The 42,117-nt window shown below is 52.0% G+C and carries 43 protein-coding genes and 2 tRNA genes; 25 read left to right on the top strand and 20 right to left on the bottom strand.

Annotated elements, in window-relative coordinates; translation table 11 throughout:
* The 3 genes from NTH01S_RS03180 to NTH01S_RS03170 form a co-directional block, all read right to left on the bottom strand.
* On the bottom strand, positions 1–803 hold an 803-nt coding region (locus NTH01S_RS03180; protein ID WP_174523598.1), incomplete at its 3' end, for an Hpt domain-containing protein.
* On the bottom strand, positions 800–1,159 hold the full coding sequence (locus NTH01S_RS03175; protein WP_068169341.1) for a response regulator: 360 nt from the start codon (positions 1,157–1,159) through the stop codon (positions 800–802). The genes NTH01S_RS03175 and NTH01S_RS03180, both read right to left, overlap by 4 nt.
* Positions 1,156–1,416: an STAS domain-containing protein gene (locus NTH01S_RS03170; RefSeq protein ID WP_169802037.1), complete on the bottom strand. Its 261-nt coding sequence runs from the start codon at positions 1,414–1,416 to the stop codon at positions 1,156–1,158. Before NTH01S_RS03170 ends, NTH01S_RS03175 begins: the two co-directional genes overlap by 4 nt.
* Positions 1,417–1,767: 351 nt before the next feature.
* Between NTH01S_RS03170 and NTH01S_RS03165 the strand changes: the two genes are divergently transcribed.
* The 5 genes from NTH01S_RS03165 (at position 1,768) to NTH01S_RS03145 (ending at position 4,120) form a co-directional block, all read left to right on the top strand.
* A tRNA-Asp gene (locus tag NTH01S_RS03165) sits at positions 1,768–1,844 on the top strand.
* Between the two features lie 70 nt (positions 1,845–1,914).
* Positions 1,915–1,991 (top strand) — tRNA-Asp (locus tag NTH01S_RS03160).
* 226 nt (positions 1,992–2,217) lie between these two features.
* Entirely contained in the window at positions 2,218–2,859 is a 642-nt protein-coding gene (gene queE / locus NTH01S_RS03155; RefSeq protein WP_068169335.1) for a 7-carboxy-7-deazaguanine synthase, read from the top strand.
* Positions 2,856–3,569, top strand: a complete 714-nt coding sequence (gene queC / locus NTH01S_RS03150) for a 7-cyano-7-deazaguanine synthase QueC (RefSeq protein ID WP_068169332.1) — start codon at positions 2,856–2,858, stop codon at positions 3,567–3,569. The genes queE and queC overlap by 4 nt, the downstream gene beginning before the upstream one ends.
* Complete coding sequence (locus NTH01S_RS03145) at positions 3,566–4,120, top strand: 6-carboxytetrahydropterin synthase (protein WP_068169327.1); 555 nt, start codon at positions 3,566–3,568, stop codon at positions 4,118–4,120. Before queC ends, NTH01S_RS03145 begins: the two co-directional genes overlap by 4 nt.
* A gap of 293 nt (positions 4,121–4,413) precedes the next feature.
* Here the strand turns inward: NTH01S_RS03145 and NTH01S_RS03140 are convergent, their stop codons facing one another.
* Entirely contained in the window at positions 4,414–5,526 is a 1,113-nt protein-coding gene (locus tag NTH01S_RS03140; protein ID WP_084366914.1) for a pyridoxal phosphate-dependent aminotransferase, read from the bottom strand.
* A 169-nt stretch (positions 5,527–5,695) separates the two neighbouring features.
* Between NTH01S_RS03140 and NTH01S_RS03135 the strand changes: the two genes are divergently transcribed.
* On the top strand, positions 5,696–8,290 hold the full coding sequence (locus NTH01S_RS03135) for a TonB-dependent receptor plug domain-containing protein (protein ID WP_068169322.1): 2,595 nt from the start codon (positions 5,696–5,698) through the stop codon (positions 8,288–8,290).
* Between the two features lie 184 nt (positions 8,291–8,474).
* Here NTH01S_RS03135 and folE read toward each other — a convergent pair whose 3' ends face one another.
* The 5 genes from folE to NTH01S_RS03110 all read right to left on the bottom strand — a co-directional run bounded on the left by folE (position 8,475) and on the right by NTH01S_RS03110 (position 14,213).
* A complete protein-coding gene (gene folE / locus NTH01S_RS03130; protein ID WP_068169321.1) occupies positions 8,475–9,113 on the bottom strand; it encodes a GTP cyclohydrolase I FolE in 639 nt (212 codons plus the stop codon).
* A gap of 89 nt (positions 9,114–9,202) precedes the next feature.
* Positions 9,203–10,060 (bottom strand): 2-amino-4-hydroxy-6-hydroxymethyldihydropteridine diphosphokinase, encoded by an 858-nt coding sequence (folK, locus tag NTH01S_RS03125; RefSeq protein WP_068169316.1) that lies wholly within the window; start codon positions 10,058–10,060, stop codon positions 9,203–9,205.
* The gene (folP, locus tag NTH01S_RS03120; protein ID WP_245642089.1) at positions 10,057–10,887 is read right to left on the bottom strand and encodes a dihydropteroate synthase; all 831 of its coding nucleotides are present in this window, start codon (positions 10,885–10,887) and stop codon (positions 10,057–10,059) included. The genes folK and folP overlap by 4 nt, the downstream gene beginning before the upstream one ends.
* A complete protein-coding gene (locus NTH01S_RS11855; RefSeq protein ID WP_169802036.1) occupies positions 10,880–12,391 on the bottom strand; it encodes a bifunctional diguanylate cyclase/phosphodiesterase in 1,512 nt (503 codons plus the stop codon). Before NTH01S_RS11855 ends, folP begins: the two co-directional genes overlap by 8 nt.
* Before the next feature lie 1,060 nt (positions 12,392–13,451).
* Positions 13,452–14,213 (bottom strand): DsbA family protein, encoded by a 762-nt coding sequence (locus NTH01S_RS03110; RefSeq protein WP_245642088.1) that lies wholly within the window; start codon positions 14,211–14,213, stop codon positions 13,452–13,454.
* 251 nt (positions 14,214–14,464) lie between these two features.
* Here NTH01S_RS03110 and NTH01S_RS03105 point away from each other — a divergent pair, with 251 nt between their 5' ends.
* Complete coding sequence (locus NTH01S_RS03105; protein WP_068169307.1) at positions 14,465–15,874, top strand: gamma-glutamyltransferase; 1,410 nt, start codon at positions 14,465–14,467, stop codon at positions 15,872–15,874.
* A 48-nt stretch (positions 15,875–15,922) separates the two neighbouring features.
* On the opposite strand, the gene fliP is transcribed toward NTH01S_RS03105, so the two are convergent.
* Positions 15,923–16,660 carry a flagellar type III secretion system pore protein FliP gene (gene fliP, locus NTH01S_RS03100; RefSeq protein WP_068169305.1) on the bottom strand — a complete coding sequence of 246 codons (738 nt, stop codon included), beginning with the start codon at positions 16,658–16,660 and terminating at the stop codon, positions 15,923–15,925.
* The gene (locus NTH01S_RS03095) at positions 16,657–16,947 is read right to left on the bottom strand and encodes a hypothetical protein (protein ID WP_157070844.1); all 291 of its coding nucleotides are present in this window, start codon (positions 16,945–16,947) and stop codon (positions 16,657–16,659) included. The genes fliP and NTH01S_RS03095 overlap by 4 nt, the downstream gene beginning before the upstream one ends.
* 178 nt (positions 16,948–17,125) lie before the next feature.
* Between NTH01S_RS03095 and NTH01S_RS03090 the strand changes: the two genes are divergently transcribed.
* The 7 genes from NTH01S_RS03090 to recA all read left to right on the top strand — a co-directional run bounded on the left by NTH01S_RS03090 (position 17,126) and on the right by recA (position 21,627).
* Positions 17,126–17,518 (top strand): flagellar basal body rod protein FlgB, encoded by a 393-nt coding sequence (locus NTH01S_RS03090; protein WP_068169300.1) that lies wholly within the window; start codon positions 17,126–17,128, stop codon positions 17,516–17,518.
* Between the two features lie 16 nt (positions 17,519–17,534).
* Positions 17,535–17,942 (top strand): flagellar basal body rod protein FlgC, encoded by a 408-nt coding sequence (flgC, locus tag NTH01S_RS03085; RefSeq protein WP_068169297.1) that lies wholly within the window; start codon positions 17,535–17,537, stop codon positions 17,940–17,942.
* Complete coding sequence (locus tag NTH01S_RS03080; protein WP_068169293.1) at positions 17,939–18,262, top strand: flagellar hook-basal body complex protein FliE; 324 nt, start codon at positions 17,939–17,941, stop codon at positions 18,260–18,262. The genes flgC and NTH01S_RS03080 overlap by 4 nt, the downstream gene beginning before the upstream one ends.
* A gap of 3 nt (positions 18,263–18,265) precedes the next feature.
* Positions 18,266–18,538, top strand: a complete 273-nt coding sequence (fliQ, locus tag NTH01S_RS03075; RefSeq protein ID WP_068169291.1) for a flagellar biosynthesis protein FliQ — start codon at positions 18,266–18,268, stop codon at positions 18,536–18,538.
* A complete protein-coding gene (locus NTH01S_RS03070) occupies positions 18,538–19,344 on the top strand; it encodes a flagellar biosynthetic protein FliR (RefSeq protein ID WP_068169289.1) in 807 nt (268 codons plus the stop codon). The genes fliQ and NTH01S_RS03070 overlap by 1 nt, the downstream gene beginning before the upstream one ends.
* 3 nt (positions 19,345–19,347) lie before the next feature.
* Positions 19,348–20,424, top strand: a complete 1,077-nt coding sequence (locus tag NTH01S_RS03065) for an EscU/YscU/HrcU family type III secretion system export apparatus switch protein (RefSeq protein WP_068169286.1) — start codon at positions 19,348–19,350, stop codon at positions 20,422–20,424.
* 180 nt (positions 20,425–20,604) lie between these two features.
* A complete protein-coding gene (gene recA, locus NTH01S_RS03060) occupies positions 20,605–21,627 on the top strand; it encodes a recombinase RecA (protein WP_068169284.1) in 1,023 nt (340 codons plus the stop codon).
* 20 nt (positions 21,628–21,647) lie between these two features.
* Here the strand turns inward: recA and hrcA are convergent, their stop codons facing one another.
* Complete coding sequence (gene hrcA / locus NTH01S_RS03055) at positions 21,648–22,718, bottom strand: heat-inducible transcriptional repressor HrcA (protein ID WP_068169279.1); 1,071 nt, start codon at positions 22,716–22,718, stop codon at positions 21,648–21,650.
* Positions 22,719–22,806: 88 nt separating this feature from the next.
* Here hrcA and NTH01S_RS03050 point away from each other — a divergent pair, with 88 nt between their 5' ends.
* The 3 genes from NTH01S_RS03050 (at position 22,807) to rdgB (ending at position 24,957) form a co-directional block, all read left to right on the top strand.
* Positions 22,807–23,499 carry an aspartate/glutamate racemase family protein gene (locus tag NTH01S_RS03050; RefSeq protein WP_068169277.1) on the top strand — a complete coding sequence of 231 codons (693 nt, stop codon included), beginning with the start codon at positions 22,807–22,809 and terminating at the stop codon, positions 23,497–23,499.
* A gap of 83 nt (positions 23,500–23,582) precedes the next feature.
* Entirely contained in the window at positions 23,583–24,356 is a 774-nt protein-coding gene (rph, locus tag NTH01S_RS03045; RefSeq protein ID WP_084366908.1) for a ribonuclease PH, read from the top strand.
* Entirely contained in the window at positions 24,349–24,957 is a 609-nt protein-coding gene (rdgB, locus tag NTH01S_RS03040) for an RdgB/HAM1 family non-canonical purine NTP pyrophosphatase (RefSeq protein WP_068169274.1), read from the top strand. The genes rph and rdgB overlap by 8 nt, the downstream gene beginning before the upstream one ends.
* A 255-nt stretch (positions 24,958–25,212) precedes the next feature.
* Here the strand turns inward: rdgB and NTH01S_RS03035 are convergent, their stop codons facing one another.
* Positions 25,213–26,835, bottom strand: coding sequence for an ABC-F family ATP-binding cassette domain-containing protein (locus NTH01S_RS03035; RefSeq protein WP_068169270.1), 1,623 nt, complete (start codon positions 26,833–26,835; stop codon positions 25,213–25,215).
* Positions 26,836–27,008: 173 nt separating this feature from the next.
* Entirely contained in the window at positions 27,009–28,847 is a 1,839-nt protein-coding gene (locus tag NTH01S_RS03030) for an ABC transporter ATP-binding protein (protein ID WP_068169350.1), read from the bottom strand.
* A gap of 438 nt (positions 28,848–29,285) precedes the next feature.
* Between NTH01S_RS03030 and NTH01S_RS03025 the strand changes: the two genes are divergently transcribed.
* Both NTH01S_RS03025 and nth read left to right on the top strand, forming a co-directional pair.
* On the top strand, positions 29,286–29,660 hold the full coding sequence (locus NTH01S_RS03025; protein ID WP_068169267.1) for a VOC family protein: 375 nt from the start codon (positions 29,286–29,288) through the stop codon (positions 29,658–29,660).
* A 180-nt stretch (positions 29,661–29,840) separates the two neighbouring features.
* Complete coding sequence (gene nth, locus NTH01S_RS03020) at positions 29,841–30,491, top strand: endonuclease III (RefSeq protein ID WP_068169347.1); 651 nt, start codon at positions 29,841–29,843, stop codon at positions 30,489–30,491.
* A gap of 173 nt (positions 30,492–30,664) precedes the next feature.
* Here the strand turns inward: nth and NTH01S_RS03015 are convergent, their stop codons facing one another.
* On the bottom strand, positions 30,665–31,723 hold the full coding sequence (locus NTH01S_RS03015) for an SDR family oxidoreductase (protein ID WP_068169266.1): 1,059 nt from the start codon (positions 31,721–31,723) through the stop codon (positions 30,665–30,667).
* A 73-nt stretch (positions 31,724–31,796) separates the two neighbouring features.
* Between NTH01S_RS03015 and NTH01S_RS03010 the strand changes: the two genes are divergently transcribed.
* Positions 31,797–32,198 (top strand): helix-turn-helix domain-containing protein, encoded by a 402-nt coding sequence (locus NTH01S_RS03010; protein WP_068169262.1) that lies wholly within the window; start codon positions 31,797–31,799, stop codon positions 32,196–32,198.
* Positions 32,199–32,393: 195 nt separating this feature from the next.
* Here NTH01S_RS03010 and NTH01S_RS03005 read toward each other — a convergent pair whose 3' ends face one another.
* On the bottom strand, positions 32,394–32,828 hold the full coding sequence (locus tag NTH01S_RS03005; RefSeq protein ID WP_169802034.1) for an SRPBCC domain-containing protein: 435 nt from the start codon (positions 32,826–32,828) through the stop codon (positions 32,394–32,396).
* A gap of 129 nt (positions 32,829–32,957) precedes the next feature.
* Between NTH01S_RS03005 and NTH01S_RS03000 the strand changes: the two genes are divergently transcribed.
* The gene (locus NTH01S_RS03000; protein ID WP_068169256.1) at positions 32,958–33,827 is read left to right on the top strand and encodes a LysR family transcriptional regulator; all 870 of its coding nucleotides are present in this window, start codon (positions 32,958–32,960) and stop codon (positions 33,825–33,827) included.
* A gap of 231 nt (positions 33,828–34,058) precedes the next feature.
* Here NTH01S_RS03000 and NTH01S_RS12040 read toward each other — a convergent pair whose 3' ends face one another.
* Positions 34,059–34,199, bottom strand: coding sequence for a hypothetical protein (locus NTH01S_RS12040; RefSeq protein ID WP_245642092.1), 141 nt, complete (start codon positions 34,197–34,199; stop codon positions 34,059–34,061).
* A gap of 117 nt (positions 34,200–34,316) precedes the next feature.
* On the opposite strand from NTH01S_RS12040, the gene NTH01S_RS02995 reads away from it, so the two are divergent.
* Both NTH01S_RS02995 and NTH01S_RS11535 read left to right on the top strand, forming a co-directional pair.
* The gene (locus NTH01S_RS02995; protein ID WP_306307468.1) at positions 34,317–35,723 is read left to right on the top strand and encodes a M20/M25/M40 family metallo-hydrolase; all 1,407 of its coding nucleotides are present in this window, start codon (positions 34,317–34,319) and stop codon (positions 35,721–35,723) included.
* Positions 35,724–36,115: 392 nt separating this feature from the next.
* A complete protein-coding gene (locus tag NTH01S_RS11535; protein ID WP_084366906.1) occupies positions 36,116–36,337 on the top strand; it encodes a helix-turn-helix domain-containing protein in 222 nt (73 codons plus the stop codon).
* 78 nt (positions 36,338–36,415) lie between these two features.
* On the opposite strand, the gene NTH01S_RS02990 is transcribed toward NTH01S_RS11535, so the two are convergent.
* The 3 genes from NTH01S_RS02990 to cysG form a co-directional block, all read right to left on the bottom strand.
* A complete protein-coding gene (locus NTH01S_RS02990) occupies positions 36,416–37,348 on the bottom strand; it encodes a hypothetical protein (RefSeq protein ID WP_157070843.1) in 933 nt (310 codons plus the stop codon).
* A gap of 114 nt (positions 37,349–37,462) precedes the next feature.
* A complete protein-coding gene (locus NTH01S_RS02985) occupies positions 37,463–38,410 on the bottom strand; it encodes a glutaminase (protein ID WP_068169249.1) in 948 nt (315 codons plus the stop codon).
* Complete coding sequence (gene cysG, locus NTH01S_RS02980; RefSeq protein WP_068169246.1) at positions 38,407–39,831, bottom strand: siroheme synthase CysG; 1,425 nt, start codon at positions 39,829–39,831, stop codon at positions 38,407–38,409. The genes NTH01S_RS02985 and cysG overlap by 4 nt, the downstream gene beginning before the upstream one ends.
* A 198-nt stretch (positions 39,832–40,029) precedes the next feature.
* Between cysG and NTH01S_RS02975 the strand changes: the two genes are divergently transcribed.
* Entirely contained in the window at positions 40,030–40,632 is a 603-nt protein-coding gene (locus NTH01S_RS02975; RefSeq protein WP_245642087.1) for an HD domain-containing protein, read from the top strand.
* 12 nt (positions 40,633–40,644) lie between these two features.
* Positions 40,645–41,580, top strand: coding sequence for a glycosyltransferase family 2 protein (locus NTH01S_RS02970; protein WP_068169243.1), 936 nt, complete (start codon positions 40,645–40,647; stop codon positions 41,578–41,580).
* Positions 41,581–42,117: the final 537 nt, after the last annotated feature.

Here is a 42,117-nt window from a genome sequence, read left to right as displayed (position 1 = left end):
GGCGTAGGCGTAGGCGTAGGCGTAGGCGTAGGCGTAGGCGTAGGCGTAGGCGTAGGCGTAGGCGTAGGCGTAGGCGTAGGCGTAGGCGTAGGCGTAGGCGTAGGCGTAGGCGTAGATTTTATGTTAATACCATACCAATCCAGTAATTCCTTAAAAGATTCGATCGTATTTTTATTTATATTTAACTCAAAAATAAGAGTGAACTTGTCTTCTTTCGAAGAGTATACATTTATCACAGAAAATGTTTTGGGAATTTTTTTTGCAATATATTTCAAAAAAACAACTGGATCATGACCTGATTTATAAAAATTATCGTCAAATTCCAATTTTATATTCTCAAATATATCCACATCAATAGCAATAGGCTGAAAATTTTCTAATATATCACCTTCTACCTCAGATGTATTAACCAGAATACTCCCCAATGCGCTCTGGTATTTTTTTAAATTTTCTTCAAAAAATGAACACTCTTTTCCGTGAATGGCTGCGTCGACAAGGTCATCGAGAAAATCAGTACATTGCAAGAAAATATTAATTTTTTCATCATCAAGAACTATGATACCGCTTCTAATATCATCTAAAGCAGTCTCAAACGAATGTGAGAAATCAACAATTTTATCAAATGAAAAAGCAGATGCCCCACCCTTTATTGAATGAACCGCACGAAAAACATTATCCACTTCTTCACGGCTATATCCATTTTTCTTAAGAAAAATTAATCCTTGTTCTAGAACAATAATTTGTTCACGGCATTCTTCAAAAAAGATATTTTTTATTTCTTCCATATCGTCAAAGTTATTCATAATATGATACGATCAATCATATCTAATAAAATGTCTTTATCAAAAGGCTTTGGAAGCCAAGCCGTAACCCCAGCTTCTTTTCCCATATTTCGTTTTTCAGAACTCGTTTCTGTAGTTAACATAATTATAGGGATGTACTTAATTTTTGGCGTAGACCTTACTGATTTTACCAAATCAATACCATTCATATTTGGCATATTAAAATCTGTTATTATGAGCCTAGGCGTACTTTTTGCTAAAACAGACAAAGCTTCATGGCCATCACCGGCCTGCTCCACCTCATACCCCGCCCTGAGAAGCTCCATCCGCAATAAATCTCGAAGAGTTCTTGTATCGTCTACAATTAAAATTTTCATGACTGCCCCAACAAACGGCTCGATAGCCCCAATAACTTCAAATCAGCCCGCAAGGCTTCAGACGGATGAAGGATACAAAACTCTCGCCCCTGCTCTTGCGCGCGTTCCTGCATACGCAACAAAACAGCCAAACACTTCCCGCCAATGCACTGGACCTGATGACCATCTAGAATGAAATCTCCCTCATGGCCTTGTAAGAGACTCAAAAACTCATCTGCCACGGCTGTATCCAGCCGCTCAAACAATACGATAGGCACCACATCCCCCCTCAGTCTCTTCGCACACACTCGAAATGTTTTAGCTGACTAGCGGGGTAACTCGCTTTGTCTTGCACACAGTACGAATAGAGTTCATCTCCTTCATAATGGGGAATTCATTGACATGAAGTTAATGAGGCAATCTCCCCACACATCCTTGGATCAATTAAATTTTCTCTTTTAAATCAAAGACGTTTCCGTCAACGCCCAGCCAAAACTCCCTCTTTCATAAAAATGATTTTTTTGAAACTTTCCTATTGCCATACTCAGAACAGACCGATATAAGACCGCTCAACGACAACGAGCCGCCCTTCAGGGTACTCGGGATGTTCAGGAAACTGGACAGATGTTGCGGGTGTAGCTCAGTTGGTTAGAGCGCCGGCCTGTCACGCCGGAGGTCGCGGGTTCGAGCCCCGTCACTCGCGCCACTTTATCCCTGTCGTTTTTATAAAGCGCCTTAATGCGTTTTAGTAAACTACTCATTATCGAGTAGACATTGCGGGTGTAGCTCAGTTGGTTAGAGCGCCGGCCTGTCACGCCGGAGGTCGCGGGTTCGAGCCCCGTCACTCGCGCCACTTTATCCCTATATATTGCGGAATATGTGACGCAAAGTATCAGCTTGGACGCTCTCCCCTCCCGGGGATACCCAATGCATCGGCTCAACCTTTTTAGAAAAAACCTTCGCATCACGACGGTGCCGCTTAATATACATACTCCCACAAGACGTCATTTCAGCCGTGAACTATCGCTTCGTGATCTTTTTTCTTGCATCCTACGCCCACCTCGTCGACACCCACTCTTATGGCTTACACCGTAAAAGAAATTTTTCTCACCCTTCAGGGGGAAGGCGCCCAAACCGGGCGCACAGCAGTCTTTTGCCGCTTCACCGGATGCAATCTCTGGTCCGGCAGAGAAATCGACCGAAACACAGCAACCTGCCGCTTTTGTGACACGGATTTTATCGGCACAAACGGAGAAGGTGGCGGAAAATTCGCTGATGCTGCGGCATTAACACATGCCATCACACAATGCTGGACCTCTGAAGCAGACCAAGGCGGCCGCCGCTACGTCGTCTTTACAGGCGGAGAGCCACTCCTCCAGCTAGACCCTGCCTTGATTCATGCCATGCACGAAGCAGACTTCGAAATTGCCGTTGAAACCAATGGTACTCTTTCAGCTCCTGAAGGAATCGATTGGATTTGCGTCAGCCCGAAAGCTGATGCCCCCCTAGCGCAAACATCCGGTGCAGAATTAAAACTCGTCTTCCCACAAGATGAATTAACACCAGACATGTTTAAAACGCTCAACTTTAAACATTTCTGGTTGCAGCCTATGGACGGTCCCAACCGCACCGCCAACACACAAGCGGCTGTCGCCTATTGCCGCGCACACCCTCAATGGCGCTTATCCCTCCAAACCCATAAAATGATCGACATCCCATGACACAAAACGCTCATGACAGTGCACTGGTCCTTTTCTCTGGCGGACAAGATTCAGCAACCTGCCTTGCTTGGGCGCTCACACACTATCAACGTGTGGAAACCATGGGGTTCGATTACGGGCAACGTCATGCGGTCGAGTTAGAATGCCGCGACACCTTGCGCACACGCATGACCACTCTCAAGCCAGAATGGAAAGACCGCCTTGGCCCGGACCACACGCTTGATCTCCATTCCCTAGGCGCATTATCGGACACAGCCCTCACCCGTGAAGCCGAAATTTCCATGACTGAAAGCGGCCTGCCCAACACCTTTGTTCCAGGCCGTAATCTCCTTTTCCTTACTTATGCCGCAGCTTTAGCCTACCGCCGCACCATCAAACATATTGTTACCGGCGTCTGTGAAACAGACTATTCTGGCTACCCAGACTGCCGAGACGACACGATTAAAGCACTACAGGTAGCCCTAAATCTGGGTATGGAAAAACGGTTTGTCCTCCACACACCACTAATGTGGATTGATAAAGCCCAAACATGGCACCTCACAGAAACACTCGGCGGCCCCGCACTGGTGCAACTGATCAATACGGAAAGCCATTCATGCTATAAGGGTGACCGTCAGCACCAACACGCATGGGGTTATGGCTGCGGCGAATGCCCCGCTTGCGACCTCCGCGCCGAAGGCTGGCGCCAATACCAAGAGAGCCCCGCATGACCGCAGCCTTATATCTCCCCGAAACGGAACTCGTTTTCACCCGGCGCTTCAGCATGGGACATCGCCTCATTGCGGGCAGCAGCGAACGCTGCGCTATGGTGCATGGCCATAACGAATATGTCACCATACGCCTCACCGCATCGCATCCACAGCGCCTGGATGGTCAACACAACATGATCACGCCATTCGCCAACGCGAAAACCCGGTGGCATGGTTTTATCGATCATGTTGTAGACCACGCTTTGCAGCTTTCAGATCAAGACCCCTTGCTCACATGGTTCCGCACCCATGAGCCCGTGCGCGCCAAACGCATTATTGTGACGCCCGGTGACCCAACAACCGAACTTATGGCCGCATTGCTCCTCGCGAAACTCAATGCTTTCTTGCAAGATGACGGTGGCCTCCTCCAAGCCCAAGGTATTGAACTCAAAGAGACACCTACCAATACCGTACGCCTGAATGGGCGCCCAGATCTCTTTATTCCCCCCGTCAATCGTCCCCCAGAAGAATGTTGGTGGAACCGTGCAGACCACAGCATCGCAGACTCTTAATCTTCCCCTATTGGCACGCCGGACATATACAATGGGGCCAACCTTCCTATTAGAAGGCTAGCCCCATCACCACAAAATCCCGACCTCTTTTAAATCATAAAGAGGTCTACAGTGACAGATATACAGAACACGGCATGAAAATATTATTACATGAACAATAATCTATTTTCGATAATAATCAATTATACCAAATAATGCTCGAAATAAATAACTTCAATAATCGGCACGTGCTCATACGCACCACAACACTCTACCCGACAACACTACATGGCTCATCTAAAGTTTATCTGTAGTCAGAGCAGAGCCACTTCTCCGAGCGCAGCAGGCAGGGCTTGCGCCAACATATCGAGTTCACCCGGCGTCGCCGTACCAATACGGATCCAGCTTAGATACTGAGCATCATCGAAAATACGTACATCGACATTATGACGGGCAAGAGCGTCACGCATCGCCTTGGCAGGACGTCGCGTGTCAACATAAACAAAAGTACCGACGCTTGGAAGGTAGGTTAACCCATGAGCACGACATAGACTATAAATCCTCTCACGGCACTGCGTAAGATAATTGACCGCGCCTTTCAAATAAGCGTGGTCACCGAGCGACGCAAGCGCAGCCCGGTAACCGGGTTGGTTGCGTGACGTGGTCGTGAGACTATAGAGTTGCTTCACCCGCTCTGGCCGCGCCAGAACATAGCCAATACGTAGTCCCGCCATGCCATAAACTTTGGAGAAGGTGCGGGTCACGATGACGTCCAGCCCTTCACGCACCAGAGAAGCCATGGTCATATGCTGGTAATCAGGCAAAAGTTCATAATAGGCTTCATCGATCACGACTGGAAAACGCGATGCCATATCGCGACAAAAGGCAATCAGGGCATCATGATCAATCATTTGCCCCGTCGGATTATTCGGGTTGCAGAAATAAGCCAGTCGCGTTTCGGACGTAACAGCCTTGCGCATGGCTTCAAAATCGATCTGGTGATCACTCAATGGCACATAGCATGTACTAATACCACGTCTGTTCGCATAATTAAGGTGGGTGACATACGTCGGATGGGGGGCCAGAACATGGCCACCACGAGCAATATCAGAGGTTAAAAGAGACAGTGCATCGAGAGAACCGTTCGAAAGCGCAACCTGTTCATGCACCAAACCTTCCTGAGCCGCAATACGCTGGCGTAACTCGGTTTCATCTTCAACATAATAAGGTGCGTAAGGTACAGATTCCGCTATGACACGGCGTGCTGCGGGAGATGGGCCGTAAGGATTTTCCGTCACTTCTAGACGTGCCCTTTTAGGCCTATCGACTACCGGTGCCGCGTGCGAGAGTGCACCTAAGCTAGAGTTTTGTGCTGTTAGTGAGGTAAGAGCGAGAGCGCTACCACCCAGTAGTGTGCGGCGTTTCATATACCCTACCCATCTTTGAAAAGATCAGGAATTTCTAAAGAAAATAAATATGATCGCAAGCATCATTACTCTTATTCATAAATATAACACATAACCTTCATTACCATTTAACCCCGCACCCCACCTTGATGAAGGATATATCATCCACTTTATCAAGGAACGAGATTTCATGATCAGAAAAACGATTTTTCTAACGGCAACAACAATTTTTCTTACCGGAACCTCCGGATATAGTGTGGCTGCCGAAACCAAACTGTCCAACGCGCCCTACAGCGGCGGTACCTCAACAAAATCATCGAGCCAAAACCCGCATAGTGCTCGTAGTACCGACACTCGTTCTGATACAGAGACGGTTATCGTCACGGGCACGCATACTTCAAACCGAAAGGCGCGTCAGAGCACCTCGCCCATCACCGTCATCACCGCCGCAGAACTGCGTCGTTCAGGGCAACTTAATCTCGCTGATGCGCTAACGCGTACCTATGCCTCAATCAATATGCCTGCCATGGGAAATGACGCTGGTGCGCTGACTGCCGCCATTCGCATGCGCGGCCTCAACCCAAATCAGGTCCTTGTGCTCGTTGATGGCAAAAGACGCCATACGACAGCGAATATCTACGCGGATGCAGGCCCTGCGTTCGGCGCTACGCCAGTCGATGTAAACATGCTACCCGCCGCCTCGATCGACCATATCGAGGTACTGGAAGATGGTGCAGCGGCGCTCTACGGGTCAGATGCGCTAGCAGGGGTGGTCAATATCATCACCAAAAAAACCAATCACGGGCTTAATGTCAGAGGGCAGACCGGCGCTAATGCTTATAACGGCGACGGCTGGCAATATCAGACCAGCTTTGATGGCGGTATAAAGCTTCTTCGTGATGGCTATCTCCATATGAGTGGACAAGTCTACCATACCGATCACATGGTGCCTTATACTGAAGATCACCGACTACTCGGTTATGCCCCGCCGGGAGCAGGAACTGCTCTTTACAATGGCTCAGTCAAAGTACCCAAAAATTCAAACAAGGTAATGAGCACACCTGAAGAAACCAGAGAAAACTTCAGCATTGCACTTGGTAAACCCATCACGCCCGATATCGATGTCTATTCCCTGATCACGTATGCGCATCGTCACGCAGAATCTTACCAAAATTACCGCCCACCCAATACAATCCCTACCTATTACCCTTCAGGATTTTCGCCTCTCGAAACGATCGAAGAAAATGATTACGCGGCAACCCTTGGAATCAAGGGCAAGGCACTCTTTGGCTTCACCTGGGATCTGAGCACAACCTATGGTGCCGATGAAGACAAAATCAGCAATAAGAACAGTGTCAATCTCGGGATGCTCAGCAAGAATTGCCTTCCTAGAAGCCAGTCCCCCAATAGCACCAGCCCCTATCTCTCGACTGAAGGTTGCGGCTGGTCTCCCACCACCACACGCGCCGAAAGCTACCGCATGGCGCAATGGACCAATGCACTCGACCTCAAACGTACACTCCATACCGGATTTGCGACCCCGACCACGATTGCTTTCGGTGCAGAGCATCGTCTCGACACTTATGAAATCGTGGCAGGCACACCTCCCTCCTACGAGGCTGGCGGCATGTCAGGTTATGTCGGGCTAAGCCCACAGAATGCGGGACACTGGAACCGTGATATCTGGGCGGGTTATATGGATAATGATTTCCATCCACTACCACACTGGGATGTCGATCTAGCAGGGCGCTTTGAGCATTACACCGATGTTGGCAATACCGAAAATGGCAAGATCTCGACGCGTTACGACATCACCCCTCGTCTGGCAGTACGCGGGACGATCAGCAATGGATTTCGCGCTCCCACTCTCGCCGAACAGCATTTCAGTGCCATTAACGTCGGCGCAACCACAGTATCAGGCTTACTCCCCGTCGGCTCACAAGCGGCACGAACCCTAGGTGCAGCTCCTCTCAAGCCAGAGCGCTCAACCAATGCGAGTGCTGGCGTCGTAATCGAACCCCTCACAGGACTACATGTCGAGGCCGATGTCTATCAGATAAACATTCGCGATCGCATCATCGCCGGCGGCTCCAATAACGGCCCGGCCGCCATTACAGCGCTGCAACAACTCGGCTTTGTCCTTCCCACCGGGCTAGATCCAAATGCGGTCAGTACCTACTTCTTCGCCAACGGCGCAAGTACGCGCACTCAAGGCGCTGACCTCAAAGCAAGTTATCTGTTGCATCTCCCCCGCTACGGCACGGTCAACCTCTCGGCAGCGCTTGACCTGAATAGGACGAGGCTCAGCCACGTCTCAACAACCATGGCCAATGGCCGCTCCGTTCCGCTCCTCAATGCTGCAACGGCAAGCTATATAACCACTGCCTACCCCCGCTCGAAACTCATCCTCAATGCCTATTGGACACTCGGCCAATGGGATGTGAATCTACGCCAAACACGCTATGGCGAAACCACAACCATGCTTGGTTATCAAGATTGGACACCGTCGAACGCGCGATGTGGAGCTGGTGGTGCTCTACGCTATTCGAGCACTTGTTTCGCGCAGTTCAAGAACACACCACGTTGGCTAACCGATCTTGAAGTTGGCTACGCATTCATGCCGCACTGGCACTTGGCAGTTGGAGCCAATAATATCTTCAACATCCGTCCGAGGCGCGTTAATCCGCTCAATAATAATTATGGCGCACGCATCTATGATGCGAACTCTGCCCAAGTACCAATCGCAGGAGGCTATTATTATGGCCGCATTGACGCCAGCTTCTAAAAGATTTGGACAGAGATAATCTTAAAGACTGTTGGGCCTAAAAAGGCCCAACAGTGATGCGTTTAGTCCCAAAGGTGGTGACACAAAAAAGCCGCACCCCAACCAGACGCTGAAAAATACAGGCTGCGCCATACTTGCCAATACAAAGCTATGCGGCCTCAATAACCAACATGGCCTCTAAGATTTAACTACGCAGGAGAGACAAAATCTCTTGGCGAGCGGCATGATCTTCCGCCCACACACCACGTGCAATGCTCGTCACCGTAGATGAACCCGGCGCACGTACACCGCGCATACTCATGCACATATGCTCAGCCTCCAGCACAACCAGCACCGCCGCAGGCTGCAAGATCTCTTCCAAACTTCGAGCTATTTGGTCCGTCAAACGCTCCTGCAATTGCGGGCGGCGAGCAAACCCTTCGACAACACGCGCCAGCTTGCTCAGCCCCGTCAAACGCCCACCGGCAGGCAAATACGCCACATGCGCCCGACCAACGACCGGTAACAAATGATGCTCACACATGGAATGAAAGCGAATATCCTTAACAATCACCGCGCCTTGGTGACGGTCCGCCGAGAACTGCGTCTTTAGATGCTCACGCGGGTCCTCATACAAGCCGCCAAACACTTCCAAATACATCTCCGCAACACGGCGCGGCGTATCGTTCAAACCTTCCCGCGCCGGATCTTCCCCCAGTGCCTCCAAAATCGTGCGAACAGCACCAGCAATGCGCGCCTTCGCATCATCCGGACAACACAACGCATCCAATGGGCGCAATTCTTCCTGACCAGCAAGAGAGTCGACGGGCTTCGGATCGGTCATGTCGTGTTACAGGCTCCCTCTCCGTACCATCATTGTTTCAAACAATACGGACAGCAAAAACAAAAAGACGAAAAACCCCGACAACACCATCACGCCTGACGGCGCACAACATCTCCCGGGGTGCGAGACAGGACTGCTAGCGCGTCCTTCACGCTACGTCCACTCATCTGACGCTCAGGAACAATTTCTGCCAGTGGTTCTAGAACAAAAGCACGCTCAAACATATGGCGGTGCGGCACAGTCAACACACGATCAGAGAACGAGCGCTCACCATAATACAGAACGTCAATATCAACCGCGCGCTCACCCCAACGGCGGCCCACTTGCCGGCCTAATGCCCGCTCCGTCTCTTTACACAGCCGCAGAACAGCATGAGGCCGCAGCGTTGTCTGCCCAACCACACACATATTTACAAATCCCGGCTGATCCGTTTCCCCCCAAGGTGCACTGTCATACAAAGACGACACAGCACCAACATCCACTCCCTCCGCAACAGATAAGCAATCCACGGCCGCATATAACGTCGCCTCTCGCTCCCCAAGATTCGCGCCCAATGAAAACGCAACATCATACCGGCGCAGCTTCTCCACCAGAGCCGACGTCTCGGTCAGGACATAAGGCACCGGCACAGCCGGTTTACGGACCCGCACCTGCACCCACTCTACCGCCGCGAACTGCTCCAAAACCGTCTGCGCTATGCGGTCCCCCACCGTCTCAATCAGCGCCAATGGCGGCCCCGTTACGATTTTGGACGCAATGTCACATAACCCACCATAACACACCGCATGCTCATAAGCGTCATCACGCTGCGCCAACGTCAGATCGGCTTTAATAGCGATATCAATGATGAAGCGCTGCCCCAGTCGGTTTTCCTCCGGTAAAACGCCATGATGCCCAAAGAGACAAAGATCTTTCACCTCAACACATGTCAAAATCGGTTCAATCATTCTGCCTCTCCATAACGCTCTTTCATGATATGCCATGTCATAAAGGCATCGGCATGCTCTCTCACATCATGCACCCGCACAATGTCAGCCCCCTGACCCACACCATATAAATGTGCCGAAAGCGTCGCGGCCAAACGTGCATCGGCAGGCTGACCAGTAATCCACCCCAAAACAGATTTGCGTGATGCCCCCAACAAAACAGGCAAACCATATTCAGCCTTTAAATACGGAATATCACGGATCGCCTGAACATTTTGCTGTTGCGTTTTGCCAAAACCAACCCCCGGATCTAACGCTATGCGGGATGAGGACATACCCGCTTTTTGCGCAACTTCGAGCGTTAGATCAAAAAAACGCCTCCACTCCGCGCGTATATCCAAATCCGCCTCAACACGATCACGGTTATGCATCGCCACCACCAAAGCATCATGCTCAGCCGCAACACGGGCCATATCGGGGTCTGCCTGTAATCCCCAGACATCATTGATAATATGCGCCCCTGCCCTCAACGCTTTCTGCGCAACCTCCGCCTTCATCGTATCCACAGATAACCGTACGTCATACGCACTAAGGCCATGGATCACAGCCTCCAAACGCTGCCATTCTTCCTCCGCAGAGACAGGCTTATATCCCGGGCGTGTCGATTCCGCGCCAATATCCAAAATATCGGCCCCAGCTGTTAACAACGCCGCGCCATGCGCAATGGCCCGTTCTGGCGCGACAAAACGCCCACCATCAGAGAATGAATCGGGCGTAACATTCACAATCCCCATCAATGCGGGATAAGAACGCCCCTTTAAAAACGCCGTCCAACTGACTTCAGCCAAAATGCTCTTGTCCCATCACATGCCCCCATACCAACTGCTCAGCCGCAACAGGGCGCCCTAAATAAAAGCCTTGGAGATCCGTACAGCCTGCGTCCCGCAGGAAGCGATAATGCTCCGGCGATGAAACTCCCTCTGCCGTCAACGACAACCCCAAATCCATCGACAATTCAACCGCAGCGCGCAAGATGCCTTTACTCTTAGGATTGTACAAAACATCCTGCACCAGACTCGCATCCAGCTTAATTTTTGAAAACGGGTAAAGCCGCAAGTAATTCATGAACGAATATCCGGCACCAAAATCATCCATTGCCAGCTTCACGCCTGCCTTATCAAGCGCAGTTAGCACATGCGCGACTTGCGGCCCGACATCCAGTGCATAAGTCTCCGTTACCTCAATCTGCAACCGAGACGCCTCAAGACCCGCACTCTTCACAATCCCCAATATACGCTCAGCCACCCCCGGCACCGAAAAATGCATTGCTGCCATATTAACAGCCACCCACACTTCCGCAGGCCAACTTGCCGCCGCCCGACACGCCGTCTCCAAAACCCAATAATCAAAGACCTCGCTCTGACCATTCTCCTCAATCAGTGCAATCACCTTCTGGATCGGCACGGGACTATGCACCGGGCCGTGCACAGCCCCCCTCCAGCGCGACAAAGCCTCACACCCGACCACAACCCCAGTCTGCGCATGAATAATAGGCTGATATACGAGCTGAAATTCATGCTGCTCCACCGCCCGACGCACATCATCCATCAAGCGTGTCTGCCGCTCCCCACTATACACCACCACCTGATCCACGACAGAGCATCTCCCCCCCTTACCAGATGAGGCATCACGCAAAGCCATTTCTGCCGCTTCTAAAAAAAGATCCGCTCGCTGATTTTCAACTGCCGACAAAACAGCACCAATACGCGGCTGCCACATCACCTGACGTCCACCTTCCAACATCATACGCTCACCCAAAGCCGTATGCAGACGCTGTATAAAAGCTTCAACCGAAACCCGGTCAAAGCACCCCGATAATGGCCGCCGCGTTGTGACAACCGCCAAACATAGTTCTGTATAGCGTCCAACGTATAGGGCACCAGACTCGCGCATGAGACGAATAGCGCCCTCTCTTAAAACGCCCCCCACTTCAATATCTGCCAGTACTTCTCCCGCTAACGCCCCCTCAAGTGAAACAATACAAACAACCAATTCCCCCGCAGTCGCCGCGCGCTCCTGTAATAAATGCTGTAAATGTTCAACAATGGCCAAACGATTAGGCAAACCCGTTTCCCGGTCATAGCGTGCTCGCTGTCCTTGGGCCAACCGTGCTGCACGCTCCTGCGTGATATCAACACCAACCCCTCGATACCCTTGGAAAACACCATTTTCATAAACGGGACGTCCCGTTAGCTGGCACCATACTTTACGACCCGGCACAGCCAGCGCGATATCAAGCTCTCTAAACGCAAGTTGTCGCTCTAAACAATGCAACAAATGCCGTGCAGGCATCTGCATTTTTTCCTGCCAAACAAAACAACCTTTACCAGTCGCTCCCTCCGAAAGAGACAAAATATCCTGTAATTTTATTTCAGAACATCGTCTCACAGGCACCCCGATGTCCAACGACAAACCTTGAGTAACGTTTACAAAAGTGCCATTCTCATTCGTCTCCCATACCCAATAATTATCTTCTTCAATGGATTTATTTGAAATAATAGACAGTATTTTATTTTGATTTTTTTTGTATTTGAAAAATAAAAATAAAAGAAATTTAAAAAATTTCCATATATTATAAAATATAATAACCAATACTGTTATTAAAAATACATATTGATCCATATAGTTATCTTTTATGTTATAAATTCTATGTATTATCAAAAACGAACACATAAAAGAAACGAGAAACAACTCAGAAAAAGAGACAAAAAAGGACAATGCAATCAGCGAAATAAATATAATAAAAACATTAAATATAAGTATGTTTTTTAATAAAAAAGAAGAAAAACACATTGATCGCAGTATAATTGGGGACCAAAAAAATCCCAAAACAACGTTTAAGAAGACAATAGACCGCTTTTTTATAATAGATAAATCTTCTTCGTGATGATTAATTTTCAAAAAAGAAACAAAACCGTACCATATAAAAATAGAACCCCAAACCAAACTACCAAACCATAATGCGGCACAAGCATCATGCCCCCACAACCCAACCGTCAGAACCAAAACAGCATAGAGCTGACACAAGATATAAACGCGCGTAGCTAACCGCTCTGTGTCACGCAGCGCTGCATCCATGACACACTTAGCCTTATGGCAGCCTACAATCAGCAGATCTTTCATCACAGATCGTAATGCCCCCACAGCACGTCGGCCCCCATCTCATGAGCACCCCCCCACAATGACAGCAGTCTTTCACAGGGCTGCCTCTCAACGCCCCGATCGTGCTACAGCACTCTCTCAGGAAGGACGCTGCTCACCACTGAGCAAGCGCCCGTTTAAGTAATTGAATTTAATATATAAACTCAATAGGGAAAGGGCTATTTTCTCCCTTCATCTACACTATGAAATATCACCCCCGACGGGCCTGCTCCAAATCCGTATCCATTTGCATATCATTCAAAGCTCCCGGCGCTATAACGGCCGTTCCAAATACGAAGGTCGGCGTTCCGTCCAACCCAATCGCCTGCGCCAGATCAAGATTAGACCGAATAGTCGTAATAACCGCAGGAGAATTCATATCTTTCACTAGGCGGTCTGCATCAATACCATTCGCCTGCGCAATTTGCCGCACCCGCTCAACACTCGGCGCGGCCGTATCGTTCATAAGAGCCTGACGTAAAACAGCATATTTTCCTTGAAGACTAGCCGCCTGAATCGCCTGTGTATCTAAAACACTCCCCTTCCCCAAAACAGGCACCAAACGCTCAACCAAGCGTACGTCTTTATGGCGCGCTAAAAACCGCTCCACGCCCGGAATCATGGCGCGGCAATAGGAGCAACGCGGGTCCAAGAACTCCACAACCGTGACGCTCCCTTGAGAATTGCCGCGCACCGTATAATCCGGTGCATCCTTCAACGATGCCCAATGCTGACGCACAGCATCACGGACCGTATTTTGTTGCTGCTGCGCCATTTGCTCACGTAACGAACGCAGAGCCTCCGTTAAAATCGTTGGGTCATCTTTCAAAGCTTGACGAAGAATGCTCACAATTTCTGCACGCTGCTCAGTCGTGAAATGCGCACTCCCTCCATCTTCCGCGCACACACTCGCCCCCACACTCAATGCCGAAAAGACAGCCAAACCGCACAAAAATTTAGAAAAACGTTTCACAAAAACACTCCAAAACCAAGCAAGACTGCCATGGTACGCCATCCCCCAAAACACACAAGAAGAAGCTCAGGCACAAAGCCGTCATGCATTAAAGAACGTACAGACATAAGAAGAAGCACGACGCCCCCTCCCATAATGCTGCAATTCTCGGTATGACTAGATCAAACCCCGAGGTGGCGGCGTCCGGTTTACCGTCAAACGCCCGCCCGTTTTGCCTGACCCGAGGCCCAGACAGTACGGAGTAACGCCAGGTGGCGCATCGTCGAAACCAGATTTCTGCCCATACCCGCACCAAGGGTCGCCTCATCCGCATGATTGCCGGCACGACCAGCCTTATGTCGTTGGTGGCCTGTTCAAGCCTCCCTTCCGCCCCTCCTGCTTTAACATCCATCGGCCATAGCCTGTTTGGCAAAACCAGCCCCCCTGTTTTAACAGGTCCGATCGGAACCGTCGTAACCGATGAGCCGCAAGCAAGCCTAACAGGCCATGATGTCCTCGCACGCGGCGGCAATGCGGTAGATGCTGCGGTGTCAACGGCCACAGCCCTCAGCGTCACTCTCCCCTCCCGTGCCTCACTGGGCGGAGGCGGTGCCTGTCTCGTCTGGCGCCCCGGCAGTGAAGCGCACAGCTTTGCCTTCCTACCCCGCGCAGCGAGCACCTCTCCTAACCAAGACCGCCCTGCTGGCACACCAGCCACATTGCGCGGCCTGTACCTCATGCATCACAGCTACGGCAGCGTGGACTTCAATGACCTGCTGACGCCTGCCATAGCACTGGCCAATAACGGCGTCACAGTCAGCCATACACTCGCTAGCGACATTGCCGCCGTACACAGCGCCCTCTTCGCAGATGATGCCGCCCGCGCACTCTTGAGCCATGACGGCACCCCACTCAGCACCGGGGATACACTCACACAGCCCCGCCTTGCAGGGTTCCTCTCACGCCTGCGTGACGCAGGCATCGGTGATCTCTACACTGGTGCTTTAGCCACGGTATTCGCCAACGCTGCTCAGTCTGCTGGCGGGGCCCTCACCACGGATGATCTACGAAATACCCTCCCGGTAGAGAGCGCGGCACTCACTACCTCCAGTAACGACCTCACCGCAGACTTCACCGCACCACCAGCAGATGGCGGCTTAGGTGCTGCCCTCCATTACACCACCGGCGCTCCAGCTCAAGGCGCTGTTGCCGCATGGCGCGCTTCAGGCAGCAATGACCTCAATACTGCCCAAGCCCTGCTCAATGACAAACGTACTGGCGGCGACACACTCCCGGCCCTACCTGCGTCAACATCCTTTACCATCACAGACCGCAACGGCTTAGCCGTCGCCTGTATCCTGTCTGATGGTAACCTCTTCGGCACAGGACGCATTGCCGGTAATACGGGCGTCGTCCTCGGAGCTTCTCCTGCCCAATCCCCACGCCCGCTTTTACCCGCAGCCATCCTGCACTCTGGCAAAACATTGCATGCCGTCATCGCAGCATCCGGCCAAAACGGCGCTGCTGATGCCGTAGGTGATGCTGCACGCGCCGTAGCCAACGGGCAAACAACCCTCCCCGAAGGGCCGGGCCGCACGAATGCCATCATGTGCAATGGTGATACATGCCATGGACTAACAGATAGCCGAGGAACCGGCCTAGCCACTGGCATAACGCACTAAACACACAAAACCCGCTTGAGTAAAAAAGATTCAAGCGGGCCAACTCCCCTAGCCGGTAAAGCTTCGCACCAAACTTCCGGCAACCATAGACCAACCATCCACCACAACAAAAAATATCAACTTAAAAGGCAATGATACGGTGTTGGGCGGCAGCATCATCATTCCCAAGCTCATCAAAACGCTCGAGACCACCAAATCAATAATCAAAAACGGCAAATACAATAAAAACCCCATTTCAAAACCGCGCCGTAACTCTCCCACCATAAACGCTGGCACCAAAACACGCCACGGCGTCTGACCAATACTGGCTGGCGGCTTCTCATGTGCAATACTCAAAAATGTCGCCACATCATCAGGTCGTACCGTCACCGCCATAAAGTCATGGAAAGGCTGGGCTGTACGACTTAACCCTTCCATCTCATCAACTTGCCCAGTCATCATCGGCTGGACACCCATATCCCACGATTTCTGCAATGTCGGTTGCATCACAAACAATGTGAGAAATAAGGCTAAACCAATCAAAACTGGGTTCGGCGGCGTTCCCTGCGCACCCAACGCACTGCGCAATAACGACAACACCACAACAATACGCGTAAACGCCGTAACCATCACTAAAAGGCTCGGCGCGAGGGAAAGAACCGTAATCAGTGCACTCAGTTGCACCAAACGGCTCGTCGTTCCAGCCCCTCCGCCCTGCCCGAGGTCAATATTCACCGCCTGAGCCAACGCCATATGCGGAACCATCACGCAGGCAAACGCAACACCCACCACCAGAAACCACCTCATGGCGCATCCTCCAGCAATGCGGCAAACGCCCGAGCGGACGACCACTCAAGCAGCACATCCGTCGCGCCACCACTCAAGACGAGAACCTCTTTTTGCCCACACCGCACCAAAGACAGCCTACGTGTACGGTCCAACGATAAATGCGCCTCTAAAACTAAAGATTTATCGGGGGATACAGACCTCCCTTTATGCGGCGTTAACCGTGCCAAAAGTGGTTTCAGACTAATAATAGCCCCCACAATCATACAAAGGGCAAAACACGCCAAAATCACTTCATGCAGGCTCATTTTCAGGCTCTCCATCATCCATGGACGCCATGCTGCCGCACAAAAATTAAGAAACACCTAATCCAGAGCCGATGAATACCTGCGCCACACTCCCCCGCACCTCGTCCATATACGGATTATTAACCAACTCCTGTCACCATATCCTCAACTCAGACACAGCCCACCCGGCGGAAAACGCATGAAAAATATCGACACCACCGCCCAAAGTGGCACCGATCTTTTTGCCCTAGGCCAGCAACGCCTCGAATGGTTGCAAACCCGCCAGCAAGTGCTGGCAGGCAATATCGCCAATGCCAATACCCCCGGTTACGCCGCACAGGACGTTACCCCCTTTTCCGCCACACTCTCACAGTTCGATATAGCACCAACCACAACACAAAGCGGGCATATCGGCAGCACAACCTCACACCCAGCAGTGCAGCGCATCGACACCGAAGAATCCCTTGATCACAACGGCATCGCTCTTGATCAACAGATGGAAAAAGTAGCTGAGGTCAACGATCAGCAACATTTCACGGTCAATCTCTACGGCAAATATATGGCCATGTTTCAAACCGTTCTTGGTAAATAATTAAGAGAGAACAATCATGGACTTCTCCAATACCCTGAACATTTCAGCCCATGGCATGGACGCACAAGCCCAGCGTTTGCGCATCGTGGCTGAAAATCTTGCCAATCAAAACACCACCGGTTCAACACCCGGCGCAGACCCATACCGACGCAAAACCATTACTTTTGCTGAACATATTGACCCCGAAACCGGCGCTTCCTCCGTCGAAGTCCAAAAAATTGACCGTGATATGAGCGCATTTGAAACCCGCTATGACCCCTCCCACCCCGCCGCAGACGCTAAGGGTTATGTCAAAATCGCTAATGTCGATTCCATGACAGAAATGATGGATATGCGTGAGGCTGAGCAGTCCTACGAGGCCAACCTCAACACCATGCAAAGCACCCGCACCATGCTCTCACGCACGCTGGATCTGCTCAAATGATCACATCTCTGTCTCAAGCGCACTCGGCCTACACCCAAAGCCTCCAAAATAGCCAAAGCCCTTCGCCCCTTGACGATGGCGTCTCCGATGGAGCCACACCTTCCGCAAATTTTGGCGATGTCTTCTCACAGACATTAGACCACGCCCTTACCACCGCTCACACAGCAGAAACCCAGTCTGCCCAAGGCTTACAAGGTCAAGGTGACATGGCCCATATCGTCACGGCTGTCTCGAACGCACAGCTGACATTACAAACCACCACCGTACTGAGGGACCGAATGGTGCAAGCGTATCAAGACATTATGAAAATGGCGATTTAACAGATGAAAAGCCTCGATATCGGAGCCATTCTTGAGCAAACATTTCTTGTAATCCTCAAGCTCAGCGCTCCCGCTCTGCTCACCGCATTGCTGGTTGGCCTCATCATCTCACTGTTTCAAGCCGTCACCCAAATCAATGAGACCACCCTATCCTTCGTCCCTAAAGTCCTCGCCATCGGGGCCGTCATGATTTTAGCTGGCTCCTTCATGAGCAATACGCTCATTACGTTCACTCATCACCTTTTTGACCAACTGATTATCATTGGCGGCACCTAATGCAACCCATGGCCTTCAGCCTCGCCACACTCCCCATGTGGACCAGCGCTTTCCTACTCATCTTATGCCGTACCAGCGCCGCTTTTCTAGTCTTGCCCGGACTGGGTGAACAAAGCTTTCCCATGATGCTCCGTGCAGGAATAGCCCTCACCATCACGACGCTCGTTGTGCCTCTCATTACTCCGCATTTCCACGGAATATCCTTCGAAACACTCCCGCCACTCGCACTCTGCGCCATGATCGCCACCGAGGTCTTCTCCGGCCTCGTCATCGGCTGGATGGCCCGCTTAATCGCCCTTGCTCTTCCCATCGCAGGTCAAATGATCGCGCTTTTTATCGGCCTCTCCAGCGTCCTTCAGCCTGACCCAGACCTTGGGGCGGGCAGTTCCGCCCCAGCACGCTTCTTCAACTTACTCGCACCTTTACTCCTCCTCATCAGCGGCGCCTATATCCTCCCCATACGCGCCCTCATTGGGAGCTATGACCTCATCCCCCCCGGCAGCTTTTTACTCAGCACCCAGCATATACCGCTCATTATAGATGCCACCCACAGCATCATCCTCCTCACGGAACGTAGCTTTACTCTTGCCCTCGAACTCAGCGCGCCTTTCCTTATTCTTTCATTACTCTGGCAAGCCCTTACCGGCATTATGACGCGCTTGCTGCCCACACTTCAGGTTTCAACCTTGGTCAGCCCACTACAAATGCTCGGCGGCCTCGCCCTATTAGGCATCACACTCGAAGCCATACTGACCTTCTGGCAAAATCAGGCTTTTGACATCTTGCACGGCCTACCGGGTTTATAAAACATGGCAGACGCCGAAGACCGGACAGAAGCCCCCTCAGAACAAAGGCTCCGCAAAGCCCGAGAGGACGGGCAAGTCGCCTTCTCGCGGGAAGCTATGAGCACCGCTTCTCTCTTCGGCGGCACCATGGGCATCTTCCTCGCGCTACCTTTCCTACTCCCCGGTTTCGTGCACATTATGCGTACACTTATGCAGCAAGCTGGCACCCTACCCGCCGGCGCCATCACACAATCCCCATTGCTCAAAGACGCACTCACAGAAGGGCTAAAACTCGCCCTTATTCCGGCAGCCATTGCCCTCGCCGCCACCCTCAGCACCGGCTTTTTACAGACAGGGTTTTTACTTTCTCCTGCTGGAGCTATGCCGAAGCTCTCTCGCATTTCGCCTCTCAGCGGGGTCAAACGCCTCCTCGGCACACATTCCCTCACGGAAGCCCTCAAAGCCGTCCTTAAACTCAGCCTCTTTGGGTTCATCCTGTATCAGGAGCTCCATCAAAGCCTGCCCGCTCTAAGAGATATGGTCGGCCTGCCTTTACCCAGTATCCTACGCACGCTCAGCACATTCATTTTCCACGCTTGCCTTCTTATGGTCGGCGCACAATTGCTCTTTGCAGGAGCTGATGTCTTCTGGAACCGTTACCGCCATACGTCAAAGCTCAAGATGAGCCGTGAAGAACTCAAACAAGAACATCGCAATACTGAAGGCGACCCACACGTCAAAGGCCGCCTAAAAGCCCTCCGTGCCAAAGCCGCCAAAGAGCGCATGAAAGAGGCCGTGGAAAACGCCACGGTTATCATCACCAACCCCACACATTACGCCGTCGCCCTACATTATGAACAAGGAGCATCTGGTGCCCCCAAGATCGTGGCCAAAGGTATGGATGAGGTCGCTGCCCGCATACGTGCAATAGCCCAAGATAACCGTATCCCAATTGTCCCAAACCCACCCTTGGCTCGGGCACTCCACACCCTTCCTCTTGAAAGTGAAGTGCCGGAAGAACACTTCCGTGCCGTGGCCGCCGTCATCAGCTATGTCTGGCGCTTGAAACAACCCGCACATGCAGGCGCTGCTGTGCGATAATCTTATGAAAAGACCATCTCCCCCTCTTGGCGTCGGGCATGAGAGGGCCTAATGTGGCAAGAACATTTTGTGAACATAGAGCCAAAGACCATAACACGGCCCGCCACCACCTAGGCGGCACACCACAAAGCAGTCTATCGTTCACGCAGTACTGACATGATCGACCATAACGAGGATCGAATGGACAAGACCAAAGCACTTGAAGGCGCACTCAGCCAGATCGAACGCGCATTCGGTAAAGGCTCGATCATGCGCATGGGCCAGCGCCCTAAAGAACAAGCGGACGTTATTTCAACAGGCTCTCTTGGCCTCGATATTGGCCTCGGCATTGGTGGCCTACCACGTGGCCGTATCGTCGAAATTTATGGCCCCGAAAGCTCAGGCAAAACCACTTTGGCTCTGCATGCTCTGGCCGAGGCGCAGAAAAAAGGCGGTACGGTTGCGTTCATTGATGCTGAACACGCATTAGACCCCGGATACGCCCAAAAACTCGGGGTCAACATTGATGACCTGCTCCTTAGCCAACCGGATGCCGGTGAGCAAGCGCTCGAAATTGCGGATACACTTGTGCGTTCTGGCGCTGTAGACGTGCTCGTGGTGGACTCCGTGGCGGCCCTCGTGCCACGTGCCGAACTTGAAGGTGATATGGGTGACAGCCATGTCGGCCTACATGCTCGCCTCATGAGCCAAGCTCTCCGTAAGCTGACCGGCACCGTTTCCCGCTCGAACACACTCGTCATCTTCCTGAACCAGATCCGCATGAAAATTGGTGTCATGTTCGGTAATCCAGAGACGACGACGGGCGGCAACGCACTGAAGTTCTACTCATCCATCCGTATGGATATCCGCCGCATTGGCTCCATTAAAGACAAAGACGAAGTCGTCGGGAATCAAACCCGCGTCAAAGTTGTCAAAAACAAAATGGCACCTCCGTTCCGTCAGGTCGAGTTCGACATTATGTACGGCGAAGGTATCAGCAAAATGGGCGAACTGCTCGATCTCGGCGTAAAAGCCAACATTGTCGAAAAATCTGGCGCATGGTTCTCTTTTGATAGCCAACGCATCGGACAAGGCCGTGAGAACGCGAAACAATTCCTGCGCAACAACTCCGAAATGGCCGATGAGATTGAGCGCCGCATCCGCGCCCAATCCGGCATTGTCGCTGAGGCAATGTTGACCTCACCTGAGCCGGACGCCGAATAAAACCCTAAGATAAAGGGCGCTTACCCAAGTAAGCGCCCCACCAAACGGGCCGTATAATCCACAACAGGCACAATCCGCCCATAGTTCAAACGGGTCGGCCCGATCACCCCAATAGCGCCCACAATACGCTGAGCATCATTACGAGCGGGCGCCACAATCATCGACATGCCCGACATGCCAAACATCCCGCTTTCACTACCAATAAAAATGCGTACCCCATCAGAATCCGCCGCTATATTAAGCAATTCCAACATCGTATCTTGCGTTTCCAACTGCTCAAATAACAGCCGAATTGTGGTTAAACGCTCTAACTCCGTAACATCCGCCAGAAGCTTACTCTGACCGCGAACAAACAGCGTACCCGCATCGGCGTCCCACGTGCCTAATCCGCTTTCAATCATAGCAGCGGTCAGTGCATCTAACTCATGCTGATTAGCCGCCATTTCAGCCCGAATACGCGCCTGCAACGTCCCTAGCGTTACCCCGCCCAAATGTGCGTTGAGATAATTCCCCGCCTCCACCAGCGCAGACGGCGGCAAACCTGCGGGCGTCTCAATAATACGATTTTCAACCTGACCATCAGCCCCAACAAGAATAACCAAAGCACGGCCATTCCCAAGCGGCACAAACTCAATATGCTTCAACGCAGCATCTGCCTTAGGCGCCAAAACCAAGCCTGCCCCTGAGGACAAGCCCGACAGCATCGTGGAAGCATCTGCCAGAATATCTTGGTACGACCGCCCATGCACATCTAACCTCTGGTCAATGCTCGCCTGGTCTTCTGCCGTCAAAGAGCCAAATTGCACCAGCCCCTCAACCCAAAGGCGCACCCCTTTTTCTGTGGGCAAACGCCCCGCAGACACATGAGGGCTAAACAACAAACCCGCCCGTGCCAAATCTGCCATGACATTGCGGATCGTCGCCGGAGACAGTGCAGGCTGCAAACGCTGAGAGAGCGTCCGACTGCCAATAGGCTCCCCCGTCTCCACATATTCCGCAACAATTTCACGCAGAATAGCGGCCTCACGCTCCCCCAACCCAGACGGAAAAGCCGTAGACGTACGCAGGAATGGGGGGTTACGCCCGACCATGACATGCCCTTAAATAGCAAAGTAATGAACATCATGATGATAACATCATAATGCCCCTCTACCACAGAAACGTGACCATGGATTTTATATGAAAATGATCGGCCTTATCGGCGGTATGAGTTGGGAAAGCTCCGCAGAGTATTACCGTATTCTCAATCAAGGAATCCGCGCTCAACGCGGCCCAACGGCTTCCGCTAAATGCCTCCTCTGGTCTTTCGATTTTTCGGATATTGAAACTCTTAAACACCAGAAAAACTGGGACACTCTCAGCACGCATATGATTGATGCGGCTCAACACCTCGAACGTTCTGGCGCTGAAATACTGCTCATCTGTACCAATACAATGCACAAAGTGGCACCAGCCATTCAATCGGCCATCAACATACCACTCATTCACATTGCAGACCCTACGGCAGAACGTATTAAAGCCGCCCGCTTACGAACCGTTGGCCTTTTGGGAACAGCTTTCACTATGGAACAAGATTTCTACAAAGGGCGCTTAACACAGCACCACGGTTTGAACGTCCTTATCCCCGATGATGAGGATCGCGCCACCGTCCATCGCATTATCTATAGCGAACTCGTGGCTGGTAAGATCACTGATGAATCCCGCACTGCATACAGGCACATTATCGCAAAACTTGTTCACGCAGGCGCAGAAGCCATTATTTTAGGCTGCACAGAAATCATGCTGCTTGTCCGCCCAGAAGACAGTACCGTTCCACTCTTTGATACAACCGAACTCCACGCCCAAGCCGCCATTGAAGCTGCCCTTACATAGTCCAAAGTGCCGTACCTTCCAGCCAATATCCCTTACGCCTGTTTCCCTCACGCCCGACATGCTCTAGACGCGAGGGAAACAGAATGACAGGAACGCCTCCCGTGAGCCAAACACCCGATACAGCCCTTTCTGCTGCTCTTGCTGCCCGCCGCCCCTCTGGCCGTGCCGCCGACGAAAACCGCGCCGTCACGATCGAACTCGGCTTTGCACGCCACGCGGAAGGCTCCGCTCTCATCCGCGTTGGCGGCACTGAAGTTCTGTGCACCGCATCATTGGAAGACCGCGTACCGCCGTTCCTGCGTAATAAAGGCCAAGGCTGGATCACGGCTGAATACGGCATGCTCCCACGCGCCACACACACACGTGGCAACCGTGAAGCAGCCAAAGGCAAGCAATCCGGCCGTACACAAGAAATTCAACGCCTCATTGGCCGTGCCCTGCGCGCCTGCGTTGACCTGAAAAAACTTGGTGAGCGTACCATCACCATCGATTGTGACGTTCTGAACGCCGATGGCGGCACGCGCTGCGCTTCCATCACAGGCGCATGGGTTGCACTGGCGATTGCTCTGAAAAAAGCAAACCTCTCCAAAGCACTAACCGCACAAGTCGCTGCTGTCTCCTGTGGCCTGACCAAAGCTGGCCCTGTTCTTGACCTAGACTACGTCGAAGACAGCAGCGCACAAGCAGACACAAACTTCGTCCTGACATCCAAAGGCGGTATCGTCGAAATCCAAGGTACAGCCGAAGAATCTCCATTTGAAGAAGCTGAATTCTTCGAACTGCTGCGCCTTGCCAAGATCGGCACAGGCACTTTGTTCACCATGCAAAATGCTGCGCTGGACCAGCATAATGGCTAATACACGCACCTTAGAGAAAGGCGCCAAAATCGTTCTTGCCAGCCATAATGCTGGCAAGCTGCGCGAATTCTCTATGCTCTTGGCCCAAACGGGGATCACCGTCGTTTCTGCTGCGTCCCTCAACCTCCCAGAGCCAGAAGAAACGGCGGACAGCTTTGAAGGCAACGCCGCCATTAAGGCACTCGCCGCGGCGCAGGCTTCCGGCTTGCCAGCATTAGCCGACGATTCTGGTTTTTGCGTTGCAGCGCTGGATGGACAACCGGGCATTTATTCTGCTCGTTGGGGTGGGCCACAAAAAGATATGCACATCGCCATGAACCGCGTGCATACCGAAACTGGCAATAACCCAGACCGCTCAGCCTCTTTCGTCGCCGTACTCTGCCTCGCATGGCCCGACGGCGAAACACGCTCGGTCCGTGGCGAATGTCACGGTCACACCATCTGGCCTCCACGTGGAGAACATGGCCACGGCTACGACCCTATGTTCGTGCCCGAAGGTGACACACGCAGCTTCGCCGAAATGCCCGAAAGCGAAAAGAACACCCTCAGCCATCGCGGCAAGGCACTGTCCCTTTTTCTCAAGGAATGCGTCGCGGGCTAACACCTCTCAATACCAGAGCAGTAAAAAACAAAATCTTTTTGCTCTGGTATTCGGTCACACATACCATAAAGAAGTATACTGCGAAGGAGAGCGGATGTTCTGGCGATGTGTCCTGACCCTAACGACAATCCGTTTTCTAAACTTCTAAAAGCTGAGAGCAGAACACCACACTGACTACCCAAAAGGTAGTCCCAAGGAGCCTCCCTGAACATACCCCATAACTATGTGGGCACTACACCACACTCAGCCCACGCCTCACTCATGCAAGCCCGGCGCTTCGCGTCCGGTCCGAGCCACATACTCGCTATAGCCGCCTTCATAACGGTGCAATCCGTCCGGCGTCACTTCCAAAACACGGTTTGATAATGCCGCCAAGAAATGCCGATCATGGGACACAAACAACATTGTGCCTTCATAATCCTTCAACGCATTAATCAACATCTCTTTCGTCGCGATATCCAAATGGTTGGTCGGCTCATCCAAGACCAAGAAGTTCGGTGGATCATACAGCATCAACGCCATAACAAGCCGCGCTTTCTCACCGCCGGAAAGAACACTACAGGCTTTATCGACATCATCTCCTGAAAACCCGAAGCCACCGGCCAATGAGCGTAATGCCCCCTGCCCTGCCTGCGGGAAGGCATTTTCCAGCACCTCAAAAACGGTTGAGCTACCATCCAAAAGATCCATGGCATGCTGCGCGAAATAACCCAGCTTCACACCGCCACCGAGAGATACCATCCCAGCATCAGGCTCCACCGTACCCGCAGCGAGCTTCAACAGGGTGGACTTACCCGCACCATTCACACCCAAAACGCAAATACGCTCTTGGCGCCGGATCAGCACATCCAGCCCCTGATAAATCACACGCTGACCATAGCTTTTATCCACGCCACGCAAGGTCGCTACCGCATCACCTGAGCGCGGCGCTGGACGAAACGCAAAAGACAAAGCCTGACGGCGCTTCGGTGGTTCAACCCGGTCAATTTTATCAAGTTTTTTAACCCGACTTTGCACCTGCGCCGCATGAGATGCTCGCGCCTTAAAACGCTCAATAAACGCTATTTCTTTCGCCAACATCGCTTGCTGACGTTCAAATTGAGCCTGCTGCTGCTTTTCATTCTGCGCACGCTGCTGCTCATAAAACTCATAATCACCGGAGAAACTGTTTAATGTCCCACCATCAATCTCAATGACTTTATTAATAATACGGTTCATGAAAGCACGATCATGCGAGGTCATGAGCAATGCGCCATCATAGCCGCTCAGAAACTTCTCCAGCCAGATCAAACTTTCAAGATCCAAATGGTTGCTCGGCTCATCAAGCAGCATCACATCAGGCTTCATCAACAAAATACGCGCCAGTGCAACACGCATTTTCCAACCACCTGACAGACGGCCAACATCGCCATCCATCATCTCTTGAGAAAAGCCTAAACCGTGCAGAATCTCACGCGCCTTACCGTCCAACGCATAACCACCCAACTCTTCAAAGCGCGCTTGAACTTCACCAAAACGCTCCAAAATCGTTTCAAGCTCATCCATGCGCTCCGGATCTGCCAAAGCGGCTTCCAGTGCTGCAAGTTCCGTCCCTGTCTCTGCAACAGGGCCAGCACCATCCATCACTTCAGCCACAGCACTCCGGCCGTGCATCTCACCAACATCTTGGTTGAAAAAGCCAATGGATACGCCCCGGTCCACGAGCACCAGACCATCATCAGGTGCTTCCCCCCCGGTAATCAGACGAAATAACGTACTCTTCCCCGCGCCATTCGGCCCCACTAACCCGACCTTCTCGCCCTTAAGAAGAGCCGCCGAAGCCTCAATGAAAATGACCCGATGGCCATTACGCTTACTAATATTATCGAGCCGAATCATAGGACCTCAAACACGGAATATAAACTATCCCGCCCCCAAACCATGCTCAGCCCCATACAGCAAGGCAAAGTTTACCGGCAGCAACAACCAGCCCACGACACGCAATGCCCGCTACACATTACAGCAGATGGCCAAAACATTTCACTTTTGCCCCTTCTCCGCTCCGCTCAACATCACCCCTCTAATGACTGCAATTCATACAAACGGCGATAAATCCCACCATCCTGCGCGACCAATTCTGCATGCGTTCCATCTTCACGCAGTTCGCCTTGGCTGAAGACCAGCAAACGATCCAATTCCACAACCGTCGACAAGCGATGCGCAATCACAATTACCGTTCGATCTTGCATCAAGCGGCGCATAGCGTCTTGCACCTGTGCTTCAGATTCTGAATCAAGGCTAGATGTTGCCTCATCAAACACCAAAATAGGCGCATCCGCCAAAAAAGCCCGGGCAATCGCCACACGCTGCCGCTCACCACCAGACAGCTTTACACCGCGCTCACCGACCATCGTGTCATAACCATCTGGCAAACGCTCAATAAACGCCGCCGCATTCGCCTGCGCAGCCGCCTGTTCAATCTCTTCGCGTGATGCACTGGGGCGCGCATAAGCGATATTCTCAGCCAAGGTACGGTGAAACAAAATCGGTTCTTGAGGAACAATGGCAATACGCGCCCGCAGATCAGACTGACGCACATGCGCGATATTCTGACCATCCACCAAAACGCGCCCACCCGTCACGTCATATAAACGCTGCAAAAGCTTTGTGAGCGTCGTTTTCCCAGAGCCACTCGGCCCCACCAAAGCCACACGAGAACCCGCCTTAATCGTCAAATCCAAATCATGATAAAGCGGCTTTTTCTGCCCCGGATAACAAAAGCGAACATGCTCAAAATGAATTTCACCATCTTCAATCCGTAACGTCTCTGGCGTCACCGGGTCCGCAACCGCAGGCTCTCTTTGGAAAACAGCCACAAGCTCTTCCATCTCATTCACCGAGCGCTGCACTTGGCTCACCTGCTGCCCCAAATCACGCAAGTACCCTTGGATGAGAAAAACCATCGTCAGAACATAAGCAATATCACCCGGCCCAGCCTTGCCTTGCCACCAGAGCCACACTGCCAAGCCAATCATCAGCATACGCATGCCGAGAGAGGCCAGAGCCTGCAAATTCGCACTATTCGTCCCACGGATCCATGTCCGCAAAGTACGCCCACGCCAACCACGAATAACACGATGCAGGCGCTTTTCCTCACGCGCTTCCGCACCAAAAGCCCGCACCACGGCATTACAGGTGACAGCATCCGCCATTGCCGCTCCCATTTTCGTATCCCACGCATTTGCAGCCCGTGCGGTCGGCGCCACATAACGCAACGTCAACATAATGGAGAGCCACGTAAAGAGCACAACAAAAACACCGAGCGCTGCCCCCATCAACGGAGAGCGTAATGCCAGCACAACCGTCGTGCCCAATAAGACCAGAACTTCCGGTACGATGAGCAAAAGCAACGTGTCATCCAGCGTATCAATCGCCCAAATACCACGCGTCAAACGCCGTACTGTCGAACCCGCGAAGGTATTAGCATGCCAGTCCGTAGAGAAACGCTGCACCCGCGCAAAAGCCGTATCCGCAATACGCTGCATGATCGCCAATGTCAGATGCGAAATACCGATATAGGAAGAGCGACGCCCAAACAGCCCGACCAACCCCAAAACGATCAAACCCGTCACCATCAGCGTCGCGTCATCTCGCAGCGCCAACAGAGCTTTATCCACCGTCACACCCGGCCCAGCCGTATGTTGGGAAATATCCGTGACCAAACGCCCTGCCAAAACAGGCGTCGCTATATCCGCAAGCGTAGCCATAAAAACCCCGGCCAACGTCTTAGCGAGCAAGGACGGATGGTCAAACCACCGCCGCACCACGAAGCCGACAACGTCCGTAAAGGGAATAGCAATCTTACGTCCCTCACGTTGCTGAGCGGACAGGACAGATGAATGTTCAGACACAGAATACTCCACCACATCTCCTCATTAGAAGACGCAGTCTCTTTAGCTCACATAGAGCGCACACACTGGCGCCATATTGCCCGATAAGCACAAGCCCGCGCAACGGATGCTGAGTGGTTACGCGCACAAACACCAGAGCATGGAAGAATTCCATAAAATTTGATCAAATCAAAACGACACTACAGTCCATATTAAACATAAATTTATTATATTTTTAATAACGAAACATCCATATTTTCTATCAAAATAAACGTCGGCACGAAGAGAAAAAATGGACGTACTCATATTATCCTTATCGCTCGCTGTCGTTGTCATAGGTCTATCGATTGCATCTTTCATAGACGCCAAAACAAAAGAAATTAAGTCTCGAACAATCAACAAATAAACTAGGCATTATCCGTAAAAATTTTATCCACTCCATTATTAGGAAACATAAATATGTATAGCCATGTTGTCGTCGGCGCAGATGACTTAGCCAAAGCAAAAGAATTCTATGATGCCATTTTTGCGCACCTCACAGTGGATGAGCACGGATATGACCCATTATCCCGCCCTTTTTACCGCCAAGGCACACAGCGCTTTATCATTACCAAACCGATCAATGGCGCAGATGCCACCTACGCAAATGGCGGAACGATTGGCTTTACCCTCACAAGTGTTGAGGCCGTCTATGCTTGGCATGAATCCGGCATAAAACATGGTGGAACATCCGCAGAAACACCACCTCATATTCGCCCTGACGGTAAATGTATCGCATATTTACGTGACCCGACGGGCAATAAGCTTTGTGCGGTTTTTCAAACACAACTTTAACCGTTTAAAGACATTTACCGCACACCACCCTATAGGCACATTCATGCCGAGCAGAACGCCCAAGACGATCTGCTCGGCACGACATAATTAACGTGACAGCACCTAGCCCAACCGCATAAAATCCCCTTCATGGCCAGCCCGACTAAAAGCCCAACACCCCGCACGCGCACATCAAAACCCATGACCCTGAAAGCCGTGGATGCCTTTATCCGCGCGCTCGCCGCAGCCAACCCTAATGCTGAAAGCGAGCTGATCTACAACAATACGTTTGAGCTACTCGTCAGCGTAGTGCTTTCCGCTCAAGCCACGGACGTTTCAGTCAATAAAGCCACACGCGCCCTATACGAACGCGCACCAGATGCAAAAAGCATGGCGTCCCTCGGCGAAGATGCCATTGGCGAATATATCCGCACCATTGGCCTATGGCGCAGCAAAGCCAAAAACGTCGCCCTGCTGAGTGAACAACTTCTCACCCTTTATAATGGTGACGTCCCCTCTGACCGAGAAGCCCTTGAGGCCCTGCCCGGCGTGGGGCGCAAAACCGCCAATGTGGTCATGAATGTCGCCTTTGGCGCTGACACAATGGCCGTGGACACGCATATTTTCCGTATCGGAAACCGTACTGGCCTCGCCCCGGGCAAGACCACACGTCAAGTCGAAGATGGCCTCGTCAAACGCATCCCAAAAGATCTGCTCCGCCAAGCCCATCATTGGCTTATTCTCCACGGACGTTATATCTGCAAAGCACGCCGCCCAGAATGCTGGCACTGTACCGCCACAACATGGTGCACCTACCCCGACAAAACCCACGACACGTCCAAAGCTGGATAGTACAGTTCGATACTCGGTGTGGGCGTCGAGGATGCTTTGACCCTTTCGGAAGATGGGCAAACAGATCATTATCCTATCAAGCGAATACGCTGTTCGTGCAGCGGACTTCCGTCAGATGACGCCTTCCCGTTGCGGACGCATGCATATCCAACAGGATCAACACCCACTTGTCTTTAACGAGATCCTTTTCTCTCATCATCGGGTAGCCACCCATTCGTTCGAAACCAGGCGATCTCGTCACACAAAGTTTCCGCAACTGGACGAAATATCAAACCTAACTCAGCTTCGCTCTTGGCTACGCTGAAATGCGACCGTTCGTTTTCAGTCGATAAGGCACGGGCGGTGGCCCAACTGAACAAGACTGGTTTACGGGTCAGACACGCCTTGATCTCGCTGAGCATTGCAACTGTATAGAGCATGGCCAGTGGCAGCCGCCTCGAGGGGACTTCAACGCTGAGTGCTTCCCCAATTAACGGTAAGAGTTCTTTCATCGTAAAATGTCGACCGGCGGCAAGGTAGCGTTCGCCTCGACGCCCCTGCCGATGCGTTATGATCATCGCCTTCGCTACGTCACGTGCATCGACCAGACTGACTGACCCTGGCGGCACACCGGGAAGCTTTCCACGCGCTACGTCGAGGATTGTTTGCCCGGCAGAGGTCGGCCCCATGTCACCGGGACCATGCATCCAGCCCGGCAAGACCATCGCAGCCCAAAAATCGGAGTAGCGGTCGAGGAAGCCTAACACTTCCTGATCAGCGAGGATCTTGCTGCGATAATAGTCGTCGGCATGGCGCTCATCGCGCAGCATGGTCTCGTCAACGACCTTACCACGCGGTCCACGCAATACAGCGATCGAACTGGCATGCACGAAACGACGTACACCTGCAGTATAGGCCCGCTCCAACAATGCACGCGTCCCCATTACGTTGGCAGCGTGCAGCTTCGGCCAGTGACGTCCTCCGGTATAGGAATCACGAAAATAAGCGGCAGTGTGGAAAATCACGTCAACGCCTACCAATGCTGGTGCAAACGCTTCCACATCGAGCATGTCGCCGGTAACGATCTCGATGGTCAATCCATTGAATTGCTGTTTTGCTTTCTCCGGTGAACGGACCAAAGCACGCACACGAAAGCCCTGCGCAAGCAACGCACGCACCAGATTATTGCCTAGCAGACCGGTCGCACCAGTCACGAAAGCAAGCGGTGTCTGACTAGTTGAAAACTCATTCATGTCAAAAGCTCCATAAAAAGGAGCTTTCGTCTATAAGTGTGAACCATGGTTCATAGTCAAGGACAAGAAGCCCATGCTGATCGGAGAATTTTCAAGGCGAACCGGGCTCGGTATCTCAACGATCCGGTTCTATATTCGCAAGGGGTTGCTTGCGCCTGAAGCCGGGCAGTCGGGGGGGCGTAATCCATACGCACAATTTACAGAACGTGATGTGCAGATCGCCGCGATGATCCGTTTCAGTCAGTCCCTAGGTATGTCACTCAAGGAAATCTCCAGTGTCAAGGACGAGATGCAGCAGGCCGGCATATCCCGCGAACGCACCGTGGAACTGATGGACTTGCAGTTGCAGGTGATCGAACTCAAAGCCAAAGATCTGAGGGTTATGGCCGACTACCTGCGTACCAAACGTGACTGGATTGCCGCTGGAAAGCCTGGCGACGAACCGACACTGGCCTGTGACGCACTATCTCGTTAAAAAATTATCGCACGCTCGGTCATATATCCGAAAGGAAAAAGAACGATAACATCGACCTGACGTGAGAAAATTTATCGCCTGCTCCCGCCTATCGTCTCAGACCCTCCAAGAGCAAAAGACCATCCCCTGGAACGCACATAAACCATCATCATGATAATCTGAAATCGGCACGATATGTGATCGCAACAATGATTATCATGGCATTTCCGCCTGGATCTTAAGGGCCTCATTCATTTTGGTAAATTCAACCCGCACTTTCTCCACATCGTAAAACCAGAGCATCATCCCGTAGAATGTTTCGCTTTGTCGGAGCAAAGACCCGTGTTGAGTTCGCATGACTTCGAAATCATGCACCCCTGTGAACAATCCCGGCACACCCCAGAGCCGCCCTATCCATTGCAAACGTTGTCCAGGCAGAACCGTAACGACTCTGGGCTTGAACACCACCCCGCCGCTCAGGCATATTCTGAGTTTCTGACCGACCACCAACCGCCCTGTCAGTTCACGGATGAATGGGTTCCAGGACGGATAGGCCGTAATCTCCGTCAACACGGACCATACACGTTCAGGCGAAGCTCTGATCTCAATCTGCGTCTCAATTTTGCGCTGTGGGCTAAGTAATTTGGCCACTATACGTCCTTCCATATGCACAAAAACACAGCCCGGGCATATCTCCGTCTGTTTGTCATATCGGAAGTATAGGAGCTCCATTAGGTACACTCTATTGCCAATCATGGCAGAATAGATCTACATTTTTGTATGGATAAGATCGACTGGCACCTTTGGCAAAGCTTTGCCGCCGCATATCATGCGGGCTCCCTGTCCGGAGCAGCGCAGGCCTTGGGAACGACGCAGCCGACAGTCAGCCGGCAAATCCACCAATTGGAAATCATGATTGGTCAATCGCTCTTTTCGCGATCGAGATCGGGACTTGTGCCAACCGATCACGCCCGCGCCTTAATGCCAATGGCCGCCTCTATGACCAATCAGGCACATGCCCTCGAACGTTTAGCGAAGTCCGCTAGTGCCACCCAAACGACCACGCTAACCATCACCGCCAGCCAAATCACCGGCACGATGGTCCTTCCATCGATTCTGGTAACTTTTCTCGATGCGCATCCGGCCCTACGCATCACGCTCTCCCTCAACGATACTGTCGAGAACGTGCTCGAACGTGACGCCGATATAGCCGTCCGTCATACAGAACCGACCCAACAGGAACTCTGGGGGCGTAAAATTGGCTTTGTGCCTATCAAGTTATATGCCCACAAAGACTATGTGAGTCGTTATGGTTTTCCGTCTGACCTGCCGGAACTATCCGGGCATCGTTTGATCGCGTCTTCCATCCATTTACGGCGCCTGACTGAACTGGGCTTGCAACCCACTTTTGAATGTAGCGACGATGCTGGCTTACTTGCAGCCCTGCAAGCGGGCGTGGGCGTTGGGTATTGCCAAGCCCCCGTGGCGTCGGAAGACCCAAATCTTGTGCCTATCCTGCCAGATTATATCCCGGCCACGTTGCCTTTCTGGATTGTGACACATCGCGACCTGCGCGGCGTTCCCGCCGTGCATAGCTTGATGCAGCATCTGGGGAAGGCTTTGGACGTTTATTGCCGACGCGCAATGTAAGGTTTTACCTAATTTTAGGCGAACCGCGCCAACTCCCGCCTATCGTCTCGGGCATTGGAGTGTAGCTCTTTTCTTTCCCAAAAGCGGATTTGGTGCGTGGCATACAAGGCTTAGTCTCCGATAATTCCCACGCAGGCGCATCGCTTTTTCCAGATTGCGGTACGGAACCAATAGCAGGGTATGGCGCACTAGTCGCATGAGTGATACGATTCCGGAATGACACAGCATCGCTCATCTCTGCTGGCAAGTATTGCCGCTACCTGCTTCTTTGTCTTCCCAGTCATTGGCAAGGCCGCTCCCGTTGATACCGCGCCGATCAACCCGGCGCACCTGTCCGAGACGATCCGCGCACTTGCCTCCGACGGCTTCCATGGGCGCTCGCCCGGAACCGAAGGGGAGAAGGTGACGGTCCCGTATTTGATCGATCGGTTCAAGGCACTCGGCCTTGCGCCTGGGGGAGATAAGGGCGGCTGGACGCAGAACGTCCCGATGCTCCGCACAAAGCCGATGCCCGCGATGACTGTACGCCTCAATGTGCCAAACGGAAGTCGTTCGTTGGTTCAGTTCAAGGATCTCTGCCTCTTCACCGTTCACCCCGAGAATCATCAGTCTCTCGACCACGCGCAGCTTGTGTTCGTAGGATATGGCGTGCATGCGCCCGAACGCGGCTGGGACGATTTCAAAGGCGTCGATCTCAAGGGGAAGATCGCGGTCATCCTTATTAATGATCCCGATTTCGATGCTTCCGCCGGTGAAGCGGTCGCAGGTAAGTTCGGCGGGAGGGCCATGACCTATTATGGCCGCTGGACTTACAAATATGAAGAAGCGGCACAGCGGGGCGCTGCCGCCGCCATTATCGTTCACGACACACCAGGCGCGTCCTATCCATGGGCGACGGTCATCGCACCGGGTGCTGAGGAATACGCGCTTGAAGATCAGGGGGATAAAGAAGCACCACCCATCGCCGGCTGGATTCAGGGTGATGCAGCGGCCGCACTGTTCAAAAGCGCCGGTCAAGACCTGACTGCTCTCCGGGTGAAGGCCCGTTCACCGGATTTCCGTCCGGTCCCGCTCGACGGGGTGAGCCTGACAGTGGATATGCCAGTCGCCGTCTCACATCTCGTCAGCCAGAACGTCATTGGGAAAATCGTCGGCAAGACGCGTCCGAATGATTCCATCCTCGTCGGAGCACATTGGGACGCATTCGGTGAGAGCCAAGATGCTGCCGGTCACACGATCATCCGGCGCGGTGCAAATGATGACGGCGCGGGCATCGCGGCGGTGCTCGAAGTTGCCCGGGCCTTTGTCACAGGGCCACGCCCGGATCGCACACTCGTCTTTGCCGCTTGGACCGGTGAAGAGCGAGGGCTTCTCGGCTCCTCTTGGTACGCAGCGCATCCGCTTTTTCCCATCGCTACGACAGTCGCGAACGTGACGTTCGACGTGCTCCAAACGGCAGGCCCGGCTCGCAACGCGTTCATCGTCGGTGCCGGGCAGGATCAGTTACAGGATGCATTCGCGGCAGCAGCGAAGATGCAGGGCCGCACCACATCTCCCGAGGCCGAGCCGGAGCGAGGCGCATTTTACCGAGCGGATCACTTACCGTTTGCGCGTCTCGGCGTGCCGGTTCTGCCCATCATGGGCATGAGCGGAGATTACGACCTCGTAAATGGCGGGGTAGCGGCAGGGGCGCGTTGGGCGGCCGGATACCGGCGCTGCTATCATCAGCCTTGCGATGCGTGGAGCCAGACTTGGGATTTGCGCGGCGCGGCTCAGGACATCGCTGCTGCGTGGGCGGTGGTACATCATCTTGCCTTTTCCGACACGTGGCCGGGTTGGTCCGCCGGTTCAGAATTTGCAGCGATCCGCGCTAGCTCGAACGCAAGCCGGCGTTGATGGGGTAAGGCGGTCGAGGCAGTATTTCTATCGGCTTCCGGCGTTGACTTACCATGGGCTTGTGACAGAAGCCCCGCTCTTTGGAGCGAGAAGTCAATTTGCTCTGGATTCTTGCGTAGAATGGCCTGTCCACTGCCTAGTACTTGGTGCCTGATACCTCTAGGGCGATCTGGAGCCCCCGTTCGAACCACTATAACAGGTAGAAATCGTGGCTGCCGCGCTGGATCTCTAAGTCTCGGGCATCGAAGTTAATATCGGCCACTATACGTCCTTCTATATGCACGAGAAATACAACCCAAGCATATCTCCATCTGCTTGTCATATCGGAAGTATAGGAGTTCCATTAGGCACGCTCTATTGCCAATCATGGCAGAATAGATCTACATTTTTGTATGGATAAGATCGACTGGCATCTTTGGCAAAGCTTTGCCGCCGCATATCATGCGGGCTCCCTGTCCGGAGCAGCGCACGCCCTGGGAACGACACAGCCAACAGTCTGCCGGCAAATCCACCAGTTGGAAATCATGATCGGTCAATCGCTCTTTTCGCGATCGAGATCGGGGCTTGTGCCAACCGATCACGCCCGCGCCTTAATGCCAATGGCCGCTTCATGAATACATTCCCGGGGTGGGGCGCGTCAGTCGCTCCCACCACCTTGATTAAACACCACCCAAATAATAGAATTACAATTTTTATTTCAAATACAAAGTATAATTTCCAAAATCAACGATTGCGTGATGAGATATTAAGAAATCCGCGCCTAACGCTCCACCTTCAGAATTATTACCCTGCTCTGGACGAGATTTTTTCTGATACGCGTAAATATCTTCTATTAATCCATCTTGGCTCTCTGCCGCCTTCCACGAGCCAATTTGTATTGCAACAGGCTTTCCTAAATAATAATTATTTTCCACTGCACCGCTCGGCCCGCCTGAATCTCCAGCCACCGCACCCAAAGGCACACCAGATTCCTCTGCAAATTTGCTATCAATAATAAGGCTAGCAACCATACTGACGACCATTTTTTTTGTAATACCGTTTATTGTGACCGGAAGGTAATATTTTCCGCTTTTAATATCATGATCCATCTTAAACGCATGATAGTCTATCGACCTGATTTTCTTCTCAAGACGTACACTTTTATTAATATCCGTATTTAAATAAATCTCACGATCAGGAAAATCCACAATTACATTATTTTGTGATATCCATTTCAAACCAAGCATTCCGGTTCCATCTGCCGGAGTTTCAAATACTGAAACAGGTTGGTTGAGCCAAGTATTTTGACCCACCTGAAATGATGGTAAAATCCCTTCATCTCGCCCTAATGCGCTAATTTTTCCTGATTGCTGTATTCCATACGCCCCAACGTGAGAACGTAATATTACGTCAGCACTTTGCGCGGTCGAATGATTAATTTGCATATAAAAATCAGCATTAGCATGCACCATCATGTGATAATGCACTCTTCCTAATTTTATGGGGATAATGGGACGGTTCCCCGAAACCTCCTGTAATAAAAAAGGAAAATGGTCTGCTTTTAATGGAATATTTTTTGTACTTGCATAAGAATAAACTGGATGCATGATCAGTGATAAAACTGAAAGAAAAATGATATTTCTCATTTCCTGATAAACCTAATTCATTACTTGGATACGGATGATTTTATAGAAGACAATCTATCTATTAAAATAATAATCTATTTCAATAATTCATTTATTACCTATTGGTAATGCCCTCTAAACCGTGTGGCCACAAGCCCGAAACACATTCCACCCCGTTTCCTGCACCAAGCGCTCCAACGCCAAAGTCCCCAACAGAGAATTTCCCTGCGCATTCAATCCCGGCGACCATACCGCAACCGAGGCTACACCCGGCGTAATAGCCAAAATCCCACCGCCAACACCCGATTTCCCAGGCAAACCAACACGAATAGCAAAAGCACCTGAGCCATCATAATGGCCACACATCATCATCAAAGCGAGGACCGTTTGTGTCTGCCGAGTTGACATAACACGCTCTCCCGTCAGGGGGTTTACTCCCCCCGTCATGAGATACGCCCCCATCTCCGCCAGTTGACCACAACTCATCGTCAACGCGCATTGATGAAAATAAAAATCGAGCGTCTGCTCCACAGGATTCACGATATTATCGAAATTCCGCATGTAGTTCCCGAGGGCCAGATTACGAAACCCCGTCTGCGCTTCTTGCTGAGCCATCTCCCGATCAACCATGACCGATGCAGGGTCACGCGCCAACGGACGCAAAAGGTTTAGCAGCGCATCCTCAGCGCCCGTTCGCCCGAAGCACGATACCAAAATATCCGATACAACAATCGCCCCGGCATTAATAAACGGATTCCGGGGAATACCGTGCTCACTCTCAAGCTGAATAATCGAGTTAAACGCACTCCCTGAGGGCTCTTGCCGCACGCGCTGCCATAAGCCGTCACCCACAGCATCCAGAGCCAAGGTCAGGCCAAAAACCTTAGAGACACTCTGAATCGAAAACGGCTCATCCGCATCACCAAAACGATGGAATGTGCCATCCGCCTCAACAACAGCCATCCCAAATTTGGACGGGTCCACACAAGCAAGCGGCGGAATATAATTGGCCACCGTTCCGCGTTCCACTACCCCCCGCATCTCATCAACAATACGCGGCAAAATATCTTGCAATGCCGTCATGACCCGCTCTCCTCAGGAGACAAAACCCGATGGTCCACCACCTTGCCAACAATCACTAATGCGGGAGAGGCAACACCGGCCTCCAGCGCCAAGCGCGGCAATGTCCCCACAGTTCCCATCAAAACGCGCTGATCGGGTTGCGTACCACGCTCCACAATAGCGGCAGGCCAATCATGCGGTAAACCGTGCTCACACAGCCCATCCATCGCACGCTGAAGAGATGAAATACCCATATAAATCACAACCGTCTGCCGGCGATCCGCCATGTCCTCCCACGGCAGATCCAAAACCCCATCCGCTTTGGCATGGCCCGTCACAAATAAACACGCCTGCGCGCAATCACGATGTGTGAGCGGAATACCGGCATAAGCCGCACAACCACTTGCCGCCGTGATTCCCGGTACGACCCGGAAACGTACCCCTGCCTCCAGCAAAGACTCAATTTCTTCACCACCACGACCAAAGATAAAGGGATCCCCACCCTTCAACCGTAAAACACGCTGCCCCGCACGCGCATGGCGCACCATCTCTGCATTGATCTCAGATTGTGGGAGAGTATGCCGATCACGCTTTTTACCGACGAAAATCAATTCAGCATCCCGGCGAACACGGCCCAATAAAGCCGCAGGCAACAAATTATCATACAGCACAACATCCGCATTCTGCATGTAGTGCAGCGCCTTCAGCGTTAGCAAATCTGGGTCCCCAGGCCCCGCTCCAACAAGCCACACTTCTCCCGCCCGACCATAACCATCAAGCAAACTCTGTAAAACACAGTCAGCCCCGACGTGATCTCCAGCGCGTGCAGCATCAGCCCCCGGACCATCCAAAAAATCTTCCCAAACACGCTTCCGGTCTTGCGTTTCTGGCCAGCGCGCTGAAACACGCGGCCGCCGAGACTGCATATACTCTGCCAAACGCCCTGTGCCTTCAGGCAACCATGCCTCAATTTCTTGACGCAAGCGCCGCGCCAAAACTGGCGCGCCACCCGCCGTCGCAATCGACACACGCACCATACCACGCCGCACCTGCGCTGGCGTAATAAAGGTCGAAGGCTCAGGGTCATCCACTGCACATACCGGAATACCCATGCGCTCTGCCATCGCCGCTACCACGCGGTTCACCGCCCGATCATCCGTCGCTGCATAAACAAGGCGACACCCCGGCATTAAACCCTCCAGAAGCGCCTCATCAACACGCCCACCAACATGGAGTGCCTGCCCAGAATCAACCCATTCCTGCACACCCGGGATCAACCGATCCGCCACAATCTCAATACGCGCACCGTGATCTAACAGGAGCCGCCCTTTATTAATGGCCACTTCACCGCCACCCACAAGCAACACACGTGCCCCTTCAATACGCACCGAAATCGGGAACCATCCCGTTTCAATCGGGGAAAGGGGTTTATCAGCGTCCATCTCGTCCATCAGTCTTGCAAGTCACGGTCTTTCTCTCACTATACACAGCCGCTCAGCCGCGCAAAGGAGCACAAGAAACACCCCCTTAGCCTTGCCGTCTTCGCCCGGGTCAGATACCTCATAAATATAAGAATTTTATGGCGTGTCATTACTACTCACTATGCCACCACCCACAGTACAGCACGCCCAAGGGGACCCATGGACGCGACCAATACCGCAGACAGCCACATTTCTCAGCATAGCATCGAGAAAAGACTGACATTCCTGCGCGAAGCTTCGCGCCTAAAAGACGTACTGCGCCGGGCCTATACGCTCAATGGCTTGCCTGAAAGCACCGCAGCGCATAGCTGGGGCTTATGCCTCATGGTTATGACATTCGCAGACCAGCTCCCTCCAGAAATCGATCTTACAAAACTCTTCAAACTCTGCATTCTACACGATCTCGGTGAGGCTATTCACGGCGATATTCCCGCAACCTCACTCACCGCATCTGCCACCAAAAGTATGCAAGAACGCACCGACCTACTGACCGTCATGGAAACCTTACCGGACGACCTTAAAGCCGATTTTTTAGCCCTCTGGGATGACTACGAGAACGCCACCTCACCCGAAGCAAAACTCGCCAAAGCCTTCGATAAACTCGAAACCATCTCCCAACATATCAACGGCACCAACCCTGACGATTTTGACCACCGCTTCAACCTGCATTACGGCCGAAAATACACCGATGGCACCCCACTCACCCGCACCATACGGGCCCTCTTGGATGAAACAACCACGCGCCTCAGCGCCACGCCTTAAGGCCTGACCACTATGAACCAGCCCCGCATCGCTGTCCTTATTCCGTGCTATAATGAAAGCGTTGCCATCGGGCAGGTCATCCAAGACTTCCGTCGCGCCCTGCCAGACGCCCCAATTTATGTCTATGACAATAACTCGACCGACAATACCATTGCGGTCGCCCAAGCGGCCGGTGCCCTGATCCGTACCGAAACGCTTCAAGGCAAAGGACACGTCATCCGCCGCATGTTCGCGGATATCGATGCTGATTATTATATCCTCGTCGATGGTGACGCCACTTATGAAGCAGCCGCCGCCCCACGCCTCCTCGCCCTAGCACAAAGCCAAGGCCTGGATATGGTCAATGCCGCCCGTGTGACTGATCAAAGCAGCGCGTATCGGCGCGGCCACGTCACCGGAAACCGCGCCTTAACCGGTATCGTCACCCATATTTTCGGACGCCGCCTTACCGATATGCTGTCCGGCTATCGGGTCTTTTCCAAGCGTTTCGTGAAATCTTTCCCCGCCTTGTCATCCGGCTTTGAAACCGAGACAGAACTCACCGTGCATGCTCTTGAACTCTGCATGCCCATTGGGGAGCTCCCCACGCGCTATAGCGAGCGCCCTCCCGGTTCCACCTCAAAATTACGCACCTACCGCGACGGCTTTCGCATTTTAAAAACAATCCTCACCTTAGTGAAGCAAGAACGCCCCGTTCTTTTTTTCAGTACGCTAGGCTTTTCTCTCGGCCTTCTTTCTATCGCCCTCGGCGCTCCAGTCATCCTGACCTACTTAAAAACAGGTCTCGTCCCGCGCCTACCGACCGCCCTACTCTCCACGGGCCTGATGACACTCTCCGCCCTATCATTCACCTGCGGCCTCATTTTGGACAGCGTCACACTCGCGCGCAAAGAACAGAAGCGAATGATTTATCTCTCTTACGCCCCGCCCCCACACAACATAATGTAACCATATATTATATTTTATATTAATAAATAAAAATTCATAATAAACTACTCTATTTTTATCAAAATCATATTAATGTAATTTCTTCATAGATATATTTTTTTATACAAATTATATGAAATAATTATAATTATACTTAAGTATTACAATTAATTTTTTTAAAAAAAATAAACGAAATAAAAATCAATACCTAAATAAAACCTTCACATAAATCATGTTGTTTTTTTTAGTCTCCTGAAATATCTCAAACACACCGCACAGGACGTTATGAAGACATAAGCAATAAGTAATGTTTATCTGTCTTCAAATTGAAATGTGCAAACCAGACAACAACTCGGAAAAATTCGATGCATATAAAAAAATATATGTACATGTCTTCTGCGGCATTACTTTGCTTCACTTCAGCCAATGCTGAAAATATACATAAAAATCAAAAATTATCACAAAACAATACACAGAAAACGATACAAAACCCTTCTGCAACACCAAACAAAACAACAACCACCCCTGCCAAAGCACGTTCAGGCGGGCTAGAGGATG

Source organism: Neokomagataea thailandica NBRC 106555, from assembly GCF_001598495.1.
GTDB lineage: Bacteria > Pseudomonadota > Alphaproteobacteria > Acetobacterales > Acetobacteraceae > Gluconobacter > Gluconobacter thailandicus_A.
This window is presented reverse-complemented; position numbering and strand designations above follow the sequence as displayed.

Coding starts and splice junctions, on each gene's coding strand:
- NTH01S_RS03175 (WP_068169341.1), bottom strand. CDS start 1,159: ATGAAAATTTTAATTGTAGACGATACAAGAACTCTTCGAGATTTATTG.
- queE (WP_068169335.1), top strand. CDS start 2,218: ATGGCTTACACCGTAAAAGAAATTTTTCTCACCCTTCAGGGGGAAGGC.
- queC (WP_068169332.1), top strand. CDS start 2,856: ATGACACAAAACGCTCATGACAGTGCACTGGTCCTTTTCTCTGGCGGA.
- NTH01S_RS03145 (WP_068169327.1), top strand. CDS start 3,566: ATGACCGCAGCCTTATATCTCCCCGAAACGGAACTCGTTTTCACCCGG.
- NTH01S_RS03140 (WP_084366914.1), bottom strand. CDS start 5,526: ATGAAACGCCGCACACTACTGGGTGGTAGCGCTCTCGCTCTTACCTCA.
- NTH01S_RS03135 (WP_068169322.1), top strand. CDS start 5,696: ATGATCAGAAAAACGATTTTTCTAACGGCAACAACAATTTTTCTTACC.
- folE (WP_068169321.1), bottom strand. CDS start 9,113: ATGACCGATCCGAAGCCCGTCGACTCTCTTGCTGGTCAGGAAGAATTG.
- folK (WP_068169316.1), bottom strand. CDS start 10,060: ATGATTGAACCGATTTTGACATGTGTTGAGGTGAAAGATCTTTGTCTC.
- NTH01S_RS11855 (WP_169802036.1), bottom strand. CDS start 12,391: ATGCCTGCACGGCATTTGTTGCATTGTTTAGAGCGACAACTTGCGTTT.
- fliP (WP_068169305.1), bottom strand. CDS start 16,660: ATGAGGTGGTTTCTGGTGGTGGGTGTTGCGTTTGCCTGCGTGATGGTT.
- NTH01S_RS03095 (WP_157070844.1), bottom strand. CDS start 16,947: ATGAGCCTGCATGAAGTGATTTTGGCGTGTTTTGCCCTTTGTATGATT.
- NTH01S_RS03090 (WP_068169300.1), top strand. CDS start 17,126: ATGAAAAATATCGACACCACCGCCCAAAGTGGCACCGATCTTTTTGCC.
- flgC (WP_068169297.1), top strand. CDS start 17,535: ATGGACTTCTCCAATACCCTGAACATTTCAGCCCATGGCATGGACGCA.
- NTH01S_RS03080 (WP_068169293.1), top strand. CDS start 17,939: ATGATCACATCTCTGTCTCAAGCGCACTCGGCCTACACCCAAAGCCTC.
- fliQ (WP_068169291.1), top strand. CDS start 18,266: ATGAAAAGCCTCGATATCGGAGCCATTCTTGAGCAAACATTTCTTGTA.
- NTH01S_RS03070 (WP_068169289.1), top strand. CDS start 18,538: ATGCAACCCATGGCCTTCAGCCTCGCCACACTCCCCATGTGGACCAGC.
- NTH01S_RS03065 (WP_068169286.1), top strand. CDS start 19,348: ATGGCAGACGCCGAAGACCGGACAGAAGCCCCCTCAGAACAAAGGCTC.
- recA (WP_068169284.1), top strand. CDS start 20,605: ATGGACAAGACCAAAGCACTTGAAGGCGCACTCAGCCAGATCGAACGC.
- hrcA (WP_068169279.1), bottom strand. CDS start 22,718: ATGGTCGGGCGTAACCCCCCATTCCTGCGTACGTCTACGGCTTTTCCG.
- NTH01S_RS03050 (WP_068169277.1), top strand. CDS start 22,807: ATGAAAATGATCGGCCTTATCGGCGGTATGAGTTGGGAAAGCTCCGCA.
- rph (WP_084366908.1), top strand. CDS start 23,583: ATGACAGGAACGCCTCCCGTGAGCCAAACACCCGATACAGCCCTTTCT.
- rdgB (WP_068169274.1), top strand. CDS start 24,349: ATGGCTAATACACGCACCTTAGAGAAAGGCGCCAAAATCGTTCTTGCC.
- NTH01S_RS03035 (WP_068169270.1), bottom strand. CDS start 26,835: ATGATTCGGCTCGATAATATTAGTAAGCGTAATGGCCATCGGGTCATT.
- NTH01S_RS03025 (WP_068169267.1), top strand. CDS start 29,286: ATGTATAGCCATGTTGTCGTCGGCGCAGATGACTTAGCCAAAGCAAAA.
- nth (WP_068169347.1), top strand. CDS start 29,841: ATGACCCTGAAAGCCGTGGATGCCTTTATCCGCGCGCTCGCCGCAGCC.
- NTH01S_RS03015 (WP_068169266.1), bottom strand. CDS start 31,723: ATGAATGAGTTTTCAACTAGTCAGACACCGCTTGCTTTCGTGACTGGT.
- NTH01S_RS03010 (WP_068169262.1), top strand. CDS start 31,797: ATGCTGATCGGAGAATTTTCAAGGCGAACCGGGCTCGGTATCTCAACG.
- NTH01S_RS03000 (WP_068169256.1), top strand. CDS start 32,958: ATGGATAAGATCGACTGGCACCTTTGGCAAAGCTTTGCCGCCGCATAT.
- NTH01S_RS12040 (WP_245642092.1), bottom strand. CDS start 34,199: ATGGAAGCCGTCGGAGGCAAGTGCGCGGATCGTCTCGGACAGGTGCGC.
- NTH01S_RS02995 (WP_306307468.1), top strand. CDS start 34,317: ATGCTCCGCACAAAGCCGATGCCCGCGATGACTGTACGCCTCAATGTG.
- NTH01S_RS11535 (WP_084366906.1), top strand. CDS start 36,116: ATGGATAAGATCGACTGGCATCTTTGGCAAAGCTTTGCCGCCGCATAT.
- NTH01S_RS02990 (WP_157070843.1), bottom strand. CDS start 37,348: ATGAGAAATATCATTTTTCTTTCAGTTTTATCACTGATCATGCATCCA.
- NTH01S_RS02985 (WP_068169249.1), bottom strand. CDS start 38,410: ATGACGGCATTGCAAGATATTTTGCCGCGTATTGTTGATGAGATGCGG.
- cysG (WP_068169246.1), bottom strand. CDS start 39,831: ATGGACGCTGATAAACCCCTTTCCCCGATTGAAACGGGATGGTTCCCG.
- NTH01S_RS02975 (WP_245642087.1), top strand. CDS start 40,030: ATGGACGCGACCAATACCGCAGACAGCCACATTTCTCAGCATAGCATC.
- NTH01S_RS02970 (WP_068169243.1), top strand. CDS start 40,645: ATGAACCAGCCCCGCATCGCTGTCCTTATTCCGTGCTATAATGAAAGC.